43 protein-coding genes and 6 pseudogenes (2 of these 49 cut by a window edge) are annotated in these 57,671 nt (G+C 70.7%); 23 read left to right on the top strand and 26 right to left on the bottom strand.

The features are described 5' to 3' along the window. Positions 1-55, top strand: the end of a protein-coding gene (locus HEP85_RS05390) for an ABC transporter ATP-binding protein (protein ID WP_168526655.1). 704 nt of this gene lie to the left of the window's left edge; 55 of the gene's 759 nt are visible here — the last part of the coding sequence; its start codon lies off the left edge, out of view; it ends in the stop codon at positions 53-55. Next, a complete protein-coding gene (locus tag HEP85_RS05385; RefSeq protein ID WP_369657609.1) occupies positions 52-2,613 on the top strand; it encodes an ABC transporter permease in 2,562 nt (853 codons plus the stop codon). The genes HEP85_RS05390 and HEP85_RS05385 overlap by 4 nt, the downstream gene beginning before the upstream one ends. A 65-nt stretch (positions 2,614-2,678) precedes the next feature. On the opposite strand, the gene HEP85_RS05380 is transcribed toward HEP85_RS05385, so the two are convergent. Together HEP85_RS05380 and HEP85_RS05375 are read right to left on the bottom strand one after the other, a co-directional pair. After that, a complete protein-coding gene (locus tag HEP85_RS05380; RefSeq protein WP_168526653.1) occupies positions 2,679-3,203 on the bottom strand; it encodes an ATP-binding protein in 525 nt (174 codons plus the stop codon). A 253-nt stretch (positions 3,204-3,456) separates the two neighbouring features. After that, complete coding sequence (locus HEP85_RS05375; protein WP_168526651.1) at positions 3,457-3,780, bottom strand: hypothetical protein; 324 nt, start codon at positions 3,778-3,780, stop codon at positions 3,457-3,459. A gap of 363 nt (positions 3,781-4,143) precedes the next feature. Between HEP85_RS05375 and HEP85_RS05370 the strand changes: the two genes are divergently transcribed. Further along, complete coding sequence (locus HEP85_RS05370; RefSeq protein WP_168526649.1) at positions 4,144-5,268, top strand: PLP-dependent cysteine synthase family protein; 1,125 nt, start codon at positions 4,144-4,146, stop codon at positions 5,266-5,268. Between the two features lie 143 nt (positions 5,269-5,411). On the opposite strand, the gene HEP85_RS05365 is transcribed toward HEP85_RS05370, so the two are convergent. Beyond that, complete coding sequence (locus HEP85_RS05365; RefSeq protein ID WP_168526647.1) at positions 5,412-5,891, bottom strand: SRPBCC family protein; 480 nt, start codon at positions 5,889-5,891, stop codon at positions 5,412-5,414. A 111-nt stretch (positions 5,892-6,002) separates the two neighbouring features. Next, a complete protein-coding gene (locus tag HEP85_RS05360) occupies positions 6,003-6,833 on the bottom strand; it encodes a DeoR/GlpR family DNA-binding transcription regulator (RefSeq protein ID WP_168526645.1) in 831 nt (276 codons plus the stop codon). Positions 6,834-7,237: 404 nt separating this feature from the next. On the opposite strand from HEP85_RS05360, the gene HEP85_RS05355 reads away from it, so the two are divergent. Continuing rightward, entirely contained in the window at positions 7,238-9,514 is a 2,277-nt protein-coding gene (locus HEP85_RS05355; RefSeq protein ID WP_369658108.1) for a hypothetical protein, read from the top strand. Here HEP85_RS05355 and HEP85_RS05350 read toward each other — a convergent pair. The 4 genes and pseudogenes from HEP85_RS05350 to HEP85_RS05335 all read right to left on the bottom strand — a co-directional run bounded on the left by HEP85_RS05350 (position 9,484) and on the right by HEP85_RS05335 (position 14,210). Next, the gene (locus HEP85_RS05350) at positions 9,484-11,913 is read right to left on the bottom strand and encodes a right-handed parallel beta-helix repeat-containing protein (RefSeq protein WP_168526641.1); all 2,430 of its coding nucleotides are present in this window, start codon (positions 11,911-11,913) and stop codon (positions 9,484-9,486) included. The two genes, HEP85_RS05355 and HEP85_RS05350, sit on opposite strands and share 31 nt — an antisense overlap. Positions 11,914-12,071: 158 nt before the next feature. Then, positions 12,072-12,677, bottom strand: a complete 606-nt coding sequence (locus tag HEP85_RS05345; protein ID WP_168526639.1) for a hypothetical protein — start codon at positions 12,675-12,677, stop codon at positions 12,072-12,074. A gap of 215 nt (positions 12,678-12,892) precedes the next feature. Further along, a complete protein-coding gene (locus tag HEP85_RS05340; protein ID WP_168526637.1) occupies positions 12,893-13,720 on the bottom strand; it encodes an MOSC domain-containing protein in 828 nt (275 codons plus the stop codon). Between the two features lie 44 nt (positions 13,721-13,764). Then, a pseudogene (locus tag HEP85_RS05335) lies at positions 13,765-14,210 on the bottom strand (DUF6643 family protein). 299 nt (positions 14,211-14,509) lie between these two features. Here HEP85_RS05335 and HEP85_RS05330 point away from each other — a divergent pair. Continuing rightward, positions 14,510-15,861, top strand: a pseudogene (locus HEP85_RS05330) (TerD family protein). A 4-nt stretch (positions 15,862-15,865) separates the two neighbouring features. On the opposite strand, the gene HEP85_RS05325 reads toward HEP85_RS05330, so the two are convergent. Then, entirely contained in the window at positions 15,866-17,041 is a 1,176-nt protein-coding gene (locus HEP85_RS05325; RefSeq protein ID WP_168526631.1) for a glycosyltransferase, read from the bottom strand. 58 nt (positions 17,042-17,099) lie between these two features. Between HEP85_RS05325 and HEP85_RS05320 the strand changes: the two genes are divergently transcribed. Further along, positions 17,100-17,885, top strand: coding sequence for a glutamate racemase (locus HEP85_RS05320; protein ID WP_369657608.1), 786 nt, complete (start codon positions 17,100-17,102; stop codon positions 17,883-17,885). Positions 17,886-17,991: 106 nt separating this feature from the next. Then, positions 17,992-18,537 carry a hypothetical protein gene (locus HEP85_RS05315; protein WP_168526629.1) on the top strand — a complete coding sequence of 182 codons (546 nt, stop codon included), beginning with the start codon at positions 17,992-17,994 and terminating at the stop codon, positions 18,535-18,537. A gap of 63 nt (positions 18,538-18,600) precedes the next feature. Here the strand turns inward: HEP85_RS05315 and HEP85_RS05310 are convergent, their stop codons facing one another. Beyond that, positions 18,601-19,674: an O-antigen ligase family protein gene (locus HEP85_RS05310; RefSeq protein WP_369657607.1), complete on the bottom strand. Its 1,074-nt coding sequence runs from the start codon at positions 19,672-19,674 to the stop codon at positions 18,601-18,603. Positions 19,675-19,970: 296 nt separating this feature from the next. Between HEP85_RS05310 and lnt the strand changes: the two genes are divergently transcribed. The 4 genes from lnt to HEP85_RS05290 all read left to right on the top strand — a co-directional run bounded on the left by lnt (position 19,971) and on the right by HEP85_RS05290 (position 25,168). Next, complete coding sequence (lnt, locus tag HEP85_RS05305; RefSeq protein ID WP_168526627.1) at positions 19,971-21,584, top strand: apolipoprotein N-acyltransferase; 1,614 nt, start codon at positions 19,971-19,973, stop codon at positions 21,582-21,584. 151 nt (positions 21,585-21,735) lie between these two features. Next, complete coding sequence (locus HEP85_RS05300; protein ID WP_168526625.1) at positions 21,736-22,209, top strand: NUDIX domain-containing protein; 474 nt, start codon at positions 21,736-21,738, stop codon at positions 22,207-22,209. A gap of 61 nt (positions 22,210-22,270) precedes the next feature. Then, positions 22,271-23,089, top strand: a complete 819-nt coding sequence (locus HEP85_RS05295) for a 3-hydroxybutyrate dehydrogenase (protein ID WP_168526623.1) — start codon at positions 22,271-22,273, stop codon at positions 23,087-23,089. A gap of 153 nt (positions 23,090-23,242) precedes the next feature. Next, positions 23,243-25,168: a GAF domain-containing protein gene (locus HEP85_RS05290; RefSeq protein WP_168526621.1), complete on the top strand. Its 1,926-nt coding sequence runs from the start codon at positions 23,243-23,245 to the stop codon at positions 25,166-25,168. Positions 25,169-25,213: 45 nt separating this feature from the next. Here the strand turns inward: HEP85_RS05290 and HEP85_RS05285 are convergent, their stop codons facing one another. The 4 genes from HEP85_RS05285 to HEP85_RS05270 form a co-directional block, all read right to left on the bottom strand. Next, the gene (locus HEP85_RS05285; RefSeq protein ID WP_168526619.1) at positions 25,214-26,599 is read right to left on the bottom strand and encodes an MFS transporter; all 1,386 of its coding nucleotides are present in this window, start codon (positions 26,597-26,599) and stop codon (positions 25,214-25,216) included. Positions 26,600-26,846: 247 nt separating this feature from the next. Further along, positions 26,847-27,698, bottom strand: a complete 852-nt coding sequence (locus tag HEP85_RS05280) for a carbohydrate ABC transporter permease (RefSeq protein ID WP_168526617.1) — start codon at positions 27,696-27,698, stop codon at positions 26,847-26,849. Next, positions 27,695-28,663, bottom strand: coding sequence for a carbohydrate ABC transporter permease (locus HEP85_RS05275; RefSeq protein WP_168526615.1), 969 nt, complete (start codon positions 28,661-28,663; stop codon positions 27,695-27,697). The genes HEP85_RS05280 and HEP85_RS05275 overlap by 4 nt, the downstream gene beginning before the upstream one ends. Before the next feature lie 76 nt (positions 28,664-28,739). Next, positions 28,740-30,056, bottom strand: coding sequence for an ABC transporter substrate-binding protein (locus tag HEP85_RS05270; RefSeq protein ID WP_168526613.1), 1,317 nt, complete (start codon positions 30,054-30,056; stop codon positions 28,740-28,742). Between the two features lie 284 nt (positions 30,057-30,340). On the opposite strand from HEP85_RS05270, the gene HEP85_RS05265 reads away from it, so the two are divergent. Both HEP85_RS05265 and HEP85_RS05260 read left to right on the top strand, forming a co-directional pair. Further along, a complete protein-coding gene (locus HEP85_RS05265; RefSeq protein WP_168526611.1) occupies positions 30,341-32,740 on the top strand; it encodes a glycoside hydrolase family 2 protein in 2,400 nt (799 codons plus the stop codon). After that, complete coding sequence (locus tag HEP85_RS05260) at positions 32,737-33,765, top strand: LacI family DNA-binding transcriptional regulator (RefSeq protein ID WP_168526609.1); 1,029 nt, start codon at positions 32,737-32,739, stop codon at positions 33,763-33,765. The genes HEP85_RS05265 and HEP85_RS05260 overlap by 4 nt, the downstream gene beginning before the upstream one ends. A 302-nt stretch (positions 33,766-34,067) precedes the next feature. Here the strand turns inward: HEP85_RS05260 and HEP85_RS05255 are convergent, their stop codons facing one another. Together HEP85_RS05255 and HEP85_RS05250 are read right to left on the bottom strand one after the other, a co-directional pair. Next, positions 34,068-34,910 (bottom strand): DUF6461 domain-containing protein, encoded by an 843-nt coding sequence (locus HEP85_RS05255; protein ID WP_168526607.1) that lies wholly within the window; start codon positions 34,908-34,910, stop codon positions 34,068-34,070. Between the two features lie 283 nt (positions 34,911-35,193). Beyond that, positions 35,194-35,457, bottom strand: a pseudogene (locus tag HEP85_RS05250) (methyltransferase); the annotation flags it as partial. A gap of 213 nt (positions 35,458-35,670) precedes the next feature. Between HEP85_RS05250 and HEP85_RS05245 the strand changes: the two are divergent. Together HEP85_RS05245 and ltaE are read left to right on the top strand one after the other, a co-directional pair. Further along, positions 35,671-36,123 carry a VOC family protein gene (locus HEP85_RS05245; protein WP_211117850.1) on the top strand — a complete coding sequence of 151 codons (453 nt, stop codon included), beginning with the start codon at positions 35,671-35,673 and terminating at the stop codon, positions 36,121-36,123. A 489-nt stretch (positions 36,124-36,612) separates the two neighbouring features. Next, the gene (ltaE, locus tag HEP85_RS05240) at positions 36,613-37,752 is read left to right on the top strand and encodes a low-specificity L-threonine aldolase (protein ID WP_248001844.1); all 1,140 of its coding nucleotides are present in this window, start codon (positions 36,613-36,615) and stop codon (positions 37,750-37,752) included. 310 nt (positions 37,753-38,062) lie between these two features. Here the strand turns inward: ltaE and HEP85_RS05235 are convergent, their stop codons facing one another. Next, a complete protein-coding gene (locus HEP85_RS05235; protein ID WP_168526606.1) occupies positions 38,063-38,590 on the bottom strand; it encodes a hypothetical protein in 528 nt (175 codons plus the stop codon). Positions 38,591-38,798: 208 nt separating this feature from the next. On the opposite strand from HEP85_RS05235, the gene HEP85_RS05230 reads away from it, so the two are divergent. The 3 genes from HEP85_RS05230 to HEP85_RS05220 all read left to right on the top strand — a co-directional run bounded on the left by HEP85_RS05230 (position 38,799) and on the right by HEP85_RS05220 (position 40,994). Then, positions 38,799-39,071: a hypothetical protein gene (locus tag HEP85_RS05230; RefSeq protein WP_168526604.1), complete on the top strand. Its 273-nt coding sequence runs from the start codon at positions 38,799-38,801 to the stop codon at positions 39,069-39,071. A gap of 228 nt (positions 39,072-39,299) precedes the next feature. Next, complete coding sequence (locus HEP85_RS05225) at positions 39,300-39,746, top strand: ATP-binding protein (RefSeq protein ID WP_168526602.1); 447 nt, start codon at positions 39,300-39,302, stop codon at positions 39,744-39,746. Positions 39,747-40,091: 345 nt separating this feature from the next. Next, on the top strand, positions 40,092-40,994 hold the full coding sequence (locus tag HEP85_RS05220; protein ID WP_168526600.1) for a neutral zinc metallopeptidase: 903 nt from the start codon (positions 40,092-40,094) through the stop codon (positions 40,992-40,994). A gap of 127 nt (positions 40,995-41,121) precedes the next feature. Here HEP85_RS05220 and HEP85_RS05215 read toward each other — a convergent pair whose 3' ends face one another. Then, complete coding sequence (locus HEP85_RS05215; RefSeq protein WP_168526598.1) at positions 41,122-41,991, bottom strand: bacteriocin fulvocin C-related protein; 870 nt, start codon at positions 41,989-41,991, stop codon at positions 41,122-41,124. A gap of 830 nt (positions 41,992-42,821) precedes the next feature. On the opposite strand from HEP85_RS05215, the gene HEP85_RS05210 reads away from it, so the two are divergent. Next, on the top strand, positions 42,822-43,127 hold the full coding sequence (locus tag HEP85_RS05210) for a hypothetical protein (RefSeq protein ID WP_211118296.1): 306 nt from the start codon (positions 42,822-42,824) through the stop codon (positions 43,125-43,127). A 969-nt stretch (positions 43,128-44,096) separates the two neighbouring features. On the opposite strand, the pseudogene HEP85_RS05205 reads toward HEP85_RS05210, so the two are convergent. From HEP85_RS05205 to HEP85_RS05180, 6 genes and pseudogenes are all read right to left on the bottom strand, one after another. Continuing rightward, positions 44,097-44,274: pseudogene (locus HEP85_RS05205) on the bottom strand (IS5/IS1182 family transposase); the annotation flags it as partial. A 79-nt stretch (positions 44,275-44,353) separates the two neighbouring features. Next, positions 44,354-44,689: a hypothetical protein gene (locus HEP85_RS05200; protein WP_168526594.1), complete on the bottom strand. Its 336-nt coding sequence runs from the start codon at positions 44,687-44,689 to the stop codon at positions 44,354-44,356. Between the two features lie 453 nt (positions 44,690-45,142). Further along, positions 45,143-47,380 (bottom strand): PQQ-binding-like beta-propeller repeat protein, encoded by a 2,238-nt coding sequence (locus HEP85_RS05195; RefSeq protein WP_168526592.1) that lies wholly within the window; start codon positions 47,378-47,380, stop codon positions 45,143-45,145. A 261-nt stretch (positions 47,381-47,641) separates the two neighbouring features. Beyond that, complete coding sequence (locus HEP85_RS05190) at positions 47,642-51,247, bottom strand: phosphodiester glycosidase family protein (protein ID WP_168526590.1); 3,606 nt, start codon at positions 51,245-51,247, stop codon at positions 47,642-47,644. Between the two features lie 189 nt (positions 51,248-51,436). Next, positions 51,437-51,733, bottom strand: a complete 297-nt coding sequence (locus HEP85_RS05185) for a hypothetical protein (protein WP_168526588.1) — start codon at positions 51,731-51,733, stop codon at positions 51,437-51,439. A 61-nt stretch (positions 51,734-51,794) separates the two neighbouring features. Further along, positions 51,795-51,911, bottom strand: a pseudogene (locus HEP85_RS05180) (IS5/IS1182 family transposase); the annotation flags it as partial. A gap of 80 nt (positions 51,912-51,991) precedes the next feature. Between HEP85_RS05180 and HEP85_RS05175 the strand changes: the two are divergent. Next, positions 51,992-52,591 (top strand): YdcF family protein, encoded by a 600-nt coding sequence (locus tag HEP85_RS05175; protein WP_168526587.1) that lies wholly within the window; start codon positions 51,992-51,994, stop codon positions 52,589-52,591. A 51-nt stretch (positions 52,592-52,642) separates the two neighbouring features. On the opposite strand, the pseudogene HEP85_RS05170 reads toward HEP85_RS05175, so the two are convergent. Then, a pseudogene (locus tag HEP85_RS05170) lies at positions 52,643-52,756 on the bottom strand (IS5/IS1182 family transposase); the annotation flags it as partial. A 201-nt stretch (positions 52,757-52,957) separates the two neighbouring features. Beyond that, a complete protein-coding gene (locus HEP85_RS05165) occupies positions 52,958-53,158 on the bottom strand; it encodes a hypothetical protein (protein ID WP_168526585.1) in 201 nt (66 codons plus the stop codon). A 280-nt stretch (positions 53,159-53,438) separates the two neighbouring features. On the opposite strand from HEP85_RS05165, the gene HEP85_RS05160 reads away from it, so the two are divergent. The 3 genes from HEP85_RS05160 to HEP85_RS05150 all read left to right on the top strand — a co-directional run. Continuing rightward, a complete protein-coding gene (locus tag HEP85_RS05160; RefSeq protein ID WP_211117846.1) occupies positions 53,439-54,521 on the top strand; it encodes an AfsR/SARP family transcriptional regulator in 1,083 nt (360 codons plus the stop codon). A gap of 34 nt (positions 54,522-54,555) precedes the next feature. Further along, entirely contained in the window at positions 54,556-56,955 is a 2,400-nt protein-coding gene (locus tag HEP85_RS05155) for a TOMM precursor leader peptide-binding protein (RefSeq protein ID WP_369657606.1), read from the top strand. Between the two features lie 133 nt (positions 56,956-57,088). Continuing rightward, positions 57,089-57,671 carry the start of a TOMM precursor leader peptide-binding protein gene (locus HEP85_RS05150; protein ID WP_369658107.1) on the top strand. It continues 1,229 nt past the right edge of the window, so the window shows 583 of its 1,812 coding nt (coding positions 1-583); the start codon lies at positions 57,089-57,091; the stop codon falls past the right edge of the window.

The raw sequence follows: 57,671 nt of genomic DNA, 5'->3' as shown, positions 1-57,671 counted from the left end.
CGACAAGGTGCTGGACCGCATGAAGGCCCTCGACACCAAGGGGGGGCCCGCGTGAACGCCTCGCTCCGCGTCAGCGTCGCCTCCCTGCGCGCCCACGGACGACGCTTCGCCGGTACGTTCGTGGCGGTGTTCCTCGGCGTCGCCTTCCTGACCGGAACGCTGGTCATGGGCGACACCCTGCGGGCCAGTTTCGACACCATGTTCGGCAACGCGGCCAAGGGCACCGACGCGGTCGTCCGCGGCGCCGACACCATCACCACGCCCGGCGAGAGCCAGGGCGTCCGGCGGCCGGTGGACATCGCCCTGGTGAGGACGATCGAGAAGGCACCCGGAGTGGCCGCCGCCGTGCCCGACATCGAGGGCGCGGGCCAGCTCGTCGACGCGCACGGCAAGCCCATCGGCGGCCAGGGCCCGCCCACCCTCGCGGGCAACTGGATCGAGGACCCGGGGCTCAACGCGTACCGGATCGCCGAAGGCCGCGCCCCCGCGAAGTCCGGCGAGGTGGTGGTCAACCGAGGCGCCGCGAAGAAGGGCGGCCTGAGGATCGGCGACACCACGACGCTGCGCACCCCCGACCCCGTGAGGGTGACGATCGTGGGCCTCGCGACCTTCGGTGGTGAGGACGGCATGGCGCAGGTGACCTTCACCGGCATGACACAGGCCGACGCCGAGAAGTACCTCACCGCGAAGCCCGGCGAGGCCGCGGGCATCCGGGTACGGGCGGCCCCCGGAGTCGGCCAGGAGAAGCTCGTGGCCGGTCTGACGCGGCAGCTGCCCGCGGGTGTCGAGGCGATCACCGGTCAGGCGTCGGCGCGGGAGAACACCGACATGATCTCCAGCCGGTTCCTGACCGTCTTCACCACCTTCCTGCTCGTCTTCTCCGGCGTCGCCCTGCTCGTCGCGACCTTCTCCATCCACAACACCTTCGCGATCGTCGTCGCCCAACGCACCCGCGAGAACGCCCTGTTGCGTGCTCTCGGCGCCTCCCGCCGCCAGGTGACCGTCTCGACCCTGGCGGAGGCGAGCGTCGTCGCCGTGACCGCGTCGGCCGTCGGCCTCGGGGGCGGTATCGGCATCGCGGCCGGACTCCAGGCGCTCTTCCCGGCCATCGGTTTCCCCTTCCCGTCCGGTGATCTGGTGATCAGCGGGCTGTCCCTGCTGCTGCCCCTCGCGGTCGGCGTGGTGGTCTGTCTCGGCTCCGCGCTGCTGCCCGCCGTACGCGCCGGACGCACCGCGCCCCTGGCGGCGCTGCGCGAGACGGCCGTCGACCGGTCCGGGGCCTCACGGGCACGGGCCGCCGTGGGTGCGGCGCTTGCCGTGCTCGCGGCGGGGGCCACCCTGACCGGCGTACTGGCCGGCCCCTCCCTGTGGCTCGCGGGCCTCGGCGCCGTACTGGCGCTCGCCGCCTTCGTGGTCCTCGGCCCGGTCGCGTCCTCGACGGCCGTACGTGTCATCGGCGTCCCCCTCGACCGGTTGCGGGGCGTCACGGGTTCACTCGCCCGGCGCAACGCGCTGCGCAGCCCCAGACGGACCGCGGCCACCGCGAGCGCCCTGATGGTCGGCGTCGCCGTCGTCTCGCTCTTCACGGTCTTCGGCGCCTCGTTGAAGGCCACCATGGACCGCACGGTCTCCCGGTCCTTCGCCGGGGACGTGGCCGTGAGCACCCCGTCGTTCGGCGCGGGCGGCAGCGGGCTGAGCCCGGGGCTGGCCCCCGCGATCGCGCGGCAGCCCGCCGTGAAGTACGCCGTCGGGCTGGGCCGTGGCGTCGCCGAGGTCGACGGGAAGGGCCGCGCCCTGACCGTCACCGATCCGGCGGTGCTCGGCAGGGTCTTCGATCTCGGCGCGGTACGCGGCTCGCTCGACCACCTCGGTGCCGACGGGATCGCCGTCACCAGGAGCGAGGCCGTCAGGCAGCATCTCAGGACCGGTGACACCGCCCGGCTCGCCTTCACCGACGGCAAGCAGGTGAATTTCACCGTCCGCGCGGTGTACGGGCGTTCGGAACTCGCGGGCGACTACGTCATCACCCGCGCCGCATGGGCTCCGCACCGCACCCAGGACGCCGACACGCTCGTCGCCGTCACCTTCCGGGACGGGGTGGGCGCCGCCGACGGCAAGGCCGCGGTGAAGCGGGTGGCCGCCCGGTACGGCGACCCCGAGGTGCAGACCCGCGACGAGTACGCACGGTCCTCGGCCGGCGGCATCGACATGATGCTGACCCTGGTCTACGCGCTGCTCGCGCTCGCGGTGCTCATCGCCCTGCTCGGCATCGCCAACACCCTGACCCTCGCGATCCACGAACGCACCCGGGAACTCGGTCTGTTGCGGGCGGTCGGTCAGACCCGCGCGCAACTGCGCGCCATGGTCCGCTGGGAGTCGGTCCTCGTCGCCGCCTTCGGCACGGCGGGCGGCCTCGCCCTCGGTGCCTTCCTCGGCTGGGTCCTGGTGAAGGCCTCCGACGGCGCGTCGGACAGCGCCTTCGCCTTCGCGATCCCGCCCGCCCGACTCGTCGTGGTGGCGCTGGTGGGCCTCGCGGCCGGAGCCCTCGCGGGCCTGCGTCCGGCCCGACGGGCGGCACGCCTGGACGTGCTGCGGGCCATCGGCACGGAGTGAGCCGCCGGGGGCCGTGCTGCCCCCCGCTCCAGTCCGCGGCGTGCGGGGAGAGGGTCACCGCCCGGTCAGCCGACAACGGCCGACCGGGCGGGAGCGTGTTCGGTCCTGCGCCCGTCCAACGGGTCGACGGCGTGCCGGAGGGTGGGCTCGCGGAGCGTGTCGTACGGCGCGAGGACGGGCGCCGCCACCGCGGGCGAGGGCGCCGGAAGGCTGAACCACACGACCTTGCCCGACTCCCCGTCCGGTCGCACGCCCCAGCTCTCGCTGACGGCGGCGACCATCGCCAGGCCCCGCCCGCCGGTGGCGGTGGGGCCGGCGTCCCGCAGTTCGGGCAGGCGGGGGTCGTGGTCGTGCACCGAGACCGTGAGCCGGTCGAGCAGCAGCTCGATCTCCACGGTGCACACCTTGTCCGGCTGGGCGTGCAGGTGAACGTTGGTCAGCAGTTCGGTCACGCCGAGCGCGGCCCGGTCGATCAAGGGGTCCAGATGCCAGTAGCGCAATTGCGCAGAAACGATTCTGCGGACCTGGCCGATCCGCGACGGCAGGGCTTGGAGCTCCACCGTGCAATGCCTGTTCGGCTGGCTGATCACGGCTGCGACTCCCCGAATTGAGGTCCGGAAGAAGGCGGAGATCGAATCCAGCAGAGTGGCTGAGTGGGGCAGCCGCCTGCTGTGGTGACCGGCGGCTGGTTCGCAGCGTTATCGCCGGTAAACCCAGAGTGATGTGAGAACAGCGTGACTCAGAGGGTGCCGTCCCGCAACTCGCGGCACGTTCGGCGGACACGGCCCGCGCGCCGGGCCGTCGCGTGGCCGGAGCGAAGGGGCTCCCGTCACGGCCACCACGTCAGCCGCTGCTCCCCGCCGCCCTGCGTACCGCCTCGATGAACCGGCGAGCCGAAGGCGGACCCGGTTTTCCTGGCGCGGGATCGTGCTCGCCGAGCGTGAGCGAGTAGCGCGTGCCGTTGACGTCCGCCAACGCCCGGTCCTCGGGCGCGAACCAGGGCCGTGAGGCCCGCACCGCCTGCACCGGGGCACTGTCGATCTCGCTGCCGTAGCTGGTGAGCAGCTCCAGCCTGCCGTCGCTGATCCTGACCTGTCCGGCCCGGGTGAGCGAGCGCAGCCTCTTCCCGATCCGCACGCCCGTGGCCGTGAACTCCGGCTCCGCCATGATGCCCCGCCCCCTTGTGCGCCTCGGCTGTGCCCTGTCCCGGATCCCGCGCGGGCGGCGGTCCGGTGTGCGCACCCGGTGCGGGAGTGTCGTCCCGTGCGGTGCGGTCGGACGCGGGCAGCGTCCCGTGCGGTGCAGTCTGCCCGCAGGCAGCGGCGAGCACCAGTGCGCACGACGAGGTGACAGCGGGGACGGGAGCACTCGCCCGGGTGCGCCCCCATCGCTTCGGACATCCTGCCCCAGGGGTGCCTTTGAGCCGCTCAAAGACGTGTTTATGCAGGTGAGAAGCGTGTGCAAGGTGTCTATGATCGGGGCGTCCGACCATCTGAACCGGCGTCGGCGCGATGCGTAAGGAGCCCCGCCGTGAGCAGCCCTCAGCAGATCCGGACCGGCGAAACCCTCGACGTCGACCACAGCGACGCGCGGTACCGGACCTGGCTCAAAGAGGCCGTCCGCAAGGTGCACGCCGACGCGAACCGCTCGGCCGACACGCACCTGCTGCGCTTCCCGCTGCCCGAGGCGTGGGGCATCGACCTGTATCTGAAGGACGAGTCGACCCACCCCACCGGGAGCCTCAAGCACCGGCTCGCCCGTTCGCTCTTCCTCTACGGCCTGTGCAACGGCTGGATCCGTCCGGGCCGTCCCGTGATCGAGGCGTCCAGCGGCTCGACGGCCGTCTCCGAGGCGTACTTCGCGAAGCTCGTCGGAGTGCCCTTCATCGCGGTGATGCCGCGCACGACGAGCGCCGAGAAGTGCCGCCTGATCGAGTTCCACGGCGGCCAGTGCCACTTCGTGGACGACTCCCGCAGGATGTACGAGGAGTCCGCCGCCCTCGCGATCGAGACCGGCGGCCACTACATGGACCAGTTCACCTACGCGGAACGTGCCACGGACTGGCGCGGGAACAACAACATCGCCGAATCCATCTTCCGGCAGCTGGAGTTGGAACGTTTCCCGGAGCCCGCGTGGATCGTCGCCACGGCCGGCACCGGCGGCACCTCGGCGACCCTCGCGCGCTACGTCCACTACATGCAGTACGACACCCGCATCTGCGTCGCCGACCCGGAGAACTCGTGCTTCTTCGAGGGCTGGACCACCGGCGATCCGGACGTCACCTGCGACTGCGGCTCGCGGATCGAGGGCATCGGCAGACCCCGGATGGAACCGAGTTTCGTACCCGGCGCCATCGACCGGATGATGAAGGTACCCGACGCCGCGACCGTGGCGGCCGTACGGGCATTGGAACAGGCCATCGGACGCAAGGCGGGCGGTTCGACCGGCACCGGCCTGTGGAGTGCGCTGAAGATCGTCGCCGAGATGGTGACCGAGGGACGCAACGGCAGCGTCGTGACCCTGCTGTGCGACCCGGGGGACCGGTATCTGGACAAGTACTACTCGGACACGTGGCTGGCCGACCAGGGCCTGGACATCACGCCCTACACGGCCGCCATCGCGTCACTCCTGAAGACGGGCGTCTGGCCCGACTGAACCCGCGTCGCGTACGCGGGCCGGGCGTACCGTCGCAACGGGCAACGGGCAACGGGCAACGGGCAACGGGCAACGGGCAACGGGCAACGGGCAACGGGCAACGCGCAACGGGCAACGCGCAACAGGCGACGTACACGCCGGATTTACGGGGGTGCCGGCGCCAGCCGCCGGTCCAGCGCCGTGACCGCGTCCCGGAAGGCCCGGCCGAGGCCCGCCCGGCCCACCTTCAGAGCCACCCGGAAGGGAGCCGTCCCGTCGGCGGCGAAGGTCCACTGGACCCGCGTGCCCCTCCCGGCCGGCGTCAGCCGCCACTCCTCGACCAGGGCACGGGCGCCGGGCGCGTTCGTGACGTCCACCCGGTACGCGTACACCTCGGGGGCCCTGGACACGAGCACGGTCTCCTGGAAGCGGGTGCCGCCACGGAGCCGGACCTCACGCCCGGTGCCGTCCCCGCTCGGCCGGGCGAGCGTCACGGCCGAGAACCACTCGCTCCAGCCGGACACGTCCTCGGCCAGAGCCCGGAAGACGGCCCCGGGGGGAGCGGTCATCTCGCGGGCGAAGACCAGACGCAGGGGAGCGGTCCCGGCGAATTCGGGACCCACCGGGCGCAGACGGCGTGCCATGGACGAAACCCCCCTGATGGGAACGGAGTCCCGGGCGCGGGCGGCCAGGGACCGGAGCGCACCCGTACCGCCGACCGCCGCACGAGCAGCGCCACCTTAGCTGGCGGCCCGTCAGATGTCTGTACCGTCCGCCGGCTCACCGGCCACCACGAGGTGTGTCGGGTGTTCGGCGATCTCCGCGCGTGCCTCGGCCGACAGCCCGGCGTCCGTCACCAGCGTGTCGACCTGCTCCAGCGCGGCGAACGAACTCAGCCCCACCGTGCCCCACTTGGTGTGGTCGGCGACCACCACGACACGCCGTGCGGACTGCACCAGCCGCCGGTTGGTCTCCGCCTCCGCCAGGTTCGGTGTGGACAGGCCCGCCTCCACGGATATCCCGTGCACCCCCAGGAACAGCACGTCGAAGTGGAGCGCGGCGATGGCCTGGTCGGCCACCGGACCGACGAGCGAGTCGGACGGTGTACGCACCCCGCCGGTCAGGACGACCGTGGCCGCGCCCTGCCGCTGACCGGAGACGCGCTGCGCGGCATGGAACACGTCGGCCACCCGCACCGAGTTGGTGACCACGGTCAGATCCGGCACGTCCAGGAGCCGATGGGCCAGCGCGTACGTCGTCGTACCGCCCGAGAGCGCGATCGCGGTGCCCGGCGCGACCAACTCGGCGGCGGCCCGCGCGATGTCCTCCTTGGCGGTCAGCTCCAGGCCCGACTTGGCCTCGAAACCCGGCTCGTGCGTACTCGCCTCGGCCACCGGCACCGCACCGCCGTGCACCTTCTCCACCACGCCCTGGCGCGCGAGAGCGTCGAGATCGCGGCGGACCGTCATGTCGGAGACCCCGAGCTTGCGCGTCAGTTCGTTCACCCTGACGCCGCCCCGGCGCCTCACCTCGTCGAGGATCAGGGCTCGACGCTGCTCCGCGAGGAGGTTCTGATTCTCACTCACGTCCGCTCCGGTCCTTTCGTCCGACCTGCCCGACACTCCGTCCGAACCCACTCCCACGTGGCCATTCTCCCTCTCCGAGGCCTGCAGGACGACCCATCCTCGCACGGGGCACCGACAGTCGCGCCACTCCCTGTGAGGTCTCCGTTCCTCTCCCTGCGCGGTGCTGTCACACATATCGGGGAGATTCCGTGACCATCGGTGCGGGCGCGGTCCCCGGTCGAGATCCTTGTGCCTGCCCATGACACAGGTGACGGACGCGGCACGGGGGAAGAACAGAGACTGTGGAGCACGCACGGGAACAGACCTCGGCGGGAGAGCTCACCGGCCCCGCACAACGGCCCGAAGCGGCCGACACCGCCCTCGAACTCCTGGTCCACGGAGTCGGCGGCACCACACCCGAGGAGATGCTGGACGACCCGCGCACGGTGCGGATCAGCGGCGACGAGGTCGCGGCCGTCCACCGTCGCCGCGAAGACGCCGACGCGGAGCGGCGTCCCGACGACTACCGCGGCAGACCGGTCCCCGAGGCCTATGTGTGGTGCAACCTCACCTCCGGCAACGGCACCCGTGCCCTGTGGCTGTTGCTGCTGCCCTTCATGGTCGTCAACCTCGCGCACTGGATGCGCCCCGCCGGCCGTGGCCGCCGCGGCGCGGTCCGGCTGTACGGTCTGCTCGTCCGGCTGACCGGGCTCACCCTGACCGTGCTGCTGGTCGCCGCGGCGTGCGAGGTCGCCCTCGACCTGGCCGCCTGGCAGTGCGCGGGCACGCGCGCGTGCGCCGAGGAACACTCCTGGCTGGCCTTCCTCTCCCCGGACCTGTCCCACGACGGCTGGTGGAGCCGGCCCGGCCGCCGCCTCGCCCTGGCCTGCCTGGTGCCCACGGCCCTGACCTGCCTGCTGTGGTACCTGTCCCACCGCACCTGGAGCGCGTACGAGTCCCAGCAGCCGGTGTCCCGCGCGGCCGAACCCGAGGAGGAGACCGACCCCACCGCGCTCGCCCGCCCCGGCTTCTGGTACGGGCGCCGCCTGGTGGCCCGGCTGCGTGCCGCGCACACCGCCGCGGGTCTGCTGACGGTCGGCGCGGCGGTCGGCGGCCCCGCGGCCCGCTTCGACAGCGAGGCCGGAGGGCCCGTCCTGCTCGGTTTCCTGGGCCAGTTGCTGTACACGGCCCTCGCCGTCGGCGCGTTCGTCGTGCTGTGGGTGGTCTGCCGCCGCGGCCGCAGCGAGCACCGGCTCGACCGGGAACTGGACGCGACACTCGTGCGGGCGCTGCCCTTGGGCGCGATCGTCCTGCTCGTCCTCACGCTGCTGTACGCCGGGTGGTCACGGCCCGGCTGGCAGTCGACGGGCCGGCTTCCCGGCGACGTGGTCTTCGGCGGCCTCGCCCTCGCGCAGGGCCTGCTCGTCATCGCGCTCGGTGTGGTGGCCCGCGTCCTGTACCGCGCCCTCCCGCGGGGCGTCGGTGCCGCGCGAACAGGGGACACCCCCGACGGCACGCGCACGGCCATGCGCGGTCTGGCCGGACCCGCCGTCGCGATGCTGGCCTGCGCGCTGGGCGGTGTGATGTCCGGCGGAGTCGCCCAACGCGTCGCCGACTGGCTGGACGGCACCCAGGGTTCGCTGCCGGGTCCGCCCGTCCTGCTGACCTGGCAGGCTTCCGTGATCCCGCCGGCGCTGCTCGTGCTCCTCGGGCTCTGCGGCCGACTCGCCCTGCGGACCTGGCGTCTGCGCGCCCGCGAGATGCGCGCGGTGGATCGCGACTACCGGGGAGAGCCCAAGGACGGCGCCCGCACCCGCCGCATCGCCGGCACCCGCGCCGTGGCCGCCCTCACCGACCAGGCACCCCTTGTCGTCGGGGTCACCTCGCTCGTGACGTTGCTCCTGGCCTCCGGAGCCCTGGTGGGCGCGCTGACGACCGGCGACACGCCGACCCGGGCGGCGCGAGGGTCGTACGCCTTCGTACACGGCGCCGCCGAAACCGCGCAGTCCCTCGGATCCTGGCTGATCGGCCTCGGCTTCATACTGCTCGTCACCTCCGGCCGGCGCGCCTACAAGGACCCCGCGGCCCGCCGTACCATCGGCATCCTCTGGGACGTCGGCACCTTCTGGCCGCGCGCCGCCCACCCCTTCGCGCCGCCCTGCTACGCCGAGCGCGCCGTGCCGGACCTGACCTGGCGCATGGTCACCTGGACCCGCGCCACCGGCGGACGCCTCGTGCTGTCCGGGCACTCCCAGGGCAGCGTTCTGGCGGCCGCCGCGGCCTGGCAGCTGAAGCCCTCGGTCCGCGGACGGGTCGCCCTGCTCACCTACGGCTCACCGCTGGAACGGCTCTACGGGCGCTGGTTCCCCGCCCACTTCGGGCCGGCGGCCCTCGCCTCGCTGCACCGCGAGGTCGACTGCTGGCGCAATCTGTACCGGCTCACCGACCCCATCGGCGGCCCCGTACGCCTGCCCGGGGACTGCGGTCCCCAGGTCGACCGCGCGCCCCTGGAGGACCCGCTCGTCTACGGACGCACCCTGGAGCACCCTCTGCCGGCTCCGATCCTCGGACACTCCGACTACCAGTCGGATCCGGCCTTCGCGGAGGAGCGGGAACGCCTGCTGGCGCGGTTGCGGCACGAGGTGCCGGGCCCGCGTCCCGACGGCGACGCTCAGGGCAGCTCCGGAAGATCGTCCGCGTAGAGCAGGGTCAGATCGTCCGTGTTCGGTTCGTCGAGCTGGGCGACCCGGCCCGCGTGCCGCTCGACCATCGCCTCGAAGGTCTGCCGCGCGGTGCGGCCGTTGCCGAAAGCGGGTCCCTTGGGGATGGCCGTGAAGTACTTGAGCAGTGCCTCGGACGCGCCGGGCCCGAGGCTGTACTCGTGCTCCTCGGCCTGCTGCTCCACGATCCGCAGGAGTTCCTCGGGGAGGTAGTCGCTGAAGGTGATGGTCCGCGAGAAGCGGGACGCCACACCGGGGTTGACCGTGAGGAAGCGCTCCATCTCGGCCGTGTAGCCCGCGACGATCACGACGACCGCGTCCCGGTGGTCCTCCATCAGCTTGACGAGGGTGTCGATGGCCTCGCGGCCGAAGTCGCGTCCTGAGTCCTCCGGCGACAGCGCGTACGCCTCGTCGATGAAGAGCACACCGCCACGCGCGCGGTCGAAGGCTTCCTGGGTGCGGATCGCCGTGGAGCCGATGTGCTCGCCGACCAGGTCCACGCGGGACACCTCGACCAGATGTCCCTTCTCCAGGACACCGAGCGAGGCGAGGATCTCGCCGTACAGCCGGGCGACCGTCGTCTTGCCGGTGCCGGGGGAGCCCGTGAAGACCAGATGGCGCCGCGCCGAGGCCGCCTTGAGACCCGCCTCCTGACGCCGGCGGCCCACCTCGATCATGTCGGTGAGGGCCCGCACCTCGCGCTTGACGCTCTCCAGGCCCACCAGCGTGTCGAGTTCGCCGAGGACGGCCTTGGAGGAGCGGGCGGGCTCCTCGGGCTGGGGGGAACCGGTGGGCGACTCCTGCTCGGTGGTGCGCTGGCCCGGGATCGCGCCCAGCAGACCGGCGGACGGACCGGACGTCTGTACGGCCGTCTCGGGGGCCGGGGACCGCGCTCCGGCGCTTTCGTCGCTCGTGCAGTCCTCGACGACCGGGCCGCCGCCCGCGGTGTTGCCGCCGTCGGCGAACTCGTAGCCGCCGCGCGCGCACCGCTCCGTACGGCACTTCTTCAGCGTCGCGCGGCAGCCGTCGATGACATGGAAGCCGTAGCCCCCGCTGCCCGTCACGCGGCAGTGGTGGAAGCTGCCGCGCCCGCCCGCCGACACGTAGAAGCCCGCTTCCGCGGGGGAGTCGACCGTGCAGCGCTCGATGGTGGGGTCGGCGCCCTTGGTGACGATGACACCGGTCTGGGTGCCGTCGACGGTGCAGCCGGACAGCGTTCCGCCGCTTCCGTGGTCACGGAACCAGGCGCCCGTCGCGGCGTCGCGGATGCGGCAGTCGTCGAGCTGCGCGGTGGCGCCGTCGCTCACCGAGACGGCCGTGTTGCGTACTTGGGAGAGGTCGCTGTCGACGACGTCCACGCGTGAACCGCGGTCGAGGACGAACAGGGCGTCCGGCACGTCGTGCACCCGGCACGACTCCAGTACGGCGGTGGCGCCGTCGCTGACCCAGACCGCGGGGTAGTCGCCCGTACTGTCGAAGATCTCGCACTGGTTGGCGTCCACACGGGTGCCCGGGTCCCACACCGACAGGCCGTTGCGCCCGAACTTGCGGACGGTGGTGCGGGTGAGGGTGAGGACCGAGCGGGAGCGCAGATCGACCGCGTTCTCCGGGATGTCGTGGATGCGGCAGTCGGCGAGCGTGAGCACCGCGTCCGTGTCCAGCGTGACGCCGTCCGAGGTCGTACGGTGCACATCGCAGTCGGTGAGGTGGGCGGCGGCCCGCCCGGTGATCTGCACGCCGGAGCCCTTGACCTCGTAGACCTCGCAACCGACCGCCTCCAGCGAGGAGTTCTCACCGGTCGCCGACAGGCCCGCGCCGGAGGTGTGGTGCACCCGGCAGCGCTCCAGGCGGGGGCGGCCGCCGCCGCGTACCGCGATGCCCGACTGCCCGGCCGCGACGATCTCGCACTCCTCGAACACCCCGCCGCCGCCGTCGAGTACGGCGATGCCGACGCCGGCCGGATTGTCGACCGTGCAGCGGCGCACGGTCGGACGTGCGCCACCGCGTACCTCGATGCCGGCCGAGGACCGGGTGACGATCCGCATGTCCAGCAGCTCCGGGGTGCCCTCCTCGACGAGCAGCGCGGGCGCGGCCGAGTCCTGGCCCTCCACGTGCAGGTCCTGGACGACGGCGGAGGCACGGACGGTCAACGGCACGCCGTCCACGGGCGCGATGCGCACGGAGCCGGGCGAGCCCTCGGGGCCGCGCAGTGTCACCGCGCGCTGGACGACGAGGTTCTCCCGGTACGTACCGGGGGCGACGGTGAGTACGTCGCCGTCGGCGGCCGCTTCCAGGGCCGCGGCCAGTGATGCGTACTCTCCCGTGCGGCGCCGCCACCGCGAGGTGCCGGTGTGCGTCACCTGGACCGTGCCCTGTGCCATGGCGCTGTTCTGCCCCCACCTCGTCGTACGCGGGTCCTGCGAGGCCGTGCTGAAACGCCGTCGCGATCAAGAACAGCTTCTCACGACGATGCCGAACAGTCCGGCCGTCCCACCGTAGCGTGCGCGGGGACAGTGGGTTGACCGGAGCGGGAAGGCGGTCAGCTGCCGGTGCCCGTCCTGCCCCAGTCCGGGCCCGCCCGGTCCCATGCCTGATCCCAACGGGCGTACCGGCCAAGGACCATGCGCCAGACGATCAGACGCCGTGCGGCCTCCAGCAGCACCACGGTCATGAGGGCCGCGGCGACCCCCGCCAGCACCGCGTGCGTCGTCGCGGTGACAGTGTCCAGGGGGCGGCCGACCAGTCGGCCGTGCCGGTCGGTCCAGATCGGGAAATGGTCGCCCCGGTGCGGGGACCTGAGCACCGTGATCACCTTGCCTTGGTGCGCGGAGCCGTCCGGGGCCCTCCAGCCGGCGAGGACGCGGCTGCGCGGGTCCTGCGCCGACGAGGCCTCGGGGTCGGGCTCAAGCGGGGCGCGCGTCAGCTTCCTGACCACGGTGGCCACCACCTCGTGCCGGGCCCTGTGCTGGTCCCGGACGGACTGCTGGAGGGCGTGCTCGGCGGCGGCTCCGGCGGCCACGCCGGTCAGGGGAGCGACGACGGCGATCAGCAGGAGGGCCAGCAGCGCCAGCCAGGCCTCGGCCAGATCGGTCCTGCGGCGCAGCGGATTGCGCCGCCAGCGCCAGAGCCCGCCGATTGTGCGCATGACCGCGCACCCCCTTCCGCCCTCCGCGTCCGTGATGACCCCCGGCGGAGCCGTTCACCCGTGGACCGGGGAAGGAGAGAGTGACATCACCCCTCCCGCGGTCCTCTCATGAACTTCTCACACAGCCTCAACGACCGTGCCCGGGGCTCGGGTTCCCGCGTGCGGGGCTCGGGCGCGACAGGATCGGAAGGGTGACCGGAAACCGATCGCGCCGGTCAGGAGACGACCGTGACCGGATCGCCGACGCGCACGATGCCGGTGGACTCCGGCACCAGGTTCTGTCCGAAGATCAGCTGGGACCCGAAGCGGCGATGACGCCCGAGCGTGCGCAGGGGTTCCCGGCCGCGCTCGGCGGTGTCCTGGTCGGTGGTGGTCACGACGCAGCGGCCGCACATCTTGGCTACCCGGAAGGCGACCTCACCGATGGTGACGCGGGTCCAGTCGTCCTCGGCCCAGGCCGTGGTACCCGCCACCACCACGTTCGGCCGGAATCGGTTCATCGGGAGCGGGCCCTCGTGGGCGCGGTCACCTTGGGCGATCAAGGAGTTGAGCGCGTCCAGCGAGGCGAGGGTGGTGAGCAGCAGCGGATAGCCGTCCGCGAAGCTGACGGTCTCGCCCGGACGTCCGTGCTCCGGGTCCACGGGCCTGCGGGTGGCGGGGTCGTCCATGTGGACGAGGCGCGTCTCGGACCCCAGGTACTCGCTGCACCAGACATGCGCGGCGGCGCCGGCGAGGACCGCCTCGACCTTGTCGCCGAAGAGGTCCAGTGTGGCCCTGTCCGCGGTGGTCGGATCCGGCACCGGGACGCTGAGTGACGCACGGCCGGGAGCGGACAGCCGAACGCCGCCGGGCACCAGCTCGGCGGCGGCCTGCGCCAGGCGTGGCTGCTGGCGCTGGGTGACGACCTTTCCCCCGTCGTCGATCAGCGCCCAGCGCCGGTCCCCGGCCAGTCCCCAGGGCTCCACCACGGCGTCCCGTGGCGCCTGGCCACGGAACGCCTTGACCGGATGGACGTGGATCGAGTGCAGCTCCGCGTTCCCCATGACGCCATCGTGCCAGTAGGCGCCGACCATCCCGCCCTAAGGCCTCAGTAGCCGCGGTACTGCTGGTTGTTGTACGGGTCCTGGTACGGAGCCGGGGCGGGGCGGGGAGAGGCGGGGCGCATCGCCTCGTAGCCGGTGCTTAAGCCGCCATCGGGCGCTGGGGCTGCTGCTGGGGGCCCGGGTAGCCGCGCGGGGCGCCGGCCTGCTGCGGGATGTACGGAGCGGGGGCCTGCTGCAGCGGGGACGGCTGCTGGGCCTGCGGGTAGCCGCCGTAGGCGGGGACCTGGTGGGAAGGTCCGGCCGGCAGGGCCGGGAGTGCCGACGGGAGCGCGGGCAGGTAGCTGCTGCTCGTGTCGTAGGCGGCGGGAACCCGGATCGGGGCGATCTGGGGGGTGCCCCGCTCGGCGACGAGCGAGTCGTAGATCGGGGTGTCCGGGAAGGACGGCGCGGAGTAGTAACCGCCGCCATAGGTGGAGCGGGGGGAGGTCATGGGACATAAGTTAAGCCCACGATGTGCTGGTTGGGGAGACCGATAAGAGGGTTGTTTTCCGTGTCGGCGACACCTCGGGATCCCCAATGCGAGCGAACTCGGCAAAAAAGGGCGCCAAACCGGGTTCAGATCGTGTAAAGGCCGAGTTCCCAAGGGGTTACCGGGGGTTGACCATGGGTCTTCCGAGGCAGTCCGGGCGCTTCCCGGCCCCGGGGGAATAGGTTGGTCGGCAACGGGTCGGAGAGGCGGCCCGGGGGCACGGCCTGGCGCGGTGACACGTGATGGGGGCGGACATGACAATGTCTAAAGGATCAAATGTTCCGGTGCCGACGAGTGCGCTGCGCGTCGAAATGGGCTGGAGTTCGGGCCCCGGGGTGCCCGACGCGGACGCGTCGGCGCTGCTGCTCGTCTCCGGGAAGGTGCGTTCCGACAGAGACTTCGTGTTCTACAACCAGCCGGCGCACTCCTCCGGCGCCGTGCGGCACGAAGGCAAGCGTGACGCGGGCGGCCAGGTGACCGACACGCTGCTCGTCGACCTCGCGCGCGTGGAGCCCGCCATCGAGACCGTGGTGCTGGCCGCCTCCGCCGACGGCGGCACCTTCGGGCAGGTGCCCGGCCTGCACGTCCGGGTGCTCGACGCGGGCCGGGGCACGGAGATCGCCCGCTTCGACAGCAGGGACGCGACGGTCGAAACGGCCTTCGTGCTGGGGGAGTTCTACCGGCGTCAGGGCGCCTGGAAGTTCCGCGCGGTCGGGCAGGGGTACGGCAGCGGCCTGGAGGGCCTGGCCACGGACTACGGGATCACGGTGGACGAGCCGCAGCACACGGCGCCGCCCGCCGCGGTGCCTCCCACTCCGCTGCCCTCTCCCTCTCGGCCGGCTGCTCCAGTACCCGCCGCCTCCCGGCCGCCCGAGCCCGGCACGCGTGTGGCCGGTCCGCCCCCGCCGGTCGCTTTGCCCGCCACGATGACGCCCCCCACGCAGCCTCCGCCGCCCGCCCCGCCCCAGGCCCCGGTGCGTCTGTCCAAGGTCACCCTCACCAAAGAGGCCCCTCGGTGTCGCTGGCCAAACAGGGCGGAACCTCCGGTTCCATGCGGGTGAACCTCAACTGGCAGGTACGCAAACAGTTCTCGGGGTGGGGCAGCAAACGGGGCCGGGCCGTCGCGATGCACGCGGACCTCGACCTCGACCTGTGCGCCCTCTACGAACTGTCCGACGGCCGCAAGGGAGTCGTCCAGGCGCTCGGCAACGCCTTCGGAGCGCTCCACCAGCCGCCGTACATCCACCTCGACGGCGACGACCGCACCGGTGCCGTCGAGAGCGGCGAGAACCTCACCATCAACCTCGACAAGCGCCAGAGTTTCCGGCGCATCCTCATCTTCGTGACCATCTACGAAGGGGCACGCTCCTTCGCCGACCTGCACGCCACGGTCACCCTCCAGCCGACGAACGGCGCACCGGTCGACTTCTCGCTCGACGAGTGCACCGTGCCCTCGACCGTCTGCGCCCTCGCTCTGATCACCAACAGCGGCGGCGACCTGATCGTCCAGCGCGAGGCCCGCTACCTCGTGCCCGAACGCGGCGTGAGCCCGCAGCGCACCGTCGACCACGTCTACGGGTGGGGCATGAACTGGACGCCCGGCAGGAAGTGAGCGGTCAGCGCTCGTCGAGCGCGGTGTCGGGCCGGGCGTAGGTGCGGCCCTTCCAGGCCGCGCCGCGCCCCCTGTAGTGCTGCACCGCGGAATCGACCGTCATGAGGAGGTACAGGAACGCGGTGACCGGCAGCAGCGGAGCGAGCCACCAGGGCTGCCGGTAGTAGCGCAGCATCGGCAGATACGTCGCCGTCATCAGCAGCCACGCGAGCCCTCCGGCCGCCGTGACAACCGTGCTCCCCACCACCAGGCCGGTGACGAGCGCGAGCGGCGGCACCAGGTAGACGACGGCGAGGCCGATGACCGTCCCCAGGAGCAGCGACGGGTTGTGCCGCAGCTGGGCGTACGCGCTGCGCGAGACCATGCGCCACAGGTCGTGCAGCCGCGGGTAGGGGCGCACACTGTCCACCCGCTCGGCGAGCCCCAGCCAGATGTGACCGCCGACGCCCTTGACCGCCCGAGCGAGCGCCACGTCGTCGATGACGGCGTGCCGGATGGCGTCCGGAATCCGCGCCCGCTCGGCGGCGTCGGCGCGCAGCAGCACACAGCCACCGGCCGCGGCCGCCGTGCGTGAACCCCGCGTCGCGATCCACCGGAAGGGATACAGCTGGGCGAAGAAGTAGACGAACGCGGGCACGACGAGCCGCTCCCACACGCTCGCCACTCTCAGCCGCGCCATCTGGGAGACGAGGTCGAAACCGCCGGTGTGCGCCGCGGCCACCAGCGTCCGCAGACTGTCGGGCGCATGGGCGATGTCCGCGTCCGTCAGCAGCAGGTACACGGGCTCGCGCGTGCGGGCCAGGACGATGCCGTGCCGTACGGCCCAGAGCTTGCCGGTCCAGCCCGCGGGCGGCTCCCCGGGCGAGTCGACGGTCAGCGGGAGCCCGCCGTGCGCGCGAGCCAGTTCACGGGCCAGCTCCCCGGTGCCGTCCGAGCTGCCGTCGTCGACGAGGAAGACCTCGGCCCGTCCCGGATAGTCCTGCGCGAGGAGGGTCGGCAGGCTCGCGGGCAGGACACCCGCCTCGTCGCGTGCGGGGACGACGACACAGACGGACGGCCAGTCGTCCGGCTCCCGGCGCGGTGGCAACCGCAGATCCGTACGCCAGAAGAAGCCCTGGCCGAGCAGCAGCCACAGCCAGGCGGCCAGTGATCCCACGGCGGTCCACGCGACGGCACTCACGCGCGGCAGTCTGCCCCACCCCGGGGGCCCGTCGGGGCGGATCGTCTATGGTGACCGGGTGAAGATCGCGCTCATGGACTCCGGAATCGGACTGCTCGCCGCTGCCACCGCGGTACGTCGACTGCGGCCCGACGCCGATCTCGTCCTGTCCTCGGCGCCCGACACCATGCCCTGGGGACCCCTTGCGCCCCAGGACGTGACCGAGCGCGCGCTCGCGGTCGCCGAGGCGGCGGCCGGACACCACCCCGACGCGCTGATCGTCGCCTGCAACACCGCCTCCGTGCACGCGCTGCCCGCCCTGCGTGCCCGCCTGGAGCCGGCTGTGCCCGTGATCGGCACGGTCCCGGCGATCAAGCCGGCCGCGGCCGGAGGCGGTCCCGTCGCGATCTGGGCCACTCCCGCCACCACCGGCAGCCCGTACCAGCGGGGACTCATCCGTGAGTTCGCCGAGGGGGTGGCCGTCACCGAGGTGCCGTGCCCCGGGCTCGCCGACGCCGTGGAGCACGGGGACCAGGCGGGCATCGACGCCGCGATCGCCGCGGCCGCCGCCCGGACCCCCGACGATGTAAGGGCCGTCGTCCTGGGGTGCACCCATTACGAGCTGGTCGCCGAACGGATCCGCGCGGCCGTGCAGCGGCCCGGCCTCCCGCCGCTCGTCCTGCACGCCTCCGCCGGTGCGGTCGCCGCGCAGGCGCTGCGCAGGATCGGCGCGTTCCCGGACCCGGGAGCGGCCGCCGACGGCACCGTCACCGTACTTCTCAGCGGCCGGGTGGGGGTTCTGCCCGAGCCCGCGCTGGAGTACGGGGAGGGCCGCCTCCTGCAGGCGGTCAGCCCCGCCCGCTGACCGCCTGTCACCGCTCGGGCGCCCTCCGTCCGCGGACCGTCCGGCCGGAGCGGTGACGCTCTGCGAGCCGGTGCCCGCGCTGCGGAACATGAGTAGTCTCTTAGACATGAGGGACCACCCCCACGGCGAATACATCCCGCACTCCGATGTCTGGACCGGGCGGGCGACCAATCGCGTCCAGTGGCTTCCGGCGCTCGCCGGCGCCGCCTGTATCGCTCTCGGCATCGAGCTGGCCGTCGAGTCCACATGGACCTCGGGCGTCGCCGCGCTCGCCATGTCCGTCGTCGGCTGCATCGCCGCGGGACTGCTCGTCCTGTTCGGCACGCTCGCCTTCGTGCACGTCGCCGTGAAGGTCGACAAGGACTGCCTCGAAGTGCGCTGCGGTCACGTCGGTCTGCCCCGGCGCCGCATCCCGCTCTCGGAGGTGGTCGGCGCCGACTTCGCGCCCAGCGTCACTCCGTGGCAGTGGGGCGGCTGGGGCTACCGCTGGCGTCCCGAGAAAGGCACCGCTGTCATCGTCCGGCGCGGCGAGGGCATGGTGCTCAGACTCGGCGACGGCCATACGTTCACCATCACGGTGGACAACGCGGAGGCGGCCGTACGGGTGATCCGGGACAGGCTGCGGCCGGCGACCCCCGGCGCCGTGATCTGATCCGGCACGCCTGTCAGGCCCGTGCGCCCGTACGGGCACGGGATCGGGGTGTGCCTTGCGGGTTCACGGTTCGAGCCGGTGCTCCCAGAGATGGTCGTCCTCCCGCAGGACCTGCTCCGGACACCCGTCCGCCAACGGCCGTGCCGTCGCGAGCCCCGCGAGCAGCCCCGCGCCGGCCGTCACCGTGGTGAAACTCAGCGTGTTGCCCACCGACGCGATCACGGCCAGAGCGGTCAGGCCCGCCCCCGCCGTCAGCACGATCGCCGTGGACTGCGGAGACCGCCAGAGTGAGTAGAGGACCCAGCAGAAGAGCAAGGCGAGCAGCAGAGCGCCGACCACGCCCTGCTCGGCCACCTGCTGCAGTACGGCGGAGTGGGGCTTGCCGTCGGGCAGCGGCGCCAGCGCGATCGTCGGGCTGAGCTCTCCATAGCGGCCCGGACCCACTCCCAGTGCCGGATTCCTGCCGACCAGATGGAGCGCGTCCTGCCAGAGCAGCACCCGGTGCTCGGTGAGCTGACCTTCGAGGGAGGCGGTCAGCCCGTCCGGGAGGGCGTCCTCGGCGACGGCCCAGGTCGTCGACGTGACCAGGGCCGCGGTGAGCGCGAAGGCTCCGAGGCCGAGGCCGCGGAGCCGCACGCGGTCGGCGGCGAGCGAGCACAGCAGCACCCCGGCGCCGAGGGCGCATCCCGCGGCCGAGCCGAGGACCGCGGCAGTCACCGTGATCCCGACGGCCAGCAGGCGCAGCGCGAGCCGCAGCGCCGGCGGGCGCGCCGCCCGGGCCGCGCAGCACGCCGCAGCGATCGACAGGGTCAGCAGTGCGGCCAGGGCACCGGTGTGCCCGAGCGGCGCCGTCATCTGCGGGCCCGGGGTGGTGTACCGCTCGGTGAGGGCGAGGCCGAGTCCGACGAGAGCCCCGGCGCAGGGGGCGGCGACCGGCGCGACCGCGCCCAGGATCCGGCCCGAGGCGTAGCCGGCGGCCATCGCGAGCACCGCAAGCAGGACGCCCTCGGGGCGTCCGTCGTGCACGGCCGCAGTGATCAGTGACCAGACCGCGCAGGCACCGAGCACGATCACGCCCGCCGCGTCCGAAACGTTTCGTCTCTCGTTCGCGGACGTCGCACCGGCCGTGGACGTCATCCCTGTGGAACCCACCCCGTCGCCCCCCGACCTGTGACGGACCCCGACCATCGCGGCCACATCCGGCCACGTCGGAGGTTCGGGCACACCGTAACGGCTGATGCGCCGGTTTGTGGATGACTTGCGCAGAAAAACGACGCATCGGACGGGCGGCGAGCGGCGCCCGGGACGAGTGGGCCGTCTCCGGGGCGGCGCGGAACCCAGGGCCGGGGCCGACCGGGAACAACGGGAGCTTCAGGAGCCCGCCGACGGACCGTGCTTGTCGGAGCCCAGGTCACGCGCCGTACACTCCCCGGGTGACCGCCACCGCAACCTCCGTAGACGAGCCGGAACAGCTCGAACCCCAGGCCGCGTCCGCATCGCGCGGGGCCAGACTGGCACGGCGATACGCTCCGGCCGCCGTCGCGGCGCTCTCCGGCGTACTGCTCTACGTCAGTTTCCCGCCCCGCACGGTGTCGTGGCTGGCCCTGCCCGCCTTCGCGGTCTTCGCCTGGGTCCTGCGCGGTCGCTCCTGGAAGGCGGGGCTCGGCCTCGGCTACCTGTTCGGCCTCGGCTTCCTGCTGCCGCTGCTCGTGTGGACCGGCGTCGAGGTCGGACCCGGGCCGTGGCTGGCCCTCGTCGCCGTGGAAGCGGTGTACCTCGCGCTCGTCGGCGCGGGCATCACCCTGGTGTCCCGGCTGCCCGGCTGGCCCCTGTGGGCCGCCGCCGTGTGGATCGCGGGAGAGGCGGCACGCGCGCGTGCGCCGTTCGGCGGCTTCCCCTGGGGGAAGATCGCCTTCGGGCAGGCGGACGGCGTCTTCCTGCCGCTGGCCGCGCTGGGCGGGACTCCGGTCCTCGGATTCGGGGTGGTGCTCTGCGGTTTCGGGCTGTACGAGATCGTGCGCCAGGTCGTCGAGGGCCGTCGCGCCGGTGTTGTACGACGGGGTGCCGCGGCCGTGGCGCTGCTCGCCGTCGCGGTCCCCGTGGCGGGGGCGCTCGCGGCGCGTGCGCTGGTGAGCGACAAGGCCGAGGACGGCACGGCGACCGTCGCGGTGATCCAGGGCAACGTTCCGCGCGCGGGTCTCGAGTTCAACGCCCAGCGGCGCGCGGTCCTCGACTACCACGCGCGGGAGACCGAGCGGCTGGCCGCCGAGGTGAAGGCGGGCAAGGTCGCCCGGCCCGACTTCGTGCTGTGGCCGGAGAACTCCTCCGACGTCGACCCGTTCACCAACGCCGACGCCCGCGCCGTCATCGACACCGCGGCCAAGGCCATCGGCGCGCCCATCTCGGTCGGCGGTGTCGTGGAGCGCGACGGCAAGCTCTACAACGAGCAGATCCTGTGGGACCCGGTGAAGGGGCCCCTGGACACGTACGACAAGCGGCAGGTCCAGCCGTTCGGCGAGTACCTTCCGCTGCGCTCGCTGCTCGGCGCGATCAACGAGAACTGGACGTCGATGGTGCGCCAGGACTTCAGCCGGGGTCACAAGCCGGGCGTCTTCGCGATGAACGGCACCGGGGTCGGACTCGTCACCTGCTACGAGGCCGCCTTCGACTGGGCCGTGCGCAGCACCGTGACGGACGGGGCGCAGATCATCTCGGTGCCGAGCAACAACGCGACCTTCGACCGCAGCGAGATGACGTACCAGCAGCTGGCCATGTCCCGGGTCCGTGCCGTGGAGCACAGCCGTACCGTCACGGTGCCGGTGACCAGCGGCGTCAGCGCCGTCATCATGCCGGACGGCAGGATCACCCAGCGGACCGGGATGTTCGTGGCGGACTCGCTGGTCCAGAAGGTGCCGCTGCGTTCCTCCGAGACCCCCGCCACGCGGCTGGGGATCCTCCCCGAGATGCTCCTGGTGCTGGTCGCCGCGGGCGGCCTCGGATGGGCCGGAGCCAGTGCGGTCCGTGGGCGCCGGGGCGGCACCGACTAGGTCAGGTTGCGGGAGTCCCGTCGTCCGCCCGGAGGGCGGGCCAGGCGTCGCGAGGCAGGCGGGACTCACGCAACACGCCCTGGTCCCGCGGCATTGGAGCGGGGTGCGCGGCCGCGAGCGGAGGGCGGAAGCGGACCGTTAGGGTCGGGCCATGGCTACTCCTGACTTCATCCGTACGATCCGGGCCTCCGCGGGGCATCAGCTGCTCTGGCTCCCCGGAGTCACCGCCATCGTCTTCGACGACGAGGGCAGAGTGCTGCTGGGCCGTCGTGCGGACACCGGCAAGTGGTCGGTCATCGGTGGCATCCCGGACCCGGGCGAGCAGCCCGCGGCCTGCGCCGTGCGGGAGGTCTTCGAGGAGACGGCGGTGCATTGCGTCGTCGAGCGCGTCGTACTCGTCCAGGCGCTGGACCCGGTCACCTACGCGAACAACGACACCTGCCAGTTCATGGACGTCACGTTCCGCTGCCGGGCCGTCGGCGGCGAGGCGCGGGTCAATGACGACGAGTCGCTGGAGGTCGGCTGGTTCTCGGTCGACGCCCTCCCGGAGCTGCACGAGTTCGCGATGTTCCGGATCAAGCAGGCTCTGTCCCACGCACCCGCATGGTTCGACACCACGACTTGAAGTGGAAGTGTGTGAGGTGACCACATGTATGGGGGCGGGTAGGGCTGCCTAGGGTCGAGCCATGACCGCCCCCAGCGCCCTTCCGGGCCCCCACGCCCTCCCGGGTCCCCATACCCACTCGTCCGGCCTCGACGGCCGTACCGCCCTGGTCACCGGCGCCGCCGGCGGCATCGGCCGAGCGTGCGTGCTGCGGCTGGCCGCGCACGGGGCCAAGGTACGGGCGGTCGACCTGGACACCGCGGGACTGGAAGCACTCACCGAGCTGGCGCGAGGCCTGCCGGGCACCGTCGAGCCGCACCCACTCGACCTCACCGACCTCGACGCCGCGGAGCTCGCCGCCGCGGGCACCGACGTTCTCGTCAACAACGCCGGACTGCAGACGGTGCGGCCCATCGAGGAGTTTCCGCCGGAGGTCTTCCACACCATGCTCACGGTGATGCTGGAGGCCCCGTTCCGGCTGATCCGGGGCGCACTGCCACACATGTACGGGCAGCGCTGGGGTCGCATTGTCAATGTGTCCTCGGTCCATGGGTTGCGCGCGTCCGCCTTCAAGTCGGCGTATGTGGCCGCGAAACATGGGCTGGAAGGGCTGTCGAAAACGGCCGCCCTGGAAGGCGCCCCCCACGGAGTGACCTCGAACTGTGTGAACCCCGCCTATGTGCGCACCCCACTGGTCGAGAAACAGCTCGCGGACCAGGCGCGGGCCCACGACGTTCCCGAGGAGCGAGTGCTGTCCGAGGTGCTGCTGCGGGACAGCGCGGTCAAACGGCTCGTCGAACCCGAGGAGGTCGCCGAGGCGGTGGCCTATCTGTGCGGGCCCCAGGCCTCGTTCGTCACCGGCACGTCGCTGGTCATGGACGGCGGCTGGACGGCGCACTAGGGCGTGTCGCGAAAGTCCCGTCGTCCGCCCGGAGGGCGTGCCAGGCGTCGCGAGGCAGGCGGGGCATTCGCGACACGCCCTAGCCGGTACCGTCGCCGCCGAGTTATCCACAGGGCCGGCCGGGCCGGCCCGACGACAGGTCATCCTTTGAGCATGTCCCGCGATCACGTGCAGTCCGCCGAACGCTCCGCCGACAACGCCGAGACACCCTTCCTCCACCTGCTGGCCAGAGGCGCCCCCGCCGAGGCGTACGAGCAGCCGGTCCTGCTCGCCCGCGCCGAGAGCTGTCCAGCCGCCCGCGTCGCCGCGCTCGAAGAGGCCAAGCTGCTCGCCCTGCGCGTGCGTTCCGAGATGGAGGGCCGGCGCCGTCGCGAGGCCGAACTGTCCGCGCTCTTCGAGACCGCCCACGACCTGGCGGGCCTGCGCGACCTCGACGCCGTACTGCGCGCGATCGTGCAGCGGGCCCGGTCACTGCTGGGCACGGACGTCGCCTACCTCAGCCTGCACGACGAGGCCGAGGGAGACACGTACATGCGGGTCACCGAGGGCTCGGTCGCGGCACGCTTCCAGCAACTGCGGCTCGGCATGGGGGAGGGGCTCGGTGGGCTCGTCGCCCAGACCGCCCGCCCCTACGTCACCGACGACTACTTCAAGGACGACCGCTTCCAGCACACCCGGACCATCGACGCGGGCGTCCGGGACGAAGGCCTGGTCGCCATCCTCGGCGTGCCCCTCATGATCGGGCGCCATGTCATCGGAGTGCTGTTCGCCGCGGACCGCCGGGCACGGATCTTCGAGCGTGAGCAGATCGCCCTCCTGGGCTCGTTCGCGGCCCTGGCCGCGGCGGCCATCGACACGGCGAACCGACTCTTGGAGACCCGCTCCGCCCTCGACCGCCTGGGCCGTGCCAACGAGATCATCCGGGACCGCAGCGGAGTGATCGAGCGCGCCTCGGACGTCCACGACCGCCTCGCCGAGCTGGTGCTGCGCGGCGGCGGGGTCCATGACGTGGCCGCCGCGGTGTCCGAAGTGCTCGACGGCACGGTCGAGTTCACCGGGACGGACACGGCGCCCGGCGCCGCCCTCCAGACCTCCCGCGCCGAGGGACACGCGGTGCGGCACGGTCAGGACTGGGTCGCGGCCGTGGCGGCCGGGGGCGAGCTGCTCGGCGCGCTGGTGCTGGGCGGACAACCAGGTCTCGACCCCGTCGACCAGCGCACCCTTGAACGCGCCGCGATGGTCACCTCACTCCTCCTGCTCGCCAGACGCTCGGCCGCCGAGGCCGAACAGCGCGTGCGCGGCGAACTGCTGGACGATCTGCTGGACGCCCGGGACCGCGACCCACGTCTGCTGCGCGAGCGCGCAACCCGTCTCCATGCCGACCTGGACGCCGTCCATGTGGTGCTCGCCGCCCGCCTGGACACCACCGCCGCCGATGCCGACCGCGCGGCGGACGCACGCCGACGGCTGTGGTCCGCCGCGTCCCATCTGGCCGCGACCGGACACGGACTGGCCGCCGCCCGGGACGGGGGCACGGTCCTGCTGCTCCCGCTCGGCCCGGACGAGACGGCCACCGACCTGGCCCGCCGCACGGCCGGACAACTGGGCACCGCCGTCCACGAGGCCGTCACGGTCGGCGCCTCGGCACCCCTCGAAGCCCTCGCCGCGCACCCTGAAGCGGTGGCCGCGGCGTACGCGGAGGGGCAGCGCTGTCTCGAGGCGCTGCGCCTGCTCGGGCGCGCCGGGGACGGTGCCGCGGCCGAGGACTTCGGATTCCTGGGACTGTTGCTCGCCGGGGACCGTGACATCTCCGGTTTCGTCGGGCGGACCATCGGCCAGGTCGTGGCCTACGACCAGCAGCGCGGCACCGACCTGCTGCGCACCCTCGACGCCTACTTCGCGTGCGGGATGAGTCCGGCGCGCACCAAGGACGACCTGCACGTCCATGTGAACACGGTGGCCCAGCGGCTGGAGCGGGTGGGCCGGCTGCTGGGGGAGGACTGGCAGAGCCCGGCCCGCGTGCTTGAGATCCAACTCGCCCTGCGACTGCACCGGTTGTCCACGGCCGCACGGCACTGACCCCCGTACGCGCGTACGGGGGCCGGGAGATGGGGGCGTGCGGAGTCAGGCCGTGGAACGCGCATCCGCCGCCGGCACGGAGACCTCCGCCTCGCCGTGGTCCGCCACATCGGCCAGGTCGCGGTGCCGGGTCTCCTTGGCGACACCCACCGAGATCAGGGTGAGCACGGCCGCCGCGATGACGTACAGGGAGATCGGCGTGGAGCTGCCGTAGTCGGACAGCAGCGCGGTCGCGATCAGCGGGGCGGGGGCGCCCGCAGCGACCGAGGCGAACTGGGCACCGATCGAGGCACCGGAGTAGCGCATCCGCGTCGCGAACATCTCGGAGAAGAAGGCGGCCTGGGGCGCGTACATCGCGCCGTGCAGGACGAGTCCGACGGTGACGGCGAGGACCAGGTTGCCGAAGCCGCCCGTGTCGATGAGCGAGAAGAAGGGGAACATCCACAGGCCCACGCCGGCGGCACCCAGCAGATAGACGGGCCTGCGGCCGATCCGGTCCGACAGCGCGCCCCAGGCGGGGATGACGGCGAAGTGGACGGCGGAGGCGATCAGTACCGCGTTGAGCGCGGTCTGCCGGGAGACACCGGCGGACGTGGTGGCGTACACGAGGATGAAGGCGGTGATCACGTAGTAGCTGATGTTCTCCGCCATCCGAGCGCCCATCGCGACCAGGACATCGCGCCAGTGGTGGCGCAGCACGGACACCAGCGGCAGCTTCTCCGCGGCGGAGTCCGGTGTCCGCCCGCGTTCCTCGGCCCGCGCCAACGCCTCCCGGAACACCGGTGATTCATCGACAGACAGACGTATCCACAAACCGACGACGACCAGCACGCCGGACAGCAGGAACGGGATGCGCCAGCCCCAGGCGACGAACGAACCGTCCGACAGGGTGGCGGTGAGCAGCGAGAGCACGCCGGTCGCCAGGAGCTGCCCCGCGGGAGCTCCGGTCTGCGGCCAGGAGGCCCAGAACCCGCGCCGCTTCGCGTCCCCGTGTTCGGACACCAGCAGGACGGCGCCGCCCCACTCGCCGCCCAGCGCGAATCCCTGGACGAGGCGCAGTGCCGTCAGCAGCACGGGGGCCGCCGCGCCGACTGTCGCGTGCGTCGGCAGCAGACCGATCGCGAACGTCGCCCCGCCCATCAACAACAGGCTGAGCACCAGCAGTTTCTTACGGCCGAGCCGGTCCCCGTAGTGTCCGAAGACCAGTGCGCCGAGGGGCCGCGCCGCGAAGCCGACCGCGTACGTGAGGAACGACAGCAGCGTGCCGACGAGCGGGTCGGAGCCGGGGAAGAAGAGCTTGTTGAAGACGAGCGCGGCCGCCGAGCCGTACAGGAAGAAGTCGTACCACTCGATGGTGGTGCCGATGAGACTGGCGGCGACGATGCGCTTGAGGTTGGCGGGTGGTGGGGGAGCGGTTGCCGCGGAGGCCATGTGCGCCACTTCCTTGTGTGCCGTGGGGACGGGTACGTGTGGGCACACCGTAGGAAGACGCAGGTCAGGGGCACATGTGGTGGGGCACCATACTTTGGGGGTTGGTTGTGCGTGCGGCCCCTATGCCTGCTCGCGGAGGGGTGGTTCAGCCGCCCTGGGATGCCGGTACCAGCGCCGCCTGAGATGCCCTTGTCCGTCCAGGCTGACCCGGGCAAGCCGGGTGAAGAATGCGTCATGTGAGCTCAGTTCACTTCGTCGCCCCGCGCGCGAAGCCGTTGTAGATGTACCGCTGGAGGAAGAGGAAGACGGCCAGCGTGGGCAGGATGACCAGGACCGTGCCGGCGGAGATGTCCTCCCAGTGAGCCCCGAAGGGGCCCTTGAACCGGAAGAGAGCGGTGGACATCGTGCCGAGTCCCTCGGAGGGCATGTAGAGGAAGGGGATGTAGAAGTCGTTGTACACGGTGATCCCCTTGACGATGACGACGGTTGCCACCGCGGGTTTCAGCAGCGGGAAGATGATCTTCCAGTAGATGGTCAGCGCGTTCGCGCCGTCCATGCGGGCGGCTTCGTCCAGGGATCGGGGGATGCCTCTGATGAACTGGAGGAAGATGTAGATCGACAGGATGTCTGTCCCCATGTACAGCAGGATCGGGGCCCAACGGGTGTCGAACAGGCCGAAGCTGTTGACCACTTGGAAGGTGGCGACCTGAGTGGTCACGCCGGGGACGAGGGTGGCTACAAGGAACAGGCCCATCACCAGTTTCTTGCCGCGGAAGTCGAAGCGGTCCACGGCGTACGCGGTCATGGATCCGATCAGGACTGTGCCTGTGATGGAGAAGGCAAGAATGAAGGCCGTGTTGCCGAGTGCCGTGAGCAGGTGGCCGTCGGCGAAGGCGGTGGCGTAGTTGCGCAGGTTGAGCCAGTCGTGCGGCAAGCTCAACGCCCGTCCACCGTCCGCCACTTCGTGCGGAGTCTTCAAGGAGGTCAGGAAGACGACCACGAGAGGCGTCAGGACGACGAGCGAGGCGATGACCAGTGAGGCGTAGACGAGCGTCCGGGCGACAAAGGGCCGTCGGGGACGGCGGGTGTGGGTGCTCATACCAGGTCCACCTCGTCGTCGGGCACGAGCAGGCGCTGCAGCCATGTGATCAACAGGACGATGAGAAGCAGGACGACGGCGGCGGCCGACGCCAGACCCGTCTTGTTGAACTGGAAGGCCAGCTTGACGGTCTGGATGACGAAGGTCGAGGTGCCCGTGGCGCCGCCGGTCATGACGTAGGGGATCTCGAACACGGACAGTGAGCCGGAGACGGCGAGAATGACGCTGAGGCTGATGACGGGCCGGATCCCGGGAAGGATCAGGTGCCGGAACTGCTGCCACCGGTTGGCTCCGTCGAGTTCCGCGGCCTCGTAGAGCTCACCGGGGATCGACTGGACAGCGCCCAGGAAGAGCACGAAGTTGAGCCCCGTGAACCGCCACACCGAGACGCCGGCCAACGAGATGTTCGCCGATTGCGGGTCACCGAGCCAGGCGTGGTCCGAGCCCGCCCCGAACCACGACAGAAGGGTGTCGAGGGTGCCGCCGTCCTGGAAGAAGTACAGGAAGACGAATCCGATGGCCACGCCGTTGATGAGGTAGGGGAAGAACAGGATCCCCTTGAAGAAGTTACGCAGCCGCAGGTCGAAGCTGAGGACCGTGGCGAAGTAGAGCGCTACGGCGATCTGCACCACGGCAGCTGCCAGATAGTAGAAGCTGACGAAGAACACACGGAACAGTTCGGGGCGTGTGAACAGGTCGGTGTAGTTCCGCAGTCCGGTGAGATCGCGGTCCGGGCTCACCCCGTCCCAGTCGGTGAAGCTGTAATAGATCATGTTCCCCACCGGTACGTAGGTGAACGTGATCAGCAGCCCGACCGGGATCAGGAGGAACAGCCAGGGTGTGAGCCTGCGCAGCGGAGCCGAGCGCCACGTACGCGGCGGGGCTCCCTTGACCGCCCGGGTCGTGGCGCGGCGCGGGGATGGCGAGGGGAGGTGCGCCGCCGGGGCGCGAGTCGTGTCGGACATCTCGGCCTTTCGTCGTCCAGGGATGCGGAGGCCGGCGAGGGCCGGCCGTCGCGCGTGGCCGTCCCCGCGCGGACCCTCACGAACCGGCGGTCTTCCTCGCCTCGTTCCACCGCTTGTCGAGATCCCCGAGGAAGTCGTCCAGACTGCCCTTCTGCGCTCCGCGGGCCAGGTCGACCAGCTTCTGGCGGTAGTCGGGCTTGCTCAGGCCGATCTCCGCGGCGTCGTCGATGGAGTTGACTTTTCCGGTGTCCGCTTCGGAGCGCTCCACGAACTGAACACCGCTGTCGGTGTAGGCCTTGAGCGTGTCCGGCATGGGCGCGGACTTGAGGGCTGACACCGCCCCCTCCTTCTGCGCGTAACCGGACTTGTCGGTGAACCAGTCGATCCAGGCGCGGGCGGCGGCCTTGTGCTGGGAGTGAGCGTTGACGGCCTGCTGGTAGTCGGACAGCAGGGTGGCACAGAACTTGCCGTTCTTCTGGGCCGGGAAGGGCATGAAGCCGATGTCGTCGGGGCCGGCACCGGCCTTCCTTGCCGCGTCCTGCATCTGGGTGATCGCCCAGGAGCCCAGCTGCATGCTCGCGATCTTCCCCTGGGCGATCAGGGTCTTGGAGCTTTCCCAGTTGGTGGTCGTGGGGTCCTTCTCGGACAGCTTGTCGTGCACGATGTCGTAGAGCAGTGTGTCGATGACGTTCAGGTCGCTGCCGGGCGCCCACGGGGAGTCGGTCGTGACCAGCTTGTTGCTCGACTGCGGGTCGCAGCTGACCGAGCCCAGGTTGTTGGTCCAGGCGGTCAGCGGCCACATGTCCTTGAAGTTCGTGTAGTACGGGACGGAGTCGGTACCCGCCTTGATCTTGCGCAGGTCGGTGATGAACTGCCTCGGGGTGGCGGGCCATTGCGTCACGCCGGCCTTTTTCCAGACGGCTTTGTTGTAGACGAAGCCGTTGGCGGTGCCGAAGCTCGCGATGCCGTACACCTTGCCGTTCACGCCTGTCTTGTCCGTGAACCGGTACCTCTTGCTGAGTTGCGCGGTGCTCCCCAGGGGCGCGAAGAACTTCGGGTAGTCGTCCTTGGAGATGGCGGCGGGGATCATGAGGACGTCGCCGTAGTTCTCCGTGTTCATCCGGATCTTGACCTCACCCTCGTAGTCGGTGATGCCCTGGAACTTCACCTTCACCTTCGGGTAGGCCTTGTTGAACTCCGTGGCGTACTTCTTCATCGTGCCGTTCTGCACCAGGTCCGTCCGCTGCGTCAGAACGGTGATGTCCCCCGACACGCTGCCGGGATCGGCCGGCGCGGTGGCAGCCTCGCCGGACGGCGCTCCTGCCCCGCTGCATCCGGTGAGTGTCAGTGTCGTAGCGGTGAACACGGCGGTCACGAATGGCTTCCTTGCCATGTGCCCGGCTCCCTTCCACGGTTGCGGCTCGAGCTTCCAGGTGGGCTGAGCGGCACTATGGCAGCGGCTTGGTGAACCGGTAAAGCTCGCTGCTCTTCTATGATGCGCAATCGTTATCCGGTGATTGCGGCAGCGCATCGTTTGTGCAGTTCAGGGCTATTTAGCAGGTGGGTCCAGTCATGATGGGAGAACTGAACCGGTCTATGGACAGGGCTCCGGAGGAGGGCCTAGCTTGCCTGTAGCCCGTAGACGGCGGGCCACGGTTCAGCGAGGGGAGCTGCGTCATGAAGGACATCACCCTGCTCACGAAGGGGTGGAGTCTGCAGCACGAGGGGAAGGCGCTGAGCGCCGAGGTTCCCGGCTGTGTGCACACCGACCTGCTGGCCGCGGGGCTGCTGCCGGACCCGTACATCGGTACCAACGAGCTCGACGTCGCCTGGGTGGGGGAGCGGCCGTGGACGTACACGGCGCACATCGACGCGGTGACGGCGCACGAACGGACCGACCTCGTCTTCGACGGTCTCGACACGGCCGCCGAAATCACTCTGGACGGATCAGAGTTGGGTCGGACCCGCAACATGCACCGGGCATACCGCTTCGACGTCACCGGCCGGTCCGGAGAACTGAGGGTGCGATTCCTGTCGGCGTACGCGGAAGCCGAAGCCGTGCGGGAGCGTACGGGTGACCGTCCCAATGTGTATCCGGCGCCTTCGCAGTACATCCGCAAGATGGCCTGCAGCTTCGGTTGGGACTGGGGGCCCACCCTCGTCACGGCCGGCATCTGGCGTCCGGTCCGCCTGGAGCACTGGTCCACGGCCCGTATCGCCCGGGTGCGACCGCTGGTCACCGTGACGGAAGCGGCGGGACGCGTGGAGGTGCACTTCGAGGTGGAGCGGTCCGTGGCGGGCCACGGGCGTCGGCTGACGGCCGGCGCGACCGTCGCCGGCGCCCACGCCGAAGTCCAGTTCACCGGTACTCGTGCGGTCCTGACGCTGGATGTACCGGACCCCGCCCTCTGGTGGCCGCGCGGCTATGGCGAACAGACCCTCCACGAGCTGGAGTTGGTGGTTTCTGAAGGTCGGGACGTGCTGGACGTGTGGCGGCGCCGCATCGGCTTCCGCACAGTCGAGCTGGACCGGACGCCCGACGAGCACGGCACCGCTTTCACCTTGGCCGTCAACGGTGAACGTCTCTTCGCGCGCGGCGTGAACTGGATCCCGGACGATGCCCTCCCCTCCCGCGTCACAGCCGAGCGCTACCGACGGCGGCTCACCCAGGCCGCGGAGGCCAATGTCGACCTCGTCCGTGTGTGGGGCGGAGGAATCTACGAGGACGATGCCTTCTACGACATCTGCGACGAGCTCGGCCTGATGGTCTGGCAGGACTTCCCGTTCGCGTGCGCCGCGTACCCCGAGGAGCAGCCGCTGCGCGGCGAGGTGGAGGCCGAGGCGCGCGAGAACGTCGTGCGTCTCATGCCGCACCCCTCCCTCGTGCTGTGGAACGGCAACAACGAGAACCTCTGGGGGTTCCGTGACTGGGGATGGGAGCCGGAACTGGCCGGTGACTCGTGGGGTGGGGGGTACTACCTCGACCTGCTGCCGCGCCTGGTCGCCGACCTGGACCCCACTCGGCCCTACACCCCCGGGAGCCCCTGGTCGGGCAGCTGGGAGCGGCACCCCAACGACCCGGCCCACGGCACCCATCACTCCTGGGAGGTGTGGAACCGGCGCGACTACGCCGAGTACCGGGACAGCGTTCCCCGGTTCGTCGCGGAGTTCGGCTGGCAGGCCCCGCCCGCGCTGGCGACCCTGCGGCGGGCGTTGCCGGGAGAGACACTGGCGGCCGACTCGCCCGGCATGCTCCACCACCAGAAGGCGGAGGACGGCAAGGGCAAGCTCGACCGGGGAGTGAACCGGCACTTCGTCCTGCCTGAGGGCGACTTCGACCGCTGGCACTACCTCACCCAGGTCGTCCAGGCCCGCGCCGTGGCCGCCGGGATCGAGCACTGGCGGGCGCACTGGCCCATGTGCGCGGGCACGGTGGTCTGGCAGCTCAACGACTGCTGGCCGGTGTCGTCCTGGTCCGCCATCGACGGGGACGGACGACTCAAGCCCCTCTACCACGAGCTCCGCCGCCTCTACGCCGACCACCTGCTCACGATCCAGCCCGATCCCGGAGGTACGACCCTGGCCCTGGTGAATCAGTCGGCTCACCCCTGGAGTACTACGGTCACCCTGCGTCGGCTCACCACGGACGGCTCGCAGACCGGCCAGAGCACCTGGGAGGTCGAGGTCGCTCCGCGCTCGGTGACGCGGACACGGGTTCCACCGAAGGTGGCGGTGGCCCCGGCGGCCGACAAGGAGTTCCTGGTGGCCGACGCGGACGGGCTCCGCGCCCTGCACATTGCGGTGGCGGACCGGGACTTCGACTACCCGAGTCCGCGGTTCGACGTGCGGATCGATCCGGTGGATGGGAAGGGCGATAGAGTCGACGTCGTGGTCACCGCACACACCCTGGTACGCGATCTGCTTCTGCAGCCCGACCGCCTGGCCCCCGATGCGACCGCGGACCGCGGGCTGACCAGCCTGCTGCCGGGTGAAGAGGTACGCATCCAGGTCCAGGGATGGACGGGGCGCGACGTCCAGGCGGTACGTGCCGCCCTGTTCTGTGTGGAGCCGGCGTGAGCGCTCCGTCCGACCGTGTCACCATCCGGGACGTCGCCCGGCACGCGGGGGTGTCCACGGGGGCCGTCTCCATCGTGTTCAACGACAAGCCCGGAGTTTCCCCGGCCACCCGTGAGCGGATTCTCGAGGCAGCGCGGGAACTGGGATGGACCCCCAACAGCCGGGCGCGCAGCCTGTCCGGAACCCGGGTGGACACCGTGGGACTCGCCATCTGCAGGCCGGCGCGACTGCTGGGGCTCGAACCGTTCTACATGGAATTCATCTCCGGCATCGAGAGCGTACTCACCGACCGGTCCTGCTCATTGCTGCTGCGCCTGGTGCGGGATCTCGACGAGGAGATCGGGCTCTACAAGCAGTGGTGGCAGGGGCGGCAGGTCGGTGGGTCCATCGTCGTCGACTTCCATGAAAACGACCCACGCGTCTCCGCGCTGGAGAATCTGGGCATGCCCACGGTGGCCGTGGGTCACCCCTCCCTCACGGGGGCCTTGACGTCCGTGTGGACCGACGACGCCACCGCGGTCGCGGAAGCCGTCCGCTATCTCGCCGCGCTCGGACACCGCCGCATCGCCCGCGTGGGGGGCCCGGCCGGCCTGGGGCACAGCGCGATCCGCACGACAGCGTTCGACTCGGTGGCACGTGAGCTCGGACTCGAGAAGGGCCCGCAGGTGGCCACCGGCTTCGCGGGCGAGGACGGCGCACGCGCCACCCGCTCGCTGCTCCTCACTCCCGACCGGCCCACGGCCATCGTCTACGACAACGACATCATGGCGGTGGCGGGCGCGGCCGTGGCGCAGGAGTTCGGGCTCACCGTCCCGGGCGACCTGTCACTGCTGGCGTGGGACGACTCGCAGCTGTGCCGTCTGACCCATCCCCCGCTCTCGGCGATGAGCCATGATGTGCACGGCTTCGGAGCCGAGGTGACACGCACCTTGTTCGCCGTCATCTCCGGTCAGAGTCCGCCTTCCCATCAAGCCTCCACACCCAGCCTCACCCCACGCGGCTCGACGGGTCCCCCACCGCGCTGAAGCGGGCAGGCCGGGGCGCCCGCGTGAGACCGACCCGCCCGGCGGCTGTTGCCGCCGGCGCCCGTACTGAGGCTCGACTGCGGATCGCGACCTGGATCACCGGCTTCTACGGGAGCGCATGGCGGGGTTCGGCCTCATCGGTCTGTCGAGAAGCCTTCGTTCAAGGCAGCTCGCAGGCAGGCGATCAGATCACCGGTCGGAAAGAGGCGGCGCAGAAGGTTCCCTTGTCGCCGGTGGTAGTCGGACGACAGGAGGTCGGACCACTGCGAAGAGGTCGGCTGTCCATTCCACGTGGTCGCGCGCTACTCACCTGTCTCGTGCTCCGAACGAGCCGTGGCCGGTGCATCGTTGTAGGTGATCACCACCGGCGCGTTCGCCTCCGCCCGTACGCGGTCCGACGCCGTCGCGATCTCCTCGTAGGTCCATTCCCTGTGCAGGCGCTCCCCCTGGGCATCGGTGATGTCGATGACCACGCTGGTCCACTCCTCGGCGGGCTGTTCGGGGACGAGTCCCAGCTCGTACGTAGCGTCCTGGAGGAGGGATTCGGTGATGCGTATGCCGGTGAGTCTCTCGGCCAGAGCGAGGACCGCCGCCTTCCGGTCGACGTCCGGGGCGCTCTCGTCGTGCTCCCCCTCGGAGGTCAGGGGGAGGCCGACTTCCCGCAGCAGGGGGATCAACTCGTCGGGGTTGCTGCCGTCGCGCGACGAGGGGCCTTCGAACGTCGTACGGAGCTCACCGTCCTCGAACCAGTGGAAGAGGTGGATGGGCTTGCCACCGTTGGTCGAGTGCGCCACGACCCGACCGCCCTTCGACAGCGTCTCCACGCACGGCGGCGCGATCCCCAGGCCGCCGTCGAAGCCGAGGACGAGTGTCCAGTCGCCCTTCTCACCCGGAGCGCTGAAGGCGCCCGCGACGTAGGACTCGTCCCAGTAGTCGTAATCCACCTCGGCGCGGTGAGCGTCGTCCGCCTCGATCAGGCCGGCCGTTCCCTCCCCGGTGCCGCGCGGTTCCGCCTCCATTGCGCGCAGCACCTCGCGGGGGGTCCGTCCCTGTATCAGTGTCAGGGTGTATCCGCTCTCCCTCATGTGGCGGAAGATCGGAGAGGTGCGGATCCAGGCGTAGTCGTGCGCGGTCACCGAGTTCATACGGCGCAGTGTGCCTGATTGCTCTGACAACGCCCGGTGCAAGCCGGTTCTTACGGCTGGAGCTGATCCTCGGGTCGCTGTCGCATACCCGACTGGTCCAGGAGGGCTCGGCGACGGCGGTCACGTCGGGGATGACGTCCTTGGCGCGTCGCGCGATCCGCGTCGCTCCCCCCGGCGTGACTGTCCGGGACCTGGTGCAGGTGCCGTGGCACCCCCGTGCACCACCGCTGCGTCGCGGCTGCCTCGGCAGGACGCGCACAGAACTCGGCACATTGCAGACCACTCACGAGCTGGACCTGGATCCGGTGTTCGCCGACCCGACCTTGCGGGCGTGCAGCACACTGCCGTCCAGGGGCAGTGGCGCCCGGTCCACCAGGGTAAGGCCCGCGTCGGCGAACAGTCGGGCGTAGTGGTCCGCGCGCCGTTCGCGGCCGCCTACGTTGCACATCATGTGCAGGTCCCAGGCCGTGGCCAGTGAGGCCGAGCCGTCGGCGGGCAGGACGCGTTCGACGACGAGCAGATCGGCGGTGTCGGGCATCGCGCGGGCGCCCGTGCCGGGTTCCTCGCCGCCAACACCGTGCGGATCCTGGAGCGGCACGGTCTCGCCGAGGGGCCTAAAATCTGTGTTCACACGGAAATCACCTGAATGCCCGGCTGCTGCTCGACGAGGCCGGGATCTTCGTCCGCGCACCGATGAGTTCCGCAGGCTCGGCCGGTCTACCCCGTCGTACACCACCGAACCTCGGACTGGAGACCCACCATGGCCACTCCCGCACACGCCGGTCGCATGCTGTTCGTGAACATCCCCGTGGCGGACATCGAGCGCAGCAAGGCGTTCTTCGCGCGGCTCGGGTTCAGCTACAACCCGATGTTCACCGATGAGACCGCCGCCTGCATGCTGGTCGGGGAGCAAGCCTCCGTGATGCTGCTCAGCCACGAGACGTTCGCGAAGTTCGCGAAGCTGCCGATGGCCGATCCCACCACGCACACGCTGGCGCTCTACTGCTTCAGCGTGTCAGCCCGCGACGAGGTTGACACGGTCGCTGAGGCGGCGCTCGCCGCGGGCGGCTCCGAGGCGGATGGCCCCGAGGACCACGGCTTCATGTACTCACGCAGTTTCTTCGACCTCGACGGGCACGGCTGGCAGGTCATGTGGATGGATCCGTCGAGCACCTCGGACAGCTCGGCTTCCGGCACGTCCGCGAGGGCGTGATCCTGCCCGGACCGGTGGTTGTCGCCGGCTCGAGCACGCTCTGATGCCGTTGGTGCAGGTCGGCACGGTTCTTCGATCGATACGTCGTGGTGAGCACGGACCGATGGCCTGGGGCCGCGGTGGGGTGGCGGCGCCTCCCCGGTGGGCGAGTTCGCGTCGGACGGCCGAGGCTCTCGCCGTGGGCCAGTTCCAGATCGTCCCGCAGGGCTTGAACCACTTCTCGGTGCTGCTTCTTGAGGTGGGCGATCTGGCCGGTCAGCGCGAGCACGAGAGCGCTCTTCTCGTCGGGAGGACGGTCGGCGCGGGAGCGGGGCGGGCTTGTGACCGCGGGCGCTGGACGCGTTCGCGCAGGTCGGGGTGGCGCGGGAACCGCCGGTCCGTCCGCCTGACGTACAACGAGTGGGACGGAACGCCCCCGCCTGCGCGGGGACCACGTGATCGTCGTCCCCCGGGCGGTCACGGCCCCTCCAGCCGTGGCAGAGTGTGCGTGTGCCGACCACCGATAGCGCCCGCGCCGCTGACCCCGTCGATGTCTCCCACGCCGAGAACGAGGCGGACGCCGCCCGTGACGAGCCCGGTCACCTCATCGATCTGCGCAGCGACACCGTCACTCGGCCCGGCGAGGCCATGCGCCGGGCCATGGCCGAGGCCGAGGTGGGGGACGACGTCTTCGGTGATGACCCCACCGTCAACGCGCTCCAGGAGCGGATCGCCGGGCTCCTCGGATTCGAGTCCGCGCTGTTCGTCTCCTCGGGGACGCAGAGCAACCTGTGCGCTCTGCTGACCCACTGCGGTCGCGGAGACGAATACATCGCCGGTCAGATGGCCCACACGTACCGGTGGGAAGGTGGCGGCGCGGCCGTGCTCGGAGGCATTCAGCCCCAGCCGCTGCCGCATCGAGCGGACGGGACGCTGGACCCGCAGGACATCGCGGCGGCCGTGAAACCGGATGACCCGCACTTCGCCCGAACCCGGTTGCTCTGTCTGGAGAACACCGTCGGCGGACGGGCTGTGTCCATGGACTACCTCAAGACGGCCACGCAGATCGCCCGGGACCGTGGACTCGCCACCCATCTTGACGGGGCGAGGCTGTTCAACGCCGCGGTGGCCGGCGGGGACGACCCGTACGACCAGGCACGACGGATCGCCGGTCACTTCGACAGCGTCTCGGTCTGCTTCAGCAAGGGACTGGGAGCGCCGGTCGGCTCGGCGCTCGTGGGGTCCCGGGAGTTCGTGGCGGGTGCGCGACGCTGGCGCAAGGTTCTCGGCGGCGGGATGCGTCAGGCGGGCGTCCTGGCGGCTGCGGCTCTCCACGCGCTTGACCACCACGTGACGCGGCTCGCGGACGACCACGCGCACGCCGCGCTGTTCGCCGAGGGATTGAAGGGGCTGGAGGGGCTGACCGTGGATCCGAGCGGGACCAACATGGTCTTCGCGAAGCCCGCTCCCGGCCTCGATGCCGACGAGGTGAGCGCCCGGCTGGAGCGTCGTGGCCTCCTGTGCGGGGCATACCCGGGCCAACTGCGCTTCGTGTTCCACCTGGACGTGACGCGCGGGGACGTGGAACGCGCGGTACGGATCGTGCGCGAGACCGTGGCCGAAGCGATCGGCGGGCCGGCCGAGAGCTGACCGTCCCCGCTTCCACCGTGATGGGCTGCTCGGGTGGTCACGGGCCCAGGTTGCTTGCGTGGGCGGGCTCAAGAGCGCCCAGTTGTTCGCATCCCGGGCCTTCACCGAACGTGCCAGGGCCTCGGGCCTGCTCCCCTCGATGTGCACGATCGTGCCGGATGAACTGGCGTCTCTCATCGGGCCGTCGCTGCCCGAGCCGGCACCGAAGCAGGTCGAGGACGGCCGTGGATACGACATCCACGAAGCCCTCCTCGGCCTCGGCACCCGCCCCATCACCCACCGACACGTCCAAGGCCTTGGGTGGGACCTCTCAGGAGGCCAGTGCCGGGGCGGGGCCGGGACGCGGGGTGAGCGCCTCCAACCGCTTGATCCTCTTCCGTACGACGTACAGGGGGATCACCCCGAGGAATCCGAAGGACATGTCGATGACTGTCCACCAGAAGGGAATTCCGCGCAGCGGCCCGCAGATCAGCGCGAGCGGGACGATGCCGGCGCAGGCGATCATGCCGAACTCGACGACCCAGATGTTGCGGACGGGGTCGCGGTACGGCCCGTAGAAGGCCACCGCGATCACGAGATGGGCGAAGGCCAGCCAGTCCGTGCCGTACAGCAGGAAGGGGTACTCGGCGTCCGCGGTGTCGAGCCCGCGGCGTACGCGCTCGATCCAGTCCATCAGGGCGGGCAGGTGCTCGGGCACGGACAGGGAGCGCAACAGGTCCTCGGTCCAGTGCAGTTCGTGCACCAGGGGGAAGGCCGTGGCGCCGCTGAGCACCAGGCAGACGATGAAGAAGACCAGCCAGGCGCGAATGCCCTTCACCAGGGCGGCTCTGTCGCTCATGGCATCAGCGTACGCCTCAAGTTGAACATGTTCAAAACTGCTTCGACCGGCCGCCGCACCGACCCTCCCGGCGTCCGCTCTTTGCTCAACTGCCCGCGAGGCGAGGGACCTTGGTGACGACAGACAGGCATGACCCATCGATCACGGGTAACCCGAAAGAGACTGAAAGGTCAGAGGTGACTCAAGGCGACATTTCGGGAGAAGAGTTATGACGAGCTACAGCGGAAGTGGTGCGCAGCGCACGAGCCGGACCAGCGGTCTGGCGGTCGCGGGACTGGTCTGCGGCATCGTCGGCCTGTTCATCCTGCCGATCATCCTGGGACCCCTGGCGATCGTCTTCGGTGCCTTCGCGCTGCGTCAGACCGGGAGCGCGATGCCCAAGTGGGACATCGGTCTGGGTGTGGCCGACCTCCTGCTGATGGTCGTGATGTTCGTCGTCGCCGCGAACAACGGCGGCAGTGTCTTCTGGCACGTCGGCTGACCCGGCCGGTACGTGATACATCCACGGCTTCAGGGCTCCAGGTCACCGCGCCCGCGCCGTTCCCGTTCGGGGGACGCGTGGGCGCGGTGCCGAGCTCCGGCCGAATGCGGTGGTCGTGCGTGTGGAGGACGACCGGTCGGCGTGATCGGGGCGCCTGCCCGCACGGGCCCGGGGTACCCGGCCCTTGCACGGACCTGAGCGGACAACGGCAAGGGGAGTGAAGACACAGTGGCAGTCAAGGCCATGGGCTGGGCACACTCGTTCGCGGTGTCGGGAGGCGTGCGGGCCGGACGGCACTGGACACGCGACCATCTCAGGTCCCTGCCATGGGCCGCCGAAGAACCCGACACGGCGGACGCGGTCGTCCTCTGCGTGTCCGAACTTCTCACCAACGCCCACGTCCACGCCCACAGCGATGCCCATCTCGTCCTCACCTGGGACGGTGACTGCCTGCACGTGAGCGTCCACGACGAGGACCCCACCCTGCCCCGGCAGCGCGACCCGGAGGCCGGCGCGACGTCCGGACGGGGCGTGGGCATCGTACGCGCCCTCGCTGACGACTGGAGCATGAAGTGCCAGCGGCACGGCAAGACCGTGACCGCATGCTTCCGCCCGGCCGCCGCCCACCGGGAGACAGAGGATCCGCCGCATGTGCCGACCCACCCAGCCGGATAGGGAAGCGTCTGCTGAGCGCGGGCTGCTGCTCTGTGTCTGCGCGGGGCGCTGCGGGCACGCGGTGGTGGTGGACCGTGAGTTGTACGTTTTCTCGCGGCCGCCCGCGCCGGCGAACACGTCCGCCATCCGGCCCCGGACGGACTGATCCCGCCTTGAAGTCGGCCGCCTCGTCACCGTCTTGGCGCAGCGTGTACCTGTCGCGCGGGTGGGGACAGGCGAGACGGAGCGTGTCTTTTGACGGCGTACATCCATCGCGGCGTGCTGGACGTGAACCACCTTGCGCGGGGTAGGCGGGCGTCATGACGCGGGGCGGGCCGACGCGCTGCTCGAGGGGAAAGTCAGCGAATGGAATTCGACGACGACGCTGCCCTGGACACGTCCGAGGTGCAGGACAATCGTGGCGGGGCGCTGGGCGGTATCCCGGGCGGCGGGAAGACCGTCGGTGGTGGAGTGGTCGGGCTCCTGGTGTTGGTCGTCTCGGTGGTCTTCGGGGTGGATCCGGGCCTGTTCGGCTCGGACGGCACCGCCGGCTCGCCGGGCACCGGTGGGGGAGCGGGTACGTCCGCCGGCGACCTGGCGGCCGACTGCCGGACCGGCGCCGACGCCAACCGCAAGGAAGAGTGCCGGATCGTCGCCGTGGTCGACAGCGTCCAGGCGTTCTGGAAACAGACGGAGACCGCCGCCGGCAAGTCCTACGAGCAGGCCCCGACGTTCCTGTTCACCAGCAGCGTGAACACCGGCTGCGGGAACGCCACTTCCGACGTCGGCCCCTTCTACTGCTCCGCCGATGACAAGGTCTACCTCGACCTCGGCTTCTTCAACGACCTGAGCAGCAAGTTCGGTGCCGAGGGCGGTCCCTTCGCCGAGGCCTACGTCATCGCCCACGAATACGGGCACCACATCCAGGACCTCAGCGGCACGATCTCCCGGGGCGGTGGCCAGGGCCGGAACAGCGGCTCGGTGAAACTGGAACTCCAGGCGGACTGCTACGCCGGAGTGTGGGCCCACCACGCCACCACCACCCCCGACCCCAAGAGCGGAAAACCGCTGATCACCGAGCTGACCCAGGACGACATCAACCGCGGGCTGGACGCGGCCGCCGCCGTCGGCGACGACCGTATCCAGCAGCGGTACCAGGGCAAGGTCACGCCCGACACCTGGACCCACGGCTCCGCGAGCCAGCGCCGGCAGTGGTTCTCCACCGGCTACAGCTCCGGCAGTGTCACCCGGTGCAACACCTTCGGCTGAGAACCGTGCCGAGAGGGCGGGACCCGAGCGACGTGGGAGTGTGCGGCACGGGAAGCCGGCCGAGGCGATCCGGCGGATCTTCGATGACTTGGGGGGCCCGTTCGGTTCCCCGAAGTCCGGGGTGGCCTCAGGGGGCGCAAACGCCGCTGCACGGTCCCAGCCACAGTGGACCGCAGCCGTAATCGGTCCAGTTGCACCACCACGGTGAGGCGTAGCACACCATGTCGCAGCTTCCGGTCCCCGCGCACTGGGAGTTGCAGTCCATCACCTGGGTGCTCTGGTCGCTCCGGGGTGCCGCGCCTTGCGTCTCGGCAGGGCCCAGCGCCATGAGGATCGCCCGCGCCCCGCTCTCGCCGAACGCCGCCACAGTCGCCGTCTCCAGCCCTCGGACGGCTGCTCCCTGCTGGCGCCCCGCGATGATCTGCGGTGCCAGCCGCGTCGCGTCGTCCAGGACGGCGGACTGCTCGGCCGACAGACCGGGGTGTGTCTTCCGGTAGTTCGCGAAGTGCGCCACCCAAAGATCACTCCGAGCCGAAGCGGACAGCGCGCCGTAAATGGCGCGCCGGTAGTCCGCGGGGTAGGAGGTGAACTCGGAGTATCCGGAGGGCAGTCGGTCGAGGTTGGCCTTCACCCATCGCGCCGCCTTGCTGCCCTTGGCGCGGGTCACAGCCTGCGCGGGTGAGGCTGCCAGGCCTCCGGTGACCAGAAACGTTCCCAGGGCCAGCCCCGGCACGGCCTTGAGAATTCCTCGACGGCTCGGGGGCCGCAGCACATCGAGGTCGCGGAGCGCACGCACCACCCGCAGCGAGGCCGACGGCCCCAACAGCCTCGCCAGGCGGAGGGACAGCGCGGTTCCGGTCCAGGCCCGCACCTGGTCGCCGTTGACCGCCAACAGGGTCGGGGCCCACTCGGCCCCGTCCCCCAGGGCACGTGCGCGCAGGCCGCGAATACGGGGTTCCGTGAGGCCCGCGGTGGTCAGCGTGCCGTCGACGGACACACGAACCCGATCCACCACTTCTTCGCAGAATCGGCAGTCGGCGTCGAATGCCAATATCCACTCGGTCACAAGCTTCTCCCCACGTCTATGTGACAACCCGTCCCTTGGTGCCGGTGCGGTGTGAGTTTTCACGCCGGTCCGTAGCACGCCGCTCAGTACTCTTGCGCGCTTCGGGTCTACCTGAGGAGAAATCATTTGCCGGGGCGTTTGGAAGCGTCAATCATTTCGACGAGGATCGAAAGGTTTCACCTTCACGGGCCGTGCTTACGGCGGGAGCAGACCCGTTGCCAGTGCACCTGTCCAACCTCGATTTTCTTGATGGACCGTCGACGAACCCGGCGGCTCATTTCGTTGCCGATGGCTGAGACCGGGCAGGCCGAGGGTTCGGGGGTCGTCGCGGGGGGACGCCGGTTTCCACTGCTCCGGGTGGGAGTGACGCTGCTTGGTAGGAGTGGCGAGTCGTTCGAGGGGGTCTGTGATCTCGCTGGTTCAGGGCCAGCGGCGGGGAAGTCGAAGGAGGAGGCGCAGGCCGGTGGTGTCGAGCCGGCCGGAGACCGTGGGGGGACATGGCCTGGTCAGCCGCACCAAACTTCACGACGCCTTCGTCTCGCTCGCCGGCGGCCTCATCTGCGGGAGACGGCTTCGAAAGCCCAAGAACGACTGACCGGTGTCAGAGCAGGCCAGGGCCCCAACAGGCTCCTTCCGAATCTTGGTACTCTCCGCGCATCTACGGCGAGGCGGGGGAGATCGTGGGAGCAGAGCCGTCGAGTCCTGAGGCCCGCTGGTTCAGAGGAGCTGGCTTTGGGGTCCTCTTCGGTGGGCTGACCGCGGTGGTGACCATTGCTGCCATGGGAAGGGCATGGGCTGCTTGTGACATCGGCATCAACGCAGCAGCCAACAGCTTGACGTTGCTGTTTCTCGCGCCTCTTATATGGGTCGCCGCTGCGGTTCCGTGGGTGATCCTGTACAGCACCCTCGGGAAACGTCATCGCAGGACAGCGCTGATCGCAGGGCTGGTCTTCACCCTGTGGTTCGCCTGGTTCCTTGTTACGTGGCTCGGCATGCCGGACTCCTACCCCGCCCCGTTGTGCCCGGCGAACGTTCCACCCTGGTGGCCAAGTTTCATCCCGGCATGACTTCGGCGAAGCCTGTGGACAATCTTGGCACCGGGAACGGCACACGAGTTCCTAGGGAAAAGGTGCCCGTCCCACGGCGAATAGGTCCCGTCGGCGTCGCTTGATACGGTACATGCACTTCTTCGATCAGAGATCTTCACGTCTATGTCTCTCTGACCGTGAGATCAGATCCGTTTGACGGCGATCGGGCCTGCCTTCCGTAGCGTCTCGATAATCACCCGCGAGTCCACAATAGTGCGAAGGAGACGGCGCACAGGAGAATAGTCGTCCCCGAACACAAGAGCTCTGCAATTCCCATCACGTATCGCTTGCTGAATCTGACATTAGAATTATCCGCGTTGACCTTTCGCGCCGAGATCTCTTGAGCGAGCGCATCACGCTGCTTCCTCCCTGTGATACTCGTATCGTACGCAAGTACCGGAAGGTGTCCATAATTCGACACCTCAAGAGTGAGGGCGCGCCGCCCACCGCATGCGACCACGCTTTTGTATGGAACTTCGTAGACGGTGAATAGGTTGCGCACAACGAGCGCGTCTCGTGCAACTGTCACCGACGGGCGCAAATAGAAAGAAAGGGAGAAATAAAAAATCAGGGGAAGGGGGGTGAGTGCGGCTAGTCGTAGTGTCGCTTCCTGATGCCACAGCGCCTGTTGAGCGAAGATTTGCAGAGCGGAGAAAGTTACGATCAGGATAATCCCGAAAGATATTCTCTGAGGTCTACGATATTGCATTTATCAACCTAGTTTTTAGCGATTCTGTCCATGGAGCCTGAGGTATATGTAGTGATCAAATGATCAAGTCTGGCAAGATTGGTGCGCGGCATCCAGTCGAGCTTCTTCTGTGCGCGGAAAGTGCGCGCGCACGCCTGGCAGTTTTTCGGGATCCGACCGTGCGCGGCAATCATCTTTGTCGGCCCGGCTGTCGGGCAGGTGGAAGTCGACCATGCCATTGAGCCGTGGAAAAGGCTCAGTGGCGCGAGCTGTCGCAGGGGCAGGTTGGTGTGCCAGGACGTGACGCCGAGCAGTACCCGATCCTCAAGCGGCAGCGACCACGGCCGTCCGGGACGCGCCGTATCGGCCCCCTCACCGTCGCAGCTGGGTGAGCAGCTTCCCGAATGCTCGCGGGCTCAGCCCCGTGAACGGGACCATCCAGGACGGTTTCGACGCTGAGATCACACCAGCCGCAGCAAGATCGTCCCAGATGCAGCGCCGGACTCGTGTGCCGGCCTCAGGGGGTGATGCTGTCCGCGGAAAGCACGGGTTCCGCCCATGCGGCGAAGCCGAAGATCGGTCGCTGAGCAAGCCTTCCCCCGCTGTCGTCATAGAGAGTCCTACGCACCCTTCGGCCCCGACGCACCAGGTATCGCAGGCCTTCTACGTCGACGATCCCGCACTCGCCGGAGTCCAGGTCGACGGAAGCCTCGTCGACGCGGCTGACAGCCCAACCGGCCTTCGCGGCGAGGTGCATCCACACCTGAATCGCTCGCTCGGGCTGCTCCGCGGAGAAGCCCGTCCCCACTCTCGCGATGATCTGTACCGGGTCAGGTCGCTCGTCGATGGCCATCACAGCCCCTCTCGTCGACAGGCGATCATGGCAGAACTCCCAACCGGCCTACTCGTTGGGTCTCTGGGAAGACTTTGCGGGACAGTCCTCAGGGCTCACTACTTGAGCGCCGCCAGGACCCGAGTCATGTCCTGGACCGTGGCTGAGGCACGAAGGACGGCGTCGAGGGCCCCGTGTGCGCGGCAACTGCCGGACGTCGCCCGGCGGTGCGGTGGGCAGGCCGGTGGCGCGTCCGGAGGGGAACCGGACCCGCCACCGGGGTGATGCCTGCATCCACGCGACCGGTTTGCTCGTGCCGTAAGAATCAGGCGGCCCTCAAGTCGTCGGCGGCCTCCGGATTCCGAGCACGGGAGCGCGGAGGCGGCTGCGGGCCGTCCGGGGGTCGGGGACGGCACGTGTCCCGCCGCGCCCCCGCCAGGGCCATGGGCCGGAGACGCCACTGTCCGGTCGCCGTTAGGGCAGTTCGATGCCCGCGACGACTCCGTTCTGGTCGCCGACGACCAGAGTTCCGCCGGCGATCGCCGGAGTGCTGAACGAGTACGCCAAGCTGTGCTGCAGTCGGCCCCGCGGGGTACCGTCCGACAGCTTCACCCCCAGCAGCCTGCCGTCGGCCGACTGGGCCCAGGCGACGCCGTCGGCGATCACTACTCCGGCGTTGAAGACGCGCACCGCCAGGTTGGTCTGCCAACGGGCCTTGCCCGTCGCCAGGTCGACCCGAGACATGATGCCGAACTCCGTGGTGAGCAGGGCCGATCCGTCGTCGAGGACGAGGGCCGGGGCGTACATCGCGCTGCCGGCCACCTTCCAGAGCAACGCACCGGTCGTGGCGCTCAGTCCCCAGGAACCGGCGACCGAGCCGACGACCACCACGCCGTCGCCGACGGCGACGACATTGTCCCAGCCGCTGTAAAGAGCCACATGATTCTCGGTACCGGTGGCCATCGCGAAGGCCCACAACTGCTCACCGGTGGCCGCGTCGTGGGCTCGGGCGTAGCCGTCGTCCGCGGCGGTGTAGACCCGGTCCCCGTCGGAAGCGGCCCTTCCCGAGGAGAAGCCGCGTCCGGGAACCGACCAGAGCTCGCCCCCGCTCGCCGCGTCGAGAGCGAACAAGTTCTGCCCGGCGGAGAAGAACACCCGCTCCCGGCCGAGGACTTCGGCCACCAGGGGCGCGCTGAGTACCGGGGCCCCGGCGTCGAAGCGCCACTTCTGCCGGCCGTCGGCGGCCTTCAGCGCGTACAGCCGGTGGTCCGTCGAGGGGATGAACAGGGTGCGGGCGCCGGCGTCGACCGCGGGCCTGCGGTACACCGGTCCGACCTGTGCGTGCCACAGGCGCTCGTGGGTGTCGCGGGCGCCAGGACGGATCGCGACCACAGCGCCGGTGGTGGAAGCGGCGACCGCCACGGGCTTCGCGGCGGAGCCGATGAGGGCGATGCCGCCCTGGACCGAGCCCGGCAACTGGTACTGCCAGCGCGGCCGCGGGTCGTACGCGCCGCGTTCGACCTCGAACCGGGCGGTGTCCTCCCACCAGGACCCGTCCGCCCCGGTGACCTGGAGGCGCAGCCGCTGCGTGCCGGGCACGACCGAGGAGACGTCGACCGAGCCGGTCCACCGGTGTCCCGAACTGGCGGTGAGACTCTTCCATACCGGGGTCGCGGCGCCGCCGAAGACCGTCTGCGGGTAGAGGTCCACCGCCACGGAGGTGGCCTGGGCGTTCTTGTCCAGCCGGACGGTGACCGGGAGTTGACCGCGGTCGACCTTGCCGAGGCTGACGGCGCGGGGGCGCTGCGGACGGCCCGGGGCGTCGCCGGCCAGTGGCATGTCGGACACCGGCACCTCGGTCTCGGTGCCGTCGGCGGCGATGTCGACCCGGCTGACGCGCAGTACGGGGGTGCCGTCCGCCGACCGGGTGCGCTCGACCCAGTAGTACAGGGCTCCGTTGCGAACCGCGTTGAGTCCGACCTGGGTGAGGCCGTTGAAGCCGCTCACCACTTCCTTGTGGATGTGGCCGGCGAAGATGCCGCGCACGTTGTGGTCCGCGAGGACGTCGAGCACTTCGGGCTGGTCGTCGACGTAGTAGAAGGTGTTGCCCATCGGGAAGTGCTGGAAGAGCACCGTGGGCGTTCCGGGGCGCAGCCGCTTCAGGTCCGCCTTCAGCCATTCCAGGCCGCCGGGGCCGTAGTGCCCCGGCTCCTGGAGGACCTCGGTGGGGTCGAAGCCGATGAAGTGCACACCGCCCGCGTCGAAGGAGTAGGGCCCGGGGCCGAAGTGGGTGCGGTATTCCTCCTTGGCCGACGGGTCCCACCGCACGTCGTGATTACCGGGGGAGTAGTGCATCTTGCCGTGCAGCGCGGTGGGCAGGACCTCGGCGTAGCGGTCGAACTCGTCCGGCCGACCGGTGTCGGTGATGTCACCGCAGTGCAGGACCAGGTCGGGGTCGCGCGCCGCGATCGACGCCCACACCTGGGTCAGCCACACCGTGGACTGGGGCGAGTCGACGTTCACGTGGGTGTCCGTCACCAGTGCGAAGCGCAGCGGCACGTCGGGGCGGCCGCCGACCGGTGCCGCGCTCGCCGGGGCGGCTCCCAGCAGGGACGCGAGTCCGGCGGAGGCCAGCGTGCCCCCGGCGAGTCCGAGGAAGCCGCGGCGTCCGACGCCTGCGTGGCGGCACGCGTCGTGGGTGGGATCTGACATGTCGTCTTCCGATCAAGTGGTCCGGAGTCGCCGAGACTTCGGGATTCGGGGTCAAGGCTCGTCAGATCGCGGAACACCGTACTGGAGATGGATGGTCCATGCATGAAACATTGGGTGGCGGAACGGTGGCCCGGGTTGCATCCGCGGGCACGCGCGGGCGAACGGCAGCCTCCGGGACCGGGACCCCGCGGGCGCGGCGACGTCGCGGTACGTGGCGGCGGGGAGCCATCAGGTACCGCGACGCGCGATGACAGTCGCCGCTCAGCCTGCCGAGGCCACGTGGACGGAGGCTGTCGCCGTCAGCGTTCCCGTGGAAACCGTGATGTCGGTGGTCCCACGGTGTGCGCCGACCAGCCGCAGCGTACGCCGGTCCAGCACGGCGACCACGTCGCGACGGCGCAGCGCGGCGGCGAGGGACCGGTCGTCGGCGACGACGGCCAGGTGGACGCCGCTCCAGAGGACCGTCGCCGGGTATCGCAGCGGAACGACCAGCCCGCCCATACCGTTGTCGACCGCGGTGGCCGTGATGTCGCCGGAGCCGCCCGGCGCCAGAGTGCTGGGTACGGTCAGGTTCACCCGGTCCAGCAACGGCCGGACGTCCGCGCGGAACCATCCGAAGCCGCTCGGGTCCGGCCTGTCGGGAGTGACCTCGGCGTCCTTCGGCGCCATGGTGACGAGTGACCAGGCGGAGAACCCTCCGTGGCGGGCGTCACCGTAGGGCGTCTTGCCGACCACCGGGGCGTTGAACTCGAGCAGGCCGTCGACCCGGCGGATGTGCGCGGTGTGCGCGTGGCCGCTGATGAGAGCGACCTGCTTGCCGGTGTGCTGACGGAAGTCGGACAGCCACTGCTCCAGAAGGGCACCCTCGCTGGGGTCGGACAACTGGCTGGCGCCGGTCCCGGTGGGGTCGAGCACGGGGTGGTGGAGGGCGACGACCACGCTCTTCACGGACCGGTCGTGGGCGGCCTCGTCCAGTTCCGTACGCAGCCAGGGGATCTGGGACCAGTCCGACTGGCGGAGCGAGCCGAGGGTGGAGTTGAGCAGGATGAACCGGGTTCCACGGTGGTCGAAGGCCTGCCGGGTGGGCCGGTTGGTGGAGGCGGTGAACTGGTCGAGGGTCCCGCCGGTCACGGCGCCGGACTCATGATTGCCGACCGCCCAGTAGAAGGGGATGCTCGCCGGCAGATGCTCCTTCAGCACCTGCTGGAACAGGGCGAAGTCGGCAGGACGGTTCTGGTCGACCCCGTCGCCGGACAGCAGGACGAAGTCGGGCCTGGCGGCCGCGATCTCGTCCAGGGCGCGCGCGGTGTGCTGGTACGCGTAGGACGTGGTGCCACCGTCGGCGTTGACGTGGGTGTCGGACAGCACGGCGAACCGCCATCCCCGCTTGCCCGGTGTTGACACCTGGTCGGCAGGTTCGACGACGGCCGGGTCGGGCTGATCGGGAACGTCGGGAACGTCGAGGTTCACACCGACACGCGCGTCGAGCAGAGCGAGATCGACCGAACCGGCGGTGCGCAGGGACGGGTCGGTCTGCACGAGGTAGACGCGCTCGATGGTCAACGGCGCGGTGAAACCGGTGGGGATGGCGCCTTCCACCCGCCGCCATCCGGTCCAGTCCACGTTCAGGGCGAAGGTGAGGGGGACATTGGTGGTGCCCTGCGAGCGCACCTGCGCGCGAAGCCAGTGCCCCGAGCCGTCGCCGCGGACCCACAGGGACAGGCGCTGCGCGCCGGCCGGAACGGTCAGGGGGGTCTTGGCGACCGCGTAGGCCGCGGACGTACCGAGGGGTTGGCCGGTCATGTCGTAGGACAGGCGCAGCCCCTTTTCGCCGGGCGCGGCGCCGGGACGGTCGGAGGTGTCGACGGCCGACACCGAGGCCGTCGCCTTCGCCGCGGTCGCGGACCACTGACTCGCGTCGGCGAACGAACTGAGGGGGACGTCGGCCAGGCCGACAGTGGTGGGAAGCCGCAGGACGTGGCCCCGCACGGTCGCCGTGATGACGGTGCCCTTGCCGTCGCCGCTCGGCTGCCCGGTCACTCTCAGGGTGCCGTCGGGCCGGGCGGTCACGGATACGGCGGAGTGGTCGTACTCCAGGGTGATGTCGCGGGGCTCGATCGGGGCGGAGAAGCCCTCGGCGTCGCGTCCGGTGACGGTCACGTCTCGGTAGTCGCCGGGGGACAGGGACAGCGCCTGGACGTCGGCCTCCAGCCGGTCCAGGTCGCCCAGTACACGGACCGGGACCCGCTGGGTCACGCCGCCGCTGCGCGCGTCCAACGTGCCGCTGCCGGGGCGGTCGCCGCGCAGCACCCCGGAGTGGTCCGCACGCGCGAGGTTCCCGGGCGAGGTGCGCCAGCGCGCCTCACCGAGCGGCGCGGGGGCCATGGTCTCGTCGTAGCCGGCAGCGGCCACATCGCGGGACAGACCGGGGAAGAGGCGGTCGGATCGGAGGCGGACGTCGATGCCGCGCAGTCGCCCGGACCCGGCCGGCGGGACGAGACCCACCGCGTTGGGGACGATGCGCTGCGAGCCGTCGGAGGGGACGTTCGTGACCGAAGCCGCGCGGTCACCGGGCCGACGCGCCACCAACTGCGAGGAGCCCCCGCCGTCCAGCATGACGGCGTCCACCGCGCCCAGGTCCTTCATGTGCTGGGCGAGTTCGGCCGCGGTCAGTCCGCGGGACCGGCTGGAGGAGCCGTCGGCGACGTAGAGCACGAGTTGCCGTCGTGCGGTCCACCCGAGCGCGGTGCGCGGCTTGAGGGAACTGTTGGTGGCCTCGCCGGTGTCGATGGGGGCGAGTTCGCCGCCGTGGACCAGAACGAGGTGCGCGCCCAGTGCCAGCGAGTAGGGGGAGGGTGCGGAGCTGCGAGCATGGTACGAAACCTGGACCGGGGTTCCCGACGTGGTTCCCGCCAAGGCATCGGCGACCTGGCCGGTGGCCAGCAGCAGTTGCGACCCGGCGGCCACCGGACCGGCGCCGGCGCCCTCGCGGACGGCGACCACCTTCCCGCCCCGCACCTCGATCTCGACGACGTGGCCCGCGGGTACGGCGTAGTGCCGATCGCCCGAGCCCCAGTCGGAGGTGTACAGGGCGATCGCGTCGGCCGGGACCGAGCCCGGGTTGAGCCCGGCCAGATCGCGCGGGACGCCGTCCACCGTGACGCTGCCCTCGAGCAGGAGATCGGCGATCTGCCCGACACCGTTCTTGTCGAGACCGACCACCGAAGCCGGGCGGGCGTCGGCCTTGATCAGCTCGCCGTCCCTGACCTCCGGGCCGATGGGCGCGTTGGTGGTGTCGATGGCGAAGAAGTCGCCGTTGGTGGCGGCCACGGCGTTGGCGCGGTCGGCCAGATTCGCGGGCGTGTCGCGGGTGCTCACGGTCGGGGCGAGCAGCCGGGGCCGGGTCGGGCCGTCGAGGTCTGCGCGCAGCACGTATCCGTCGAGGAACCCGGCGGCGTCCACCGAGCGCTGACGGGTCAATGTCACTCCGGGCGCGATCCGTTCGGTGTCCGAGGCCGTCTGGAGGGAGTCCGAGCCACTCCGCGCCGGGCGCGGGTCGGCCGTTGCCGAGGCGCCGTCGTCCGGCTGCGGCAGGACGACAGGACCCGACGGCGCCCGGACGCCGTCCTCGGCGTCGTCGTCCGGATGTGTCCGAGCATGATGGACGAGGCTGAGCGGGAGCGTGGGGCGCGAGGACGCGGAGGCGCTCGTGGCCGGCGGAATCAGCAGCGTGGTGAACAGTCCGGCGGCGGCGGTCACGACGGCGACGGGCAGGAGGGGGCGGAGCCGCGATCTGCGCGGGAGGGCGGCGGAGTCCGTGGGCCCCGACCGGCCCACCCGGTCGGAGAGGAACTGGAGTCTTGTCACCCACGGGACCCTAGGTCGGGATCTTGGGTGGTGGGTGGGGTGCATGGGAGCCGCTGATGTTCGTGGAGTGAACAGTGGGTGAGAGTCTGCGGTTTACCGCCTGCCGGGAGCCGACTACGGGTAACGACGGTGCGGTTCCGCCGTCTGAGCGGTGCCGTGGCCCCCCGGGCGCCGGTCACACGCTCTTGTTCAGGACGAGCGCTCATGCTTTTCGATGTCGTCACGGGTGAGCGGCAGGTTCGGCTCGTCGGGGTTCCACCGGTACCGCAGGTCCTCGTTCTTCAGCAGCACGCCAGCTTCGGCCATCCGGTCGAGGACGTCGACGAGCATGTCACCGAGCGGGTAACCGTCCATCCAGAACATTCGCTTGACCCCGCCGAACGACTGGTCCCCCGGAAACACGCCCAAGATCTTTCCGAGTTCGAAGCCTGCCACGTCGTAGTCGGTCCAGCCGGCCAGCACGTCCCGTAGTCCGCCCGTCGCCATGGCGCCTCTCCCGTCTTGGGATCCTCATCGTGTCGGGGACCGGCCGATCGTAGCGGTCCTGGCGTCGGCGGGGCCGTCCGCGCTTGCCCCGTATCGGCGGGACCGCCCGGATCAAGAGGATGAGCCGGGTGACGTCGTTGCGGCCGCCGCCGGTCACGGCCGACGGGACGCCGTGGCTGCCCGTTGCCGCGCTGCCCTAGGGCGTGCCAGGCGTCGCGAGGCAGGCGGGACTTTCGCAACACGCCCTAGAGTCGCCGCATGCGACGAAGGACAGGACTGGCGACAGCTGGGGCTGCGGCGCTGGTCTGGGGCGAGTGGTTGAACTGGCGCTGGTCTCGAGCCCTCGTGGGAAGCGGCGTGGGCGCATCCGAAGCCGTGGTCGTGTTGGGCTACCGGAATCCACAATCGACGGCGAACTTCGTCAACCGCTGGCGAGTTCGCGCTGGAATCCGCTCCGTTGCCGCTGACGGTGCGCGAGGTACACGCGTGATCTTCAGCGGTGGACCGACCAGCAACGGGGCCGCGGAGGCCCAGTTGATGGCCGACTACGCGAAGTCGGTGCTTGAGTACGACGGCATGGTGCTTCTCGAAGACCGGAGCGCGACGACCTGGGAGAACATCACGAACGTGATCCCGCTGCTTGAGGGTGTCGACCGCATCAAGATCGTCTCCCAACCGGCTCACGCGCTCAAGGCCCGTGCGTACTTGCGACGGCAGCGCCCTGATCTTGCTGCGAGGGTCGTGCGAGCGGATGACTACCGCCCTGGTGAGTGGATGGTTGGTAAACCGCTGCTGGCTCTGTACGGGCTTTGGACACTCCGCGGCCTCACGGCCGAAGAACGGAAGGTCTCGCTGTAGGCAGCCGATCTCGCGTCGGCGTAACAAACGGTGATTGATGAGCCGGCGCCGGCAGATGAGTGCGCGGCCGGGAGCGAGGAACGCTACATGGATGTCGTCGCGGATCTCCCGGCGGATCCGAAGACGGCGGAAGCGGCGCAGGTGGGCGAAAGCGCGCTCGACGACCTCGGCTCGACCGCGTCTGCCAAGCCGGGCCGCACGGCTCCCCGAAGCCAGGATCAGCTTCATGCACCGCGGACTCACCGCCGAGTCCGCCCCGAGGTGGGGCGTGACATGACACTGCGCGACATGAGCCCGCGTCACCTGACCTCGCGTCACATAGGTCGCACTGGGTCATGGCGATGAGACGACGGGATCAAGCGTCCCTCAACGCGTATCCGGGTAGCGTGCGCGGCCGTTGGGCAGCTCGCCCGACGTGGAGTCCTCCAGCAGGGCGGTGTACTTCCGCGAGAGCTCTTCGTAGCGCTCGTCGGAGACCTCGGGCCGACGCTTGCGCCGGGTCATGAGGTACAGAGCGACGGGCCCGGTGATCATCGAGACGACCGGGATCAGCGCCCACCACGGCATGGATCCTCCCCTGAGTGCGGCGCACGGGGATCCCCCGGCACTCCTCCCGGAGCGTATGCCCTGGCAGACCACCCGCCAAAACCACATCCCCGCACTCGGGCATCTCGAGTCCCGGCGGCCGCACATGTAACCAGTTGTTTCGTGCCAACCACTGGACGTGGTGGCCTGATCGAATCTAAGTTCCCCACTCGGTAACGCAGTTGTACCCGTCACACATCCCCGACGTGGACAAGTGCGTTGTCCTGCAACGCCTTTGGTGGACCACCCCACCCACCGATCGATGCGAAAGGCTGTGGTGAAGACCGGTGCCCCCGCGCCCGACGGCGCCCTCCCCGAACTGACGACCGCCGCGGCAGCCCCCGGTCGCCCCCGGTTCCTGGTGCTCGGCCTGCTGGCCATCACCGACGGACACGAGACGGTCGTGCTGCAACCCTCCAAGCCCACTTCGCTGCTCGCCACGCTGCTGCTGCATCCAGGAGCCGTCGTCTCCGCCGATCTGCTTCAGCGCGTGGTCTGGGGAACCAGGCCACCGGCCGGCGGCCGATCGGCACTGCACACCTGTGTGCTGCGGCTGCGCCGGCTCTTCGCGAAGTACGGCGTCGCCGACCATGCGATCGAGGCCGTCCCGGGCGGCTACCGGCTCCACGCCGACGCCGACTCCCTCGACCTGCTCCGGTTCCGCGAGTTGCTGCGGAGGGCCGGTGCCAGCGAAGACCCCGAGTCCGCGCTGCACCTCGCCCGGACCGCGCTGCGCCTGTGGAAGGGCCCCGTTCTCGGCAACGTCCACTCCGACGAGCTCCACCGCGACCTCGTGCCCCGCCTGACCGAGGAGCGGCTCCTCGCGATCGAGCGCGTCTTCGACGGTGAACTGCGCCTGGGACGGCACCGGGAGATGGTGGCCGACGCCCGCGAGGCGGTCCGGTCCGACCCCGGCCACGAGGGGCTGTCCGCACTGCTCATCGAGGCCTTGTACCGCTCCGGGCGACGCGCCGAGGCACTCGCCGAGTACCGCAGGATCCACGCGCACCTCACCACGGAGCTGGGCGTGGAGCCCGGCCCGGCCCTGCGCGACCTGCACGGCGCCGTCCTGCGCGGCGAACCGACCGGCGGACGCGCCGGGTTGCCCACCGCGGGCGTTCCGCCGCCCACCGCGGCGTCGTCGGGTCTCGGACGGGCCTCACCCCCGGCCCCGGGCACCCTGGTCCTGCGCGCCCTCGTCAACGCGGGGCTGCTGGAAGAGGTTCCACCCGGCCGATACCGCGTCCACGACCTGCTCCGGCTCTTCGTCCAGGCCGCCGGAACCAGCCTGCCGGCCGCCGCTCCACCCGATCCGGCGGACTTCCCCCCGTCGGCCACCGGCTGACCGTCCCCCCGCACTCCGGAGGTTTACGCACCCCATGGCTTACGCTCCCGCGTCCCACGAGGAGATCGCCCAGTCGCGGCCCCGCATCCGCAGGGACGTCCTGTTCACCCGGACTCCGTCCGGGGTGCTCTTCCACAACGCCCACGGCGGGTTCAACGTCGTCACGCAGTCCGCGTACCGCTTCGCCGCGCTGATCGTGCCCCATCTCGACGGTGAGCGCCGGGTCGAGGAGCTGTGCGCCGGTCTGGGGGACAAACAGCGCGACATGGTGGTCCAACTCGTGCGCGCACTCTACGCGCGTGGTTTCGCCCGGGACGCCGGGCTCGTCCCACCGGCGGACGCCGTGTCGGCGCAGGTGGTGAAACGTTTCGCCCATCAGCTCGACTACCTCGACCACTACGCGGACGACGCGCCCGGCCGGTTCCTGCGCTTCCGCTCCACGCCGGTCGCGGTCCTGGGTGACGACGCCCTGGCCCGGTGGGCGGCGCTCGGCCTGCTCCGTAACGGTTGCGCCGCGGTGGCCGTCACCGAACCGGACATGGCGCACGACGTGCTGTCCCACGAGCTCCACGGCGTCGAGGGAACCGCCGACCTCGACGCCGAGGCGGCAGCCCTCGCCGAAGCGGGTTGCGCCCCCCGTCTGGTCCGCCTGCCCGCGCCGGCCACCGCGGCTTCGCCGGCCGAAGTCCCGCCCGCCGCGGGCGTTTCCTCCGCCGACGGGACGTACGGCTGGCAGGACCTCGACGGCTGGGACACCGTCCTGGTCACCGGTGCGTCCGGGCGCCGTCAACTGTTGCGGCTGCTGGCCGAGGGTGTGCCCACCGGCCGCCGACTGCTCGGCGCCTGGACGTTCGGCCATCGGGCCGTCGTCGGCCCGGTGATGACCACGGGCGCTCCCGGCTGCTGGTGCTGCGCCGTCCTGCGGCTCGGCGCCGGCTCCGACGCCGCCGACAGCGCGGAACTGTGGGCCTCGGTCGGCCCCGCCGCGCCGCTCGGCGCCTCCGCACCCGACCTCACCGGCCCGCTCGCGGGCATGCTCGGCAACCTCCTCGCCTTCGAGGTGTTCCGCCTCACCACCGAGGCGCTGCCCGCCGAGACCCGTCACCAGATCGTGGTCCAGGACCTCGACTCCCTCGACGTGCTGACCGAGCCGCTGCTTCCGCACCCCCGCTGCCCGTACTGCGCGGCCGGGGAAACGGGCGTGGCCGAGGAAGCCGGGGGGACCGAGGACAGCGGCGGGATCGAGAACACCGGCGCGGCCGAACCCGCCGCCCTTCCGGGCGAGATGCTGCGTACGCCCCACCCGGACGACGAGCCGGTAGCGGCGCCCGCCGACGGAGCCGCCGACGAAGACACCGCCAAGACCCTGCTCGCGGCACTCGAGCAGCGAAGCGTCCTCGTCCACGAGCGGGCCGGCGTCTTCACCGCGTTCGCCGACGAGGACTGGGAGCAGACCCCGCTCAAGGTCAGCACCGTCCTCCTGGGCATCGTGCCCGGCCGGACGCGCCGGATCTCCGCCGCCGACGTCCACACCGTGGCCGGTGCCCGCCTCACCGCGCTGTTCCGTGCCGCGGAGGTCTACGCCGAGCATGTCGTCCCGCCCCGCGTCCTCGACGCCCACGCCCTGCGGGCAGCCACCGGCAAGTGGACGCGCGTCGCGCCTGCCGAACTGGCCGTCTCCAGCGGTCTCGACGTCCCGGCCGACCGGGTCGCCCACTGGAGCGAAGCCCTCTCCCTGACCGACGGACGGACCGTGCTGGTGCCGGCGGGCGCCGTCCGCACCCTGAGCGGCTGGAACGCACGGGGCCTGTTCGAGCGGACCTCGGCCGGCACCGGCGCCGCCGGCAGCCCGCGGGCCGCGCTCACCCGCGCCCTGAGTACCGCGCTCGCCCTCGACGGGCTGCGCGGCGCCGTGCGCCGCGACGCCGCGTTGTCGGCGGTGGACCACTCCTCCCTTGCCGATGCCGCCGGTCCCGAGGTGCTCTTCCTGCTGCGCTCGGCGGAGAATCTCGGCGCCACCGTGGAGATCCTCGACCTCACCGCTGCCGGCGGCGGTCTGCTGCCCGTCGCCCTGGCCCGCCTCACCGATCCGGAGACCGGCGCGGTGCGCTGGGCGACCGGCAGCGGCCTGCGGCACCGCGACGCCGTACGGGCGGCACTGCGCGACCTGCTCGGCGCGGAGCAACTGCGCGACGCCGCCGACGGACCCGACACCGGTGACCCGCTGTGGCCCGACCTCGACGCCTCCACCCTCGTCGCCGAGACTGCCGTACCGCTTCCGGACACCGGCACCACCTGGGCCGCCGTGCTCGACGGCCTCGCCGCCGCCGGCCGGGACGCCTTCGCGGTGGAACTGCCCACCCCCGACCTCGCGGCCGGTCATGTTCACGCGGTGCGCGTCCTGCTGACCCGCGGAGAGCACTGTGCCGACTGAGACCGTGGCCGCCCCGCGCGACCGGGCCGCGCCACGGCAACCGCTGCCCGCCGGACCGTGGGACGAGGTGTGCGCCGCACTGACCACGGCCCTCGCGGAACGTGCCCGACGCCACCCCGGCACACCGACGGCCATGGTGATCCCACTCGGCCGGCGCGACGAACTGGACGACCAGCGGACGGATTTCACCCCCGGGGCCGTACCCGTCGGGCTGTACGGACACCATGCCGTGGTCGGTCCGCCGGCCGTGGACGGCGCCCCCGGCTGTCCGAGGTGTCTGGCCCGTCGCTGGCAGTCGGTACGGGCCGGGTACCTGCGGGACGCCGTCGAACGCGGCGAGGACACCCGGGCCACCGGTGTCCCGCCGTGGCGGGCCGACTTCGTGGTGGACGCCCTGTCCGCCCTCGTCGCGGCGGCGGCCGGGCGACCGCGCCCCGACCGCCATCCGTGGGTCTGGCTGCTGGACCTGGAGACGCTCCGTGTCGCCCGGTTTCCGCTGGTGCCGGACGGTGAGTGCCCATCCTGCGGGTCCCGCCCCGACGACACCCCCGAGGCCGCCAGGATCACTCTCGACTCCAGCCCCAAGCACGCGCCGGGCAGTTTCCGGCTGCGCCCTCTGCACGCCTACGACCTGGTGGTGGAGGCGTTCGCCAACCCCGTCACGGGGATGCTCGGCCCGTCCGTCGTTCCCGACCTGACGTCCGCCTCGACCGCTT

The sequence above is a fragment of the Streptomyces sp. RPA4-2 genome, from assembly GCF_012273515.2.
Taxonomy (GTDB): Bacteria; Actinomycetota; Actinomycetes; order Streptomycetales; family Streptomycetaceae; genus Streptomyces; species Streptomyces kaempferi.
This window is presented reverse-complemented; position numbering and strand designations above follow the sequence as displayed.

Bases quoted from the DNA above. Each gene is read 5' to 3' on its own strand.
- HEP85_RS05375 (WP_168526651.1), bottom strand. From the start codon at position 3,780: ATGGCGGAGCCGGAGTTCACGGCCACGGGCGTGCGGATCGGGAAGAGG.
- HEP85_RS05365 (WP_168526647.1), bottom strand. From the start codon at position 5,891: ATGGCACGCCGTCTGCGCCCGGTGGGTCCCGAATTCGCCGGGACCGCT.
- HEP85_RS05355 (WP_369658108.1), top strand. From the start codon at position 7,238: ATGCTGGACGACCCGCGCACGGTGCGGATCAGCGGCGACGAGGTCGCG.
- HEP85_RS05350 (WP_168526641.1), bottom strand. From the start codon at position 11,913: ATGGCACAGGGCACGGTCCAGGTGACGCACACCGGCACCTCGCGGTGG.
- HEP85_RS05345 (WP_168526639.1), bottom strand. From the start codon at position 12,677: ATGCGCACAATCGGCGGGCTCTGGCGCTGGCGGCGCAATCCGCTGCGC.
- HEP85_RS05340 (WP_168526637.1), bottom strand. From the start codon at position 13,720: ATGGGGAACGCGGAGCTGCACTCGATCCACGTCCATCCGGTCAAGGCG.
- HEP85_RS05315 (WP_168526629.1), top strand. From the start codon at position 17,992: ATGAGGGACCACCCCCACGGCGAATACATCCCGCACTCCGATGTCTGG.
- HEP85_RS05310 (WP_369657607.1), bottom strand. From the start codon at position 19,674: ATGACGTCCACGGCCGGTGCGACGTCCGCGAACGAGAGACGAAACGTT.
- HEP85_RS05300 (WP_168526625.1), top strand. From the start codon at position 21,736: ATGGCTACTCCTGACTTCATCCGTACGATCCGGGCCTCCGCGGGGCAT.
- HEP85_RS05295 (WP_168526623.1), top strand. From the start codon at position 22,271: ATGACCGCCCCCAGCGCCCTTCCGGGCCCCCACGCCCTCCCGGGTCCC.
- HEP85_RS05290 (WP_168526621.1), top strand. From the start codon at position 23,243: ATGTCCCGCGATCACGTGCAGTCCGCCGAACGCTCCGCCGACAACGCC.
- HEP85_RS05285 (WP_168526619.1), bottom strand. From the start codon at position 26,599: ATGGCCTCCGCGGCAACCGCTCCCCCACCACCCGCCAACCTCAAGCGC.
- HEP85_RS05280 (WP_168526617.1), bottom strand. From the start codon at position 27,698: ATGAGCACCCACACCCGCCGTCCCCGACGGCCCTTTGTCGCCCGGACG.
- HEP85_RS05275 (WP_168526615.1), bottom strand. From the start codon at position 28,663: ATGTCCGACACGACTCGCGCCCCGGCGGCGCACCTCCCCTCGCCATCC.
- HEP85_RS05270 (WP_168526613.1), bottom strand. From the start codon at position 30,056: ATGGCAAGGAAGCCATTCGTGACCGCCGTGTTCACCGCTACGACACTG.
- HEP85_RS05265 (WP_168526611.1), top strand. From the start codon at position 30,341: ATGAAGGACATCACCCTGCTCACGAAGGGGTGGAGTCTGCAGCACGAG.
- HEP85_RS05255 (WP_168526607.1), bottom strand. From the start codon at position 34,910: ATGAACTCGGTGACCGCGCACGACTACGCCTGGATCCGCACCTCTCCG.
- HEP85_RS05245 (WP_211117850.1), top strand. From the start codon at position 35,671: ATGGCCACTCCCGCACACGCCGGTCGCATGCTGTTCGTGAACATCCCC.
- HEP85_RS05235 (WP_168526606.1), bottom strand. From the start codon at position 38,590: ATGAGCGACAGAGCCGCCCTGGTGAAGGGCATTCGCGCCTGGCTGGTC.
- HEP85_RS05230 (WP_168526604.1), top strand. From the start codon at position 38,799: ATGACGAGCTACAGCGGAAGTGGTGCGCAGCGCACGAGCCGGACCAGC.
- HEP85_RS05220 (WP_168526600.1), top strand. From the start codon at position 40,092: ATGGAATTCGACGACGACGCTGCCCTGGACACGTCCGAGGTGCAGGAC.
- HEP85_RS05200 (WP_168526594.1), bottom strand. From the start codon at position 44,689: ATGGCCATCGACGAGCGACCTGACCCGGTACAGATCATCGCGAGAGTG.
- HEP85_RS05195 (WP_168526592.1), bottom strand. From the start codon at position 47,380: ATGTCAGATCCCACCCACGACGCGTGCCGCCACGCAGGCGTCGGACGC.
- HEP85_RS05185 (WP_168526588.1), bottom strand. From the start codon at position 51,733: ATGGCGACGGGCGGACTACGGGACGTGCTGGCCGGCTGGACCGACTAC.
- HEP85_RS05175 (WP_168526587.1), top strand. From the start codon at position 51,992: ATGCGACGAAGGACAGGACTGGCGACAGCTGGGGCTGCGGCGCTGGTC.
- HEP85_RS05165 (WP_168526585.1), bottom strand. From the start codon at position 53,158: ATGCCGTGGTGGGCGCTGATCCCGGTCGTCTCGATGATCACCGGGCCC.
- HEP85_RS05160 (WP_211117846.1), top strand. From the start codon at position 53,439: ATGCGAAAGGCTGTGGTGAAGACCGGTGCCCCCGCGCCCGACGGCGCC.
- HEP85_RS05155 (WP_369657606.1), top strand. From the start codon at position 54,556: ATGGCTTACGCTCCCGCGTCCCACGAGGAGATCGCCCAGTCGCGGCCC.